The following is a 56,167-nucleotide window of genomic DNA, read 5'->3' on the forward strand; positions in this document are numbered from 1 at the left end:
TGTTAAAGAGCGACGCAGCTTTTGGCTGCTGCGGGAGTGGCATTCTACTCAACCGCCTTCTCGAGTCAAGCCTTATTTTCACAGGCTTTTCGAGGTCATCGACCGGGTTGTTTGCGTTGCCGTTTGCCGTGTCGATGGAGGCGCATTATAGGGAGCGGATTTGTTCTGGCAAGGGGATTATTGCAAAAAGATGGCACCCACGGTTCGTTCGCTCACTAATGCAGCAATGTGCTGTATTGGCAGCCAATAAGGGTGCCATTCGCTCGCGTTTTATATTTATAGGGGGATACGTGATGTCGACGGATCAAGGTTGTATCGAATTGGCTTTTCAGAACGCCATAACCATGATGATCGGGCTTCCGCCTTCGGGTAACATAGCGCCCCTTTGCGATTACCACACTCTTGGGCTTTGGAGAGTTTAATGCCTTTTGCACTTGGCCAGCGTTGGATCAGTGATACAGAGACGGATCTGGGTTTGGGAACAGTCGTTGCTGTTGAAGGACGCATGGTTACCCTGTTGTTTCCGGCTACCGGTGAAAACCGCATGTATGCCAAAGAAGAGGCGCCGGTGACCCGGGTCAGCTTCAATGTGGGCGATCAGATAGCCAGTCACGAAGACTGGACCATGACGGTCGAAGAAGTGCAGGAGAAAGACGGCCTGCTTATATATGTCGGCACGCGCACCGACACCGATGAGCCTGTCGTCCTCAAGGAAGTGTTTCTCAACAACTTCATCAAGTTCAACAAGCCGCAGGATCGTCTGTTCGCCGGTCAAATCGACCGCATGTCCCGTTTCACCCTGCGTTATGAGGCGCTGGTCAACCAGCACCAGCGTCGTCGCAACCCGACTCGCGGCCTGGCGGGCGGTAAAGTCAGCCTGATCCCGCACCAGCTCTATATCGCTCACGAAGTGGGTCACCGCTACGCCCCGCGCGTGCTGCTGGCCGATGAGGTGGGCCTGGGCAAGACCATAGAAGCGGGCATGATCATCCATCAGCAGCTGCTCTCCGGCCGCGCCCATCGGGTGCTGATCCTACTGCCCGAAACGCTGCAGCATCAGTGGCTGGTCGAGATGCTGCGCCGCTTCAACCTGCACTTCTCCCTGTTTGACGAGGAGCGCTGCATCGAGGCGTTCGCCGATGCGGAGAATCCCTTCGAGACCGAACAGCTGGTGATCTGCAGCCTCGACTTCCTGCGCAAGAAGCGCCGTCGCTTCGAGCAGGTGCTGGAAGCCGAGTGGGATCTGCTGGTCGTCGACGAGGCGCACCATCTGGAGTGGAGCGAGGAGGCGCCGAGCCGTGCCTACGAGATGGTGGAGGCGCTGGCCGAACAGGTGCCTGGCGTGCTGCTGCTCACCGCCACCCCGGATCAGCTGGGCCACCAGAGCCACTTCGCCCGTCTGCGCCTGCTCGACCCGGAGCGCTTCTACGACTACGACGCCTTCCTCGCCGAGGAGCAGGCCTATGGTCAGGTCGCGAGCGCCGCCCAAGAATTGCTGGATGGCGAGACGCTGAGCGATGAAGCCAGACAGATCCTCGCCAGCCAGCTGGAAGGACTGGATCTGAGCGATGCCGCCGCCCGCCAACAGGCGGTCGCCAAGCTGCTGGATCAACACGGCACCGGCCGGGTGCTGTTTCGCAACAGCCGAGCCAACATCCAGGGTTTCCCCGAGCGCCATCTCAACGTCTACCCCATGCCGCTGCCGGAGCAGTACAAGACCGCCATCAAGGTGATGGGCATGATGGGTGGTAATGGCGGTGATCTGCAGACCCGCGCCCTGCGCTACCTCTATCCCGAGAAGATCTTCCAGCAGTTCGAAGGTGACAACGCCAGCTGGACCCAGTTCGACCCGCGCGTCGACTGGCTGCTGGAGCTGCTGCTCGGCGCCCGTCAGCAGAAGGTGCTGGTGATCTGCTCCGAGGCTGCCACCGCCATCGCCCTGGAAGAGGCGCTGCGTACCCGCGAGGGGATCCGCGCCGCCGTGTTCCACGAAGGGATGTCCATCCTCGAGCGGGACAAGGCCTCCGCCTATTTTGCCCAGCAGGAAGGTGGAGCCCAGGTGCTGCTCTGCTCCGAGATCGGTTCCGAGGGTCGCAACTTCCAGTTTGCCAGCCACCTGGTGCTGTTCGATCTGCCCCTCAACCCGGATCTGCTGGAACAGCGCATCGGTCGTCTGGATCGCATCGGTCAGCAGAACACCGTCGAGATCCACGTCCCCTATCTGGAGGGCACCTCCCAGCGCGCCCTGCTGCTCTGGTATCACGACGGTCTGGATGCGTTCGAGCAGACCTGCCCGACCGCCCGCCCGGTATTCGAGGCAGTGCGTGACGAGCTGTTCGAGCTGCTGGCCGCCAACACCGGCGATCAAGCGCCCCTCGAAGCGCTGCTGACCCGCACCCGCGAGCTACACGAGCCGCTCAAGGCCAGGCTGGAACAGGGTCGCGATCGCCTGCTGGAGATCCACTCCTGCGGAGGAACCGCCGCCCAGCAACTGGTCGAGAAGCTCGCTGCCGAAGACGACGACACCGCCATGATCTCCTTCGCCCTCAAGATGTTCGACGAGATCGGCGTCAACCAGGACGATCGCGGCGAGAATGCCCTGGTGCTGACACCGGGGGATCACATGCTGGTACCGAGCTTCCCGGGGCTGCCCCAGGACGGCATGACCATCACCTTCGATCGCCCCACCGCCCTGTCGCGGGACGACATGGCGCTGCTCTCCTGGGATCACCCCATGATGCGCGGCGGTATCGACCTCATCCTGGGATCCGAGATCGGTGCCACCTCGGTGGCCCTGCTCAAGAACAAGGCGCTGCCGGTCGGTTCCATCCTGCTGGAGCTCATCTTCGTCGCCGAGTCCGCGGCTCATCCCCAGCTTTACCGCTTCATGCCGCCGACCCCGATCCGGCTGCTGATGGACAAGAGCGGCAACAACCTGGGCGACAAGGTGGCTTTCGATGCCTTCAACCGCCAGTTGACGCCGGTCAATCGTCACCTCGGCAGCAAGCTAGTCACCGCATCCCAGCCGGTGATCCACGGCCTCATCGGCCAGGGTCAGGCTATTGCCGAAGGGCTGAAGGCCGGGATTGTCGACAAGGCCCGTGCCCAGATGACGCAGACCCTGCAGCAGGATCTCGATCGTCTGGAGGCGCTCAAGGCGGTCAATCCGAATGTGCGCGACAGCGAGCTGGATTATCTGCGCAATCTGCAGGCAGAATTGCACCACCTGATCGACCAGACCCAGCTCAAGCTGGATGCCATCCGCTTTATCGTGGTTACCCATAACTGATAAAACGGTGCTGGCATCATCTGGTTGCTAACGACTAGATCCAACTCAAGCTGGATGCCATGCACTTTTATCGTGGTTACCCATAACTGATAAAACTGTGAAGGCATCGTCTGGTTGATAACGACCAGACCCAACGCGAGTTGGATGCCATGCACTTTTTATCGTGGTTACCCATAACTGATAAAACTGTTAAGGCATCGTCTGGTTGATAACGACCAGACCCAACGCGAGTTGGATGCCATGCACTTTATTATCGTGGTTACCCATAACTGATGGGGGCTTGCCCCCGCTTTGACCAAAGATGCGAGACGCTATGTTTGAATACTCACCGCCCCTGGAACCCTGGCTCGATATCCTGTTCAAGGACAAGGACATCATGGTGGTCAACAAGCCCACCGGCCTGCTGAGCGTCCCCGGGCGCGGCCCCGAGAATGAAGACAGCGTCCTGCATCGGGTCAAGCAGCAGCACCCCAAGGCGGCGGCAGCCCATCGTCTCGATATGGCGACCACAGGCGTGCTGGTGATCCCCCTCAACCCCAACTCCCACCGTGAGCTGAGCCGGCAATTCCGCGAGCGGGAAACCGAGAAGCACTACCTCGCCTGGGTGTGGGGCGAGCCGGAGCCGGATTCGGGTGAAGTGGATCTGCCGCTTTGCGTCGACTGGCCCAACCGGCCGAAACAGAAGGTGGACTTCGAGGAGGGGCGTCATGCCCTGACTCTGTGGCAGAAGCTGAAGGTGGAGAGCGGCAACAGCCTGATCAAGCTGACCCCGATTACCGGTCGCTCCCATCAGCTGCGGGTGCACATGCTGGAACTGGGTCACCCCATCCTGGGGGACAACCTCTACGCCCACCCGGATGCACTGGCGGCGGCCCCCCATCTCTATCTCCATGCGGCCAGTCTGACCATCAGCCACCCCCGCAGCGGCGAGCGGATGACCTTCGAGGCGCCGGCTCCCTTCCCGGTCTGAACATCGACCGACTCAGGGAAATCGTCTGGTAAAGCCCAATAAAAAAAGAAAGCCCCCATCGAGAGATGGGGGCTTTTTCGTTCAGATCAGACGCGAATGTCGATCCTGCTTCCGAGGGAAGCGCTGGCCGATGTCGGCACTGCCGGTGCGGATTGCGCTGCCGTTTCCAGCAGTTTCAGTGCGGATTCGCCCTCCTGGGTCTGCTGCTTCTTGGCCAGGCTGGCCACCATCAGAGCAGAACCGAACGACGCATTTGCAGAGCTAGAAATATCCATTGTGTACCTCCTGCCAAGAGACTATCGGCCGGGCCCGGTGAGACATGAGCCATATCGCTCAGCGCAGATATGCCTTGTCCGGCGAGCGCCGGGCCAGCCAGCGCTCCTCCATCTCCAGCAAGGTCTGATAGGCCTTTTCAGCATGCTCCGGGCGGCTGAACAGATAACCTTGGCCGTACAGGTGGATGTCGGTCAGGGAGCGCAGCACGTCGAGCTGACCCTGGGTCTCGATCCCTTCACACACCAGCTTCTTGCCCAGCATGGAGCCCATCCGGCAGATGTTGGCCACCAACTCGGCCGCCTCGATGGAGGTATCGATGCCCTGGATGAAGGATCTGTCTATCTTCACCTTGCTCACCGGCAGCTTCTGCAGGTAGCTGAGGGAGGAGTAGCCAGTTCCGAAGTCGTCCAGCGCCAAGTGCACCCCCTGCTGGCTGAGGTCCTGCATCAACTGCAGGGAGTTCTTCACCTCGCGCATGGTGGTGTCTTCCGTCACCTCCAGCACCAGGCTGGCGGCGGGGATGTGGTGTTCCATCAGGGCCCGGGCCACCAGCTTCAGCAGGTTGCGCTGGTACATGCCGGGAGAGATGTTGACGCACATCTGCAGATCCACCAGCCCCAAGTGCTGCCACTGATGGAGCTGCTCGCACGCCGTTTTCAGGATCCAGCTCCCCAGCTTCTCGGCCAGTTGGAACTCCTCCGCCACCTGGATCACCTCGTTGGGGGGGATGAAGCCCAGTTCGGGGTGGCGCCAGCGCAGCAGCGCCTCGACGGCCTCGCAGCGTCCGCTCTCCAGATTGACGATAGGCTGGTAATAGAGCTCGAGGGCATTGTGCTCGAGCGCCATCACCATATCGGAGGCCAGGTGCTTGCGTCTGGCCGTCTCGTTGAGCAGCGAGCTGTCGTAAATGACGTAGGGGACATGGGTCTTGCGACTGTGGGACAGGGCCTGCTCCGCCCGGCTCAGCAGCTCCTGGGTCTGGTTGCTGTCCGTGGGGAAGAAGGCGATGCCTATGCCCACCTCCAGCCGGAAGGGATAGTTGTCGATGATGATGTCTTGCTTGATGGAGTGGAGCACTCTGGCCACGAGCTCCCTGACCTGGCGCAGATCGCTTCCCTCCCGTTGCAGCATGGCAAGCTGATCGCCCCCGAGACGCGCCACCCACTCGCCGTTCTCGCACAGGGCTCGCAGCCGCTTCGCCAGCTCTTGCAGCAGGATGTCGCCGGTGTTGTAGCCGAACTTGCTGTTGATGTCCCGAAAATCGTTGATATCGACCAGCACCAGACCGAAGGAGGTATCGCGGGTGACATAGGATTCCATCTTCTCCAGCAGGGCCAGCCGATTCGGCAATCCGGTCAGTGCGTCGACCCGGGCCGTCCGGAAATGGCGCCTCGCCTCCCGCACCAGCAGACCGCTGAGCAGAATGACGGAGATCACCAGGCCCAGCACCATGAACAACAACGCATCGCGCAGCTGGCCAAAGCGCTTGTCGTTGCCCGAATAGACGTTGATGTTCTTCTGCATCATGGAGGCAAGAGAGTAGGAGAGCGGCTCCTGCAAGGGCGCAAGGGTCATCATGATCTGCTGGTAGTCCGGCGTCCCCGGCTTCAACCTGGTCAGCTCAGGCTCCAGCTTGCGGATGCTGCTCTCGGTCAGCTGCACCAGCCGCAGCGTCTTCGGATTGTCCCCCAGGCTCTTGCGCAGTTGCCCGCCCAGCAGAATGGGAGTTCGGCTCCACAGGATGTCATAGCGCAGCAGCAGGGACTCGTGATCGAGTCCGCCATAGTGGTAAATCTCGACGGCATTGAGAAATCGGCCCAGCTCCAGCTGCAGCTGCATCAGGGCCCAGGAGACGTCATAGGTGTACTTTTCCATCACCCGGGTCGCATTCTGTATCTGCACCAGGCAATACAGAGTGCTACCCGTGAACAACAGAATGGATAGATAAAGAACGCCGAGTAAGGGCCAGGCCCTGGTCTTCGCTTTCACCCATGACTCCCGTAAACCACCGTCTCTACTGCTGAATATCGATCGCACTCAGTTGCCAGATCATCATGTCTGTGAACTCGGAACGCTTGAGTTCGGGATGCTGATCCAGTGGCAGGATAAACCAGAGTGGCCCCTTGTCACGTACCCGCATGGTCACCCCGTCGTCCTGCCAGGCCAGGATGGGATCGTATTGCCTGACCTTATCCCAGTTGATCCGTATCTGGAAACTGTTCAGGGCGGTGAGCGTGATGCTCTTGCCATTGGCCTTCACGGCCGTCAATACATCCGCCAACCTGGGCCCCACGTACTTGTGCGGCTTGTCCACCCAGGGATTGCTCGTCACTATCTCGTGCTGTGGCAGCGCCTGGATCATCGCCATGTCGAACAGCACCTCCCCATCCGCCGGGTTGGAGGGATCCAGGTTCCCCGTCACCTTGAGGATCACCGGCCCCTGCGGGGCGGCCAGGGTCACGCCAGGCACGACAAGGGCGAAGAGTAACGGCAACAGACCTAAATATCGCATGTTCACCTCAATCATTTCACTATCGATAACTTCAGCTTAGTAGCACTAAAAAAAACGGCCCGCAAAAGCGAGCCGTTTGATAACTATGGCAGGCAGGATTACATCATACCCATGCCACCCATGCCACCCATATCAGGCATGGCAGGGGCATCTTTCTTCGGCAGCTCGGAGATCATGCACTCTGTGGTGATCATCAGGCCGGCCACGGAAGAGGCGAACTGCAGGGCGGAACGGGTGACCTTGGTCGGATCCAGGATACCCATGGCCAGCATGTCGCCATACTGTTCGGTGTAGGCGTTGTAGCCGAAGTTGCCTTCGCCGTTCTTCACGGCATTGGCGATGACGGAGGCTTCCTCACCGGCGTTGATGACGATCTGACGCAGCGGGGCTTCCATGGCGCGCAGGGCGACCTTGATACCCACGTTCTGGTCTTCGTTGTCACCGCGCAGGGAGGCCAGCTTGGCGGCAACGCGCACCAGCGCCACACCACCACCGGCAACCACACCCTCTTCAACGGCGGCACGGGTCGCGTGCAGGGCATCGTCGACACGGGCTTTCTTCTCTTTCATCTCGACTTCGGTGGCGGCACCCACCTTGATCACGGCAACACCGCCGGCCAGCTTGGCCACGCGCTCTTGCAGCTTCTCGCGATCGTAGTCGGAAGAGGTCTCTTCGATCTGCTGACGGATCTGGGCCACGCGGCTCTCGATCAGGGCGGCATCACCCACGCCATCGATGATGGTGGTGTTCTCTTTGGTGATGACGATGCGCTTGGCACGGCCCAGGTCTTCCAGGGTCGCTTTTTCCAGCTCCATGCCCACTTCTTCGGAGATCACGGTACCGCCGGTCAGGATGGCGATATCCTGCAGCATGGCCTTGCGACGATCGCCAAAGCCCGGTGCCTTGACGGCGGCCACTTTCACGATGCCACGCATGGTGTTGACCACCAGGGTCGCCAGCGCTTCGCCTTCCACGTCTTCGGCCACGATGATCAGCGGTTTGCCCGCCTTGGCCACGCCTTCCAGCACCGGCAGCATTTCGCGGATGTTGGAGACCTTCTTGTCCACCAGCAGGATGAAGGGGTCATCCAGCTCGACGGCACCGGTTTCCGGCTTGTTGACGAAGTAGGGGGAGAGGTAGCCGCGGTCGAACTGCATGCCTTCAACGACTGCCAGCTCATCTTCCAGACCCTGGCCATCTTCGACGGTGATGACGCCGTCACGGCCGACCTTGTCCATGGCTTCGGCGATCAGGGCGCCCACCTTCTCGTCGGAGTTGGCGGAGATGGTCCCGACCTGGGCGATGGCGTTGTTGTCGGCACAAGGGGTGGACAGCGCCTGCAGCTCGGCGACGGCGGCGGTCACGGCCTTGTCGATGCCGCGCTTCAGATCCATGGGGTTCATGCCGGCGGCAACGGCCTTCAGGCCTTCGTTGACGATGGCCTGAGCCAGTACGGTGGCGGTAGTGGTACCATCACCGGCGGCATCGTTGGCCTTGGAAGCGACTTCCTTGACCATCTGGGCGCCCATGTTCTGGAACTTGTCTTCCAGTTCGATTTCGCGGGCAACGGAGACGCCATCCTTGGTGATTGTCGGGGCGCCGAAGGACTTGTCCAGTACCACGTTGCGGCCTTTCGGGCCCAGGGTCACCTTGACGGCATCGGCCAGGATGTTCACGCCTTCCAGCATCTTGATGCGGGCTTCGTTGCCAAACTTAACTTCTTTAGCTGCCATGTTCTTCAATCCTTAAATCAATTCGGGAAAAGGGGAGTGATTACTCTTCGACAATCGCCAGGATGTCGGTCTCGGACAGGATCAGCACGTCCTGGCCATCCAGCTTCTCGGTCTTCACGCCGTAGCCTTCGTTGAAGATCACCTTGTCACCCACCTTGACGGCGAGGGCCTTGACATCCCCATTGTCCAGAATTCGACCAGTCCCCACGGCAAGAACTTCACCACGGGTGGACTTCTGGGCCGCAGTGCCAGTCAAGACGATACCGCCAGCGGATTTGGCTTCAGCTTCGATGCGCTTGATGATGACGCGGTCGTGCAGTGGACGAATTTTCATCGATAACTCTCCCAAAATGAGTCTCTGTGTTGCTTGAGGAATGGCCGCAGTCGGCCAAATTTGTTATGCCCCTGATCTGGGGCAATCTGGTTAGCCCTTCAAGGGCAAATACAAAAAAAATATTTTCACGTACTATGAACGCCTTTGATTGATCACCCACCCCCAATCAGATTGATCACCCACCCCCAATCAGGAAGGCGGATGGACACGGCCAGCATTCAGGCCCAAAGCACATAGAGACATTGCCTTGAGCCGACCCAATCCCATGCTGATCGCCCCCATGACGCCAGTGCTGCTGCGCATGACGGGCCCCATGATCCTCGGCATCGTTGCCATCCTCGCCTTCAACCTGGTCGATACCTTCTTCATCGGCATGCTGGGCACCCAAGCGCTCGCCGCCATCAGCTTCACCTTCCCGGTTACCTTCGTGGTCACCTCCCTGACCATGGGGCTGGGGGCGGGCCTGTGCGCCCTGCTCGGCCATGCCCTGGGCCAGGGCCGCCACGACGAGGCGGCCCGCATCACCACAGACTGCCTGTTCCTCGCCGTCGTGCTGGTGACCCTGCTCGCCCTGCTGGGGGCGCTGACCATTACCCCGCTGTTCAGCCTGCTGGGGGCCAGTGCCGAGCTCATCTCCCTCATCCACGACTACATGCTGATCTGGTACCTGACCGTCCCCCTGCTGGTCGTGCCCATGGTCGGCAATGCCGCCCTCCGGACCACGGGGGACACCAAGACCCCCAGCCTGGTGATGGGGGTGGCCGGCCTGGTCAACGGCGTGCTGGATCCCCTGCTCATTTTCGGGCCCGGCCCTTTCCCCGAATGGGGCATACGGGGGGCCGCCATCGCCACCTCCCTCTCCTGGTTGATGGCCATGCTGGTCAGCCTCCATCTGCTGCGCAAGCGGGAGAAGCTGCTGACCTGGCGCCTCTCCCCCCGCCCTCAACTGCTGGCCCACTGGCGGGCCCTGCTGCACGTGGCGGTGCCGGCCTCCTTCACCAACATGCTCAATCCCCTGGCCAACGCCGTGCTGATGGTGATCTTCGCCGGCCTGGGCACCGAGGTGGTGGCCGCCTACGGCGCGGCATCCCGGGTCGAGGCCCTGCTGCTGATCGTGATGATGGCGCTCTCCTCCGTGCTGGCCCCCTTCGTCTCGCAGAACTGCGGGGCGGGCAATCCGGCCCGTGCCAAGGCGGCCCTGCTACTCTGCATGCGCTTCGCCCTGCTGTTCCAGCTCGGAGTCTACGGCCTCGTCTGGCTGCTGGCCCCCACCATCGCCGAGCTGTTCAGCGATCATCCGCAAGTCGTGCGCCTCATCGTGCTCTATCTGCATCTGGTACCCATCGGCTACGGTTTTCAGGGCATGGTGATGCTGCTGGCCTCGGCGCTCAACGGGGTCAGGGCCTCCACTGTGTCACTGCTGATCAACGGCATCAGGCTGTTTGGCTTCCTGCTGCCAGGGGCCTGGCTGGGGGCAAGGCTGGGGGGAGAACAGGGGATCTATCTGGGGATACTGCTGGCGAACCTGGCGGCGGGCCTGTTGGCCTGGGGCTATGCCCACCGCCGGTTCGAGCGACTGTGTCATCAGGGGGCGCCCTGAGGTGACGCTGTGGAGGGAGGCTTACTCCTTGCGCTCGAACTCCCCTTCGATGGTGTTGCCGCCGCGCGGGGGCTGTCCGGGTCTGTCATCCCCTGGCACCGGCTCGAACGGCTGCTGGCGGGTCTGGAAGCCCCCCATCTGCATCCTGAACTGGTTGCTGCCGATCAGCTTGTCGGCCAGGCGGTTGCGCAGCCAGGGCTGCAACAGCAGTATGCCGAAGAAGTCGGTCACGAAGCCCGGGATGATCAGCAAGAGGCCGGCCAGCGCCAGCATCATGCCGCCCATCACCTCGCGGCCCGGCATCTCCCCCTGCTGCATCTTCTGCTGGGCGCTGAACAGGGTCTTGATCCCCTCGCTGCGCACCAGGGAGGAGCCCAGCACTGCGGTCAGCACCAGCAAGCCCACGGTCGGCAAGGCGCCGATCACGGACCCCACCTCGATCATCACGGTGAGCTCCAGCAATACCAGGCCAACCAACAACAGTAACAACTTGCCCATAGCAACCTCAGTGCAATGAATGAATGGCCCCGAACGGGATGCCGTCGGCGGAGCAGGGCTCCTGTGGGGGCAGCGGAACGGGTCTCCTGACATCAAAGTGGGGACATCTGGCCATTTTTCAAGCCCGTCCCGCCTCACCGCCCGGGATCCGGAAAAATATTTGCCTTGCCAACTGGGATCGAAATGATTGTTCTGTCACAGTTAATCGCTCGATTGCAATATCTGTTTAATGACCACAAGAAATTTGGGGTCGCCTCAAATTTAGTGATCCAGGTCTAATACCAGATACCCCGATTGAGGTAAGATCAACACCAGTCATTGCACAGGGAGCACGGGCTCCCAACTGCCCCACCCGATGTGTGGTGCTTCAGGATGAAATGTGCGTAGGGAAATCGCGACCACTCGGTGAGGATCGTTTCCATTTATCTGATTTCTGAGGCATTACAATGAGTGACATCAAGAACGTCCGCATTGAAGAAGACCTGCTGGGCACCAAAGAAGTTTCCAACGACCTCTATTACGGAGTGCACACCCTGCGCGCCGTCGAGAACTTCAAGATCAGCACTCAGAAGATTTCTGACGTTCCCGAATTCGTCCGTGGCATGGTCCTGACCAAGAAGGCCGCTGCGCTGGCCAACGGTGAGCTGGGGACCATTCGTCCCGAGATCGCCGACAAGATCATCGAAGCCTGCGACCTGATGCTGAACACCGGCAAATGCTTCGACCAGTTCCCGGTCGACGTCTACCAGGGCGGCGCCGGCACCTCCGTCAACATGAACACCAACGAGGTGCTTGCCAACATCGCCCTCGAGCTGATGGGGCTGGAGAAGGGCCGCTACGACGTCATCAACCCGAACGATCACGTCAACAAGTGCCAGTCCACCAACGATGCTTACCCCACTGGTTTCCGCGTGGCCGTGGTCAACAGCACAGACACCACCCTGCACGCTCTGGAAGCGCTGATCGCCGCCTTCGACGTCAAGGCCAAGGAGTTCAAGAGCATCCTGAAGATGGGCCGCACCCAGCTGCAGGACGCCGTGCCCATGACCCTGGGCCAGGAGTTCCACGCCTTCGCCGTCACCCTGCGCGAGGAGATCAAGTCCATCAAGCGCTGCCAGGAGCTGCTGCTGGAAGTGAACCTGGGCGCCACCGCCATCGGTACCGGTCTGAACACCCCGCCCGAGTACTCCGCCCTGGCCATCAAGCGCCTGGCCGAGATCACCGGTCGTGCCTACGTCCCGGCCGAGGATCTGATCGAGGCGACCTCCGACTGCGGCGCCTATGTGATGCTGCACGGCGCCATCAAGCGCATGGCCATGAAGCTCTCCAAGATCTGTAACGACCTGCGTCTGCTCTCCTCCGGTCCGCGCACCGCGCTCAAAGAGATCAACCTGCCGGAAATGCAGGCCGGTTCCTCCATCATGCCGGCCAAGGTCAACCCGGTCATTCCGGAAGTGGTCAACCAGTCCTGCTTCAAGGTATTCGGCAACGACGTCACCATCACCTTCGCCGCCGAAGCCGGTCAGCTGCAGCTGAACGTCATGGAGCCGGTCATTGGTCAGGCCATGTTCGAATCCCTGAGCCTGATGGAAAAAGCCTGTATCTCCCTGCGCGAGAAGTGCGTGGAAGGGATCACCGCCAACCCGGAAATCTGCATGAACCACGTGCTGAACTCCATCGGCATCGTGACCTACCTGAACCCCTTCATCGGCCACCATGAAGGGGACATCGTCGGCAAGATCTGCGCCCAGACCGGCAAGAACGTCCGCGAAGTCGTGCTGGAACGCGGCCTGCTGACCGCCGAACAGCTGGACGAGATCCTCTCCATCGAGAACCTGATGAACCCGCAATACAAGGCCAAGCGTTACACCCGCGAAGCCACCGTATAAGCGAGCAGATGGGCCGGGGTCATCCCGGCCCATAGAGTCAATTCCCGAGCGGCCTCCTGCAAGCCCCATCGGGAATTGGCTTTTCAGCCCAATAAAACCTAAAAAAACTGGAAAATGGAGTGTTCGCTATGATTGGAATCGAGTTACTTGTGGTGCTCGCCGCTATCTATCTGGGGGCCCGGATAGGCAGCATAGGCATCGGCTTCGCCGGTGGTCTGGGGGTATTGGTGCTGACCTGGGGGCTGGGCATGCCCATCCCGAGTGATCAGCTGGTGACCTATGTGCCCTGGGACGTGATCATGATCATCGCGTCCGTCATCTGCGCCATCGCCTGCATGCAGCTGGCCGGCGGGATGGACTATCTGGTGCACCTGGCCGAGAAGGCTCTGCGTAAGAATCCCAAGCACATCACCTTCGCCGCCCCGGTCGTCACCTACCTGATGACCATGCTGGCCGGTACAGGTCACACCGCCTTCTCCACCCTGCCGGTGATCGCCGAGGTGGCCAAGGAGCAGGGCATTCGCCCCTCCCGTCCGCTCTCCATCGCGGTCGTCGCCTCCCAGATCGCCATCACCGCCTCCCCCATCTCGGCGGCCGTGGTCGCCTTCTCCGGCATGCTGGAGCCGCTCGGGGTGGATTACCTGACCCTGCTGGCCATCTGCATCCCGTCCAGCTTCATCGCCTGTCTGCTGGGGGCCTTCATCGCCAACCTGCTGGGCAAGCCGCTGGAGCAGGACGAGGTCTATCTGGAGCGCAAGGCCAAGGGTCTGATCAAGCTGCGCGGTACCAGCCAGATTGAAATCAAGCCCTATGCCAAGCTCTCCGTCGGCATCTTCGTCGCCGCCATCGTGGCCGTGATGGCCTATGCCACCGCCATCTCCGGCAACGTGGGCCTGATCACCAGCCCGCCCATCCCCCGTGACGGCGCCATCATGGGCATCATGCTCGCCGCCGCCACCCTGATGGTGCTGTTCTGCAAGCTGGACGCCGCCCAGATCACCAACATGCCCACCTTCAAGTCCGGCATGTCCGCCTGTATCTGCGTGCTGGGCGTGGCCTGGCTCGGCAACGTCTTCGTGAAGGGCAACATGGTCGAGATCCAGGCCTTCGCCGGCGATCTGCTGAGCCAGTACAGCTGGCTGCTGGCCGTGGTGCTGTTCTTCTCCTCCATGCTGCTCTACTCCCAGGGTGCCACCACCAAGGCGCTGATGCCCGCCGCCCTGGCGCTCGGCGTCAGCCCGCTGGCCGCCATCGCCTCCTTCGCCGCCGTGAGCGCCCTGTTCGTGCTGCCGACCTACCCGACCCTGCTGGCCGCGGTCGAGATGGACGACACCGGCTCTACCCGCATCGGCAAGGCCGTGTTCAACCACCCCTTCTTCATCCCGGGTGTGGCCACCATCGCCATGGCAGTGGCGCTCGGCTTCTTCTTCGGCGGCCTCATCCTCTGACCGAGGAAACGCCCCATGCAAAACGGCCCTTCGGGGCCGTTTTTTTATGTCCGATTGCCGCGAATGGCCCATGAAAAAGCCGCTCAAGGGAGCGGCTCGCGTCAACGGGGGTGGATCCTCAGGTGGTCTGCCGGGTACCGAAATAGTCGGCCAGGAAATCGTCGAACGACAGGCTGTCGCTGCGCTCACGCTCCCGCTGCTTGGCCAGCGACTCCCGCGCCTCGCCGGCGAAGTAGGCCTGGTCCCAGTACTGCAGTTCGCCGGCCAGCATCTCTTCCCGGTAGCGGCTCGCCAGCTCGTCGCCGAAGCAGCCGTTGTCCTGACCGCTTTCCAGCAACTGCTTGAGCAGGCGGGCGGAGTAGGTCAGCTCGGGGTCGAGCAGCTTCTCGCGGTGCATGGCCAGCGTCTCGCGGTAGCGGTTGCGACCGCAGCAGCGATCCAGCAGCTCGGCCACCTGGCCCAGCTCGTCGAACAGCTTGAGGCCGTACTCCTTGAGGCCGATGGGGTTGCCCTGCTCGTCTTCAAGCGTTAGGCCGGGACGGCGCCCCTCCAGCACCACCTTGTTCTGGTTGCGGCGATTGCGGGCGATTTCCTCGTCGCCCAGCACGGGGGACGGGCGCAGCAGGCACCAGACCAGGAAGAGATCGAAGAAGCGGATCTGATCCACCTCGATGCCGAACGGGGTGAAGGGGTTCACGTCCACGGTGCGCAGCTCTATGTATTCGATGCCGCGCTGCTCCAGCGCATCCGACGGCTTCTCGCCGCTGCGTGGGGTGCGCTTGGGCCGGATCGGGGCGTACAGCTCGTTTTCCAGCTGCAGCACGTTGTCGTTGAGCTGGCGGTACTCGCCGTTCACCTTGACGCCGATCTTGGCAAACTCGGGGTCATGGGTGTTGATGGCGCGGCGCAGGCTGCTGACATAGGCCGGCAGGTTGTCGTGGCTGATCTTGAGCCCCGCCTGGGCGCTGTTGGTGTAGCCGAGATCGGACAGCCGCAGCGCCGTGGCATAGGGCAGGTAGAGGGTGCCCTTGCCGGTCTTCTGGAACGGCAGGTCGCTCTTGCGCCCCTTGAGGAAGGAGTCGCAGATGGCCGGGGAGGCGCCAAACAGATAGGGCACCAGCCAGCCGAAGCGGTAGACGTTGCGAATCAGCCCCATGTATTTGTCGGAGATGAAACGCTGGCTGCAGCAGCCCTCGCACACCAGATCCTGCCACTCGCACCAGAAGCTGTCCGGCATGGAGAAGTTGAAGTGCACCCCGGCGATCACCTGCATCAGGCTGCCGTAGCGGTTCTTCAGCCCCTGACGGTACAGGGTCTTCATCCGGCCTATGTTGGAGCTGCCGTACTGGGCCAGGCGGATGCTCTCCTCGTCGCCGACGAAGCAGGGCATGGAGAGGGGCCAGATCCGCTCCTCCCCCAGGTGGTGAATGGTGTGGCGATGGATGTCGCCGAGCTGCTCGATCAGGCTCTCGATGGAGTCGGTGGCCGGGGTGATGAACTCCAGCAGGCTCTCGGCGTAGTCGGTGGTGATGTTGGCATGGGTCAAGGCCGACCCCAGGCTTCTGGGGTGATCGGTCTGGGCCAGGGTCCCTTGCGGGGTGATGCGCAGACATTCACGCTCGATCCCGCGCCGGATCCCCTTGAGGGCGGTCACGCGCTCCGGGGTTCCCAGCGCAGCCAGCAACTCGGTGAGCGACAAGCTAGTAGTGGTCATATTCACGGCTCATGTATGGCCGCCCCACCTGGGGCGGCACTCATTTTTGCAGCGCCCCTCAGGGCAGTTGCAGTGGATAGATGGGAAGATGAAGCTCGCTCAGGGGTTTTTCAAGCTTTTGCTTGTCTCCCACCACCACAATCACCATGTCGGTCGGGTCGAGCCAGCGGGCCGCGCTCGCCTTGAGCGTCTCGGACGACACCGTCTTGATCAGATTGCTCTGGGCCTGCACATAGTCCGGCTTCAGGTCGTACATGATCATCTGCAGCAGGAAGCCCGCCTTCTGTCCCAGGGTCTCGTAGGAGAGGGCATCCTGCTGGGAGACGGCGCTGCGCATGTAGGCCAGCTCCACCGGGGTCGGCCCGCTCGCCCGGTAGCCGTCCATCTCCTTGAGGAACTGGCGGATGGCGTCCACGGTCGCATCGGCCCGCACATTGGCGCCGGTGGCGAACACGCCCGCCTCGCGGTTGGCCTGGAAGCCCGAGCTGGCGCCATAGGTGTAGCCCTTGTCTTCCCGCAGGTTGAGGTTGATGCGGCTGTTGAAGTTGCCCCCCAGGTTGAAGTTCATCAGGTTGGCGACGAAGTAGTCTCCCGTGGTGTCGAACGCCATGGCGCGCCGACCGATGCGGATCACCGACTGGGGCGCCCCCGGCTTGTCCACCAGGTAGATGCCCGGCTTGGCCTGATCCCCCCTGGGCTTGAGATCCCCCAGGGTCGGGGCGGCGCCCTTCCACTGGGTCAGGAAGCCGAGCTGATCCTCCACTTGTGTCTGGGTCACGTCACCCACCACCACCACCTTGGCATTGGTCGGGTTGTAGTAGTCCTGGTAGAAGCGTTTCACGTCCGCCAGGGTCAGCTTCTCCACGTCGGTGAGCACCCCGTCGGTGGGCTGGCCGAGGCGATTGTCCTTGCCATACACCAGCTGACGGAACGCCTGACCCGCCAGCCACTCGGGCTGCTGCTCGTTCTGCTTCATCCCTTGCAGCATCTGCGCCTTGAGCCGCTCGAAGTCCGCCTCCCGCAGACCGGGGCGCATCAACACCTCGCGCACCAGGCCCAGGGTCTGGGGCAGCTTGTCGGTCAGGCTACTGATGGTGATCAGGTTGTTGTACTGGGCGGTGGAGACGCTGATGCTGGCACCGAGTTTTTGCAGCTCGTCGCTGAGCTCGGCCTCGGAGAGGCGCACCGTGCCCTGCTCCAGCATGGCGGCGGTGAGGCTGGCGAGCCCCAGCTCTCCCTTGCCCTCGGCACGGATGCCGCCCGGCAGGGCGATCATGATAGAGACCGCGGGGATCTCGTCGCTGTGGGTGCCGATGATCTCGATGCCCTTGTCCAGCTTGCCGTGCCAGATGGCCGGCACCTTGACGCTGACCGCCTCACCGGACTTGGGCTGCACGCTGCGATCGAAGTTGTCTTTCACAGGTCGCTCGGCCAGTACCTCCCCGTGCTTGCTGTAGTCCGGCAGCTCCCGCTCGGCGGGGGTGAAGTTCGGTGTGCCCGCCTGCCAGTCCACCTTGCCCTTGGGCACCACGCTCAGCACCACGGCAGGCTTGTTCGCGATGAACTGGTCGTAGGCGGCCTTGACGTCCGACGCCTTGACCGCGCCGATGGCATCCAGGTTCTTGAACACATAGTCGGGATCCCGGGCCAGCACCTGGCCCATGGCGAGCTGGCTCACCTTGCCCTCTATGCTGGCGAGCCCCCAGATGGCGGCGGCGCGATAGCTGCTGATGGCCTTCTCCAGATCCGCCGGCTTGATGCCACGTTGGGCAAAGTCGCCGATCACCTTGTCCACTTCCCCCTTGAGGGTCTTGAGGCTGCCGTCCACCGCCGGATTGGGGTAGGCGTAGATCGCCAGGGTACAGGCCAGCTCCTCGCAGGAGTGGGAGGCACCGACCTCGACGGCCTTGCCGGTCTTGACCAGGGCCTGGTAGAGCATGGAGCTGGCGGAGCCGCCGAGCACGTCGGCAAAGATGTCCAGCGCCGGCTCCCGGGGGTCGCCAAGCGACACTGTGGGGTAGCTGACATAGAGCAGCGGCAGGTGGACCTTGTCCTCCAGCGTCACATAGCGGGTCTCGGGCAGGGTCACCGGCTCAGGGGTCGGCTCGGCCACGTCCGGCCCGCGCGGGATGGGGCCGAAGTATTGCTCAATCCAGGCCAGCGCCTGCTTGCTGTCGAAGTCGCCGCCCAGGGTCAGGGTGGCATTGTTCGGCCCGTACCAGCGCAGGAAGAACTGCTTGAGGTCGTTCACGTCGACCCGGTCGAGATCCTCCACATAGCCGATGGGCTGCCAGGAGTAGGGATGGGTGCGCGGATAGAGCGCCTCCCCCACCTTCTCTCCGACCAGGCCATAGGGCTGGTTGTCGATGCGCTGGGCCCGCTCGTTCTTGACGGTGGCACGCTGGATCTCGAACTTCTTCTGGCTCACCGCGTCGAGCAGGAAGCCCATGCGATCCGCCTCCAGCCAGAGCACCTTCTCCAGCTGGTTGGCCGGCACGGTTTCGAAATAGTTGGTCCTGTCCTTGTTGGTGGTGCCGTTCATATCGCCACCCGCCTCGTTGATGATCCGCATGTGCTCCTGATCGCCGACATGCTTGGAGCCCTGGAACATCATGTGTTCGAAGAAGTGGGCGAAGCCGGACTTGCCCACCGTCTCCCGGGACGACCCCACGTGATAGGTCACGTCGAGGTGCACCACGGGATCGGAGCGGTCGGGCGCCAGGATCACGGTCAGGCCGTTGTCCAGCCTGTACATCTGGTAGGGAATGCCGAGCCTGCCCTCCTGCCTGACCTGCTCGGACACCAGGGTCGGGGCCGCCAGTGCGGGCAGGGTGAAGCCCAGGAGAAGGCTTAATGGAATGAGTTTGTTCACGCTTACCTCGTGAGTGACAAAAAAGGGCTAGAAGACCTGACTGGCCAGCAGAAACACCAGGGCATAACGAAGCAATTTGCCGAGCCCGATCAAGATGAGGGAGCGCCAGAAGGAGAGGCGCAGCCAGCCGGCCAGCAGGCAGAGACCATCGCCGACCACGGGCGTCCAGGCGAGCAGCAGACACCAGTGGCCATGGAGTTTGAGCCAGGCGAGCGCCTTTTGTTCCCCACGGCCTTGAAAATCTTCCGGTTTTTTCTTGTGCGTGGCGAGCCGGCCGAGCCACCAGGTGGTCATGGAGCCCAGGGTATTGCCGAGCGTCGCCCAGAGCAACAGGCTGGCCATGCTCCACTCCCCCCGGGTCGCCATGGCCCCCAGCAGCACCTCGGAGCTGCCGGGCAGCAGGGTGGCGGAGGTGAAGGCGCTCAGAAACAACCAGCCGAGCCCCATCTCGGCGATGCCGTTCATCCAGGCTGGCCATCGGCGGCGGGCATGCGCAGCAGCAGCTTGCCCCGCACATGACCGCCCTCGATGGCCCTGTGGGCCAGGGCGCCTTCCGCCAGGGGGAATTCGCCGGAGACGGTGATCTGCACCTCCCCCTGGCGCAGCAGCATCAGCATCTGGGTCAGCTGCTTGTGATCGGGGTGCACCAGCATGCCGAGCACCTCGACCCCCAGCGCGGCCCCCGCCTCCTTGATCTGCTGGGCAGTGATGGTGGGGACAGTCACCAGCCGGCCACCGGGCCTGACGCAGGCAAGCGCCGCCTTGCCGCTCTCGCCCCCCACCAGATCCAGCACCAGATCCACCGGGCCGCCCTCAGCCAGGATCTGGGCAGGCCAGTCGGCGTCGTGATAGTCCACCATCTGGCTCGCCCCCAGCCCGTGCAGGAAGCTGTGGTTGTCGCGACTCGCCGTGACCACCACCTCGGCGCCATAGGCGCTGGCAAACTGCACCGCCAGGTGGCCCACCCCGCCAGCCGCGGCCAGGATCAGCACCCGCTGCCCGGCCTCGAGGGCTCCGTGCTCGAACAGCCCCTGCCAGGCGGTCAACCCCGCCAGCGGCAGCGCCGCCCCCTGTCTGAGGCCGATACCGTCGAGCCTGACCAGCTCTCCCTCGGCCACCACCACGGTTTCGCCATAGCCGCCAGCCGAGAGCGGGAAACCCACCATGCCGCATACCCTGTCCCCCTCGGCCAGCGAGGTGACATTGGGGCCTATCTTCTCCACCAACCCGGCCACGTCGTAGCCCGGCGTCCAGGGCAGCTTGTCCTTGTTCTGGGCCGCCGCCCAGCCGAGGCCGGCCCGGGTCTTGGCATCGATGGGGTTGACCCCCGCAAAGCAGATGCGCACCCGAACCTCCCCCTCTGCGGGCACCTTGTCCTGGGAAGGGTTGAGCCGAAGTACCGAGGGGTCACCGAATGCGGTAATCTGTAGCTGCGTCATTGCACAATCCATCCTGTTGATTGATCAAGGGTCAACAGAATAACAGCGAGGACACCATGGCTCGAATGTTTCTTATTCCTCTGTTGCTGGCCCTGGGGTGGTGGGCGTTTCTGCTCTACTTCCGCATCCCGCTCAAGCAGGGGGCCAAGGGGTTTTACTGGATCATCGGCATAGGTGGCGGGATCGCCGCCTTCCTCAGCCTGATGATGGTGCTCACCCATTGACGCTGCCGGCAACAAAAAGGCCACCCAGAGGTGGCCTGAAGATCAATTCCCCTGTGCGCTGAGATGGTAGTGGCGGTTGCTGCCCTGCCCCAGTACCCCCTGGGCCAGCAGATGCTGGAACACCCGGTCTACCTCCTCCAGCGACAGTGACAATGCCTCCGCCACCCCGCGCTTGCTGCACTTGAGCTCGCCGCGCTCCAGTGCGCTGCGCACCTGAGCCACTACCGCAGGCTCGGGTTCTGGCCTGCTCGCTACCGCGGGCGCCGGGGCTGGCTGGACCCGCTCGCTCTCGGCCTGCTCCCTCTGCCGCTGCCAACTGCGGCGAAAGCGGTTCTCCTCACCGATCAGGCTGACGAAATAGGCGCCAAACGCATCGAGCAGCACGGAGAGGAAGCAGACCAGCAGGAACTGCACCTGGCCGATGCTCATCCCCACCCCCTCCGCCAGGCTGCTCATCAACCCCAGCATGGAGGACTGCTCCCCCAGGGGCTTGGCGTCCCGCTCCTGACGCAGCTCGTCCTGGCGCAGCCTCAGCTTGGTGTTGGCCTGCTGCAGGCCGCTGACGCCGCTGGAGATGCGCGCCATCTCGATGTACTTGCGGGCCGCCTCCTCGTTGAGCTGGATCTGCCGTTCTATGCTGGCGATCTGCTCGTCGAAGCGGGCGATTTCCCGCTCATGGCGTGCCTGCTGATTGAGGATGGTATTGGTGGCGCTGTTGATGCCGCCTATGCTGCCGCCGATGGAGATGGCGGCCAGCACGCCGTAGAACAGCAACGACCAGAAGGCGCCAGCCAGATCGCGGCGTGCCTTGCACTCCCCGTATTCATACCAGACGTAGAACTTGCCCAGCTCGAAGATGATGGCGAGCCCGCCAAACAGCCACTTCATCAGGGGATTCTCGTCGATGGAGAGAAACAGCAGCAGGGAGAAGACGATGGACGCCAGGATGGCCAGCCCGGTAAAACTGTACACCGTGGTCAGGGCGAACCACCCTTTGGGATAGCGCAATGTGGCGAAAGCCTGTGTGGTCATGATGAAGAGGGCGTGATGTGCAGGAAAAGTTGGCTGCCGATTATAGTCACCGGGGCATCGGAGAGAAGGGGCATCCCCCGAATTCCTGCAGATGGGCGATCGGCTGCCCAGAGTGCGACCAAAACGCGCAAATCGGCAGCAAAAAAACACTACAATCCACCCAGACCTGAAGGACATCCACGGTTATGCCCGGGTTCAGCCCGCGGCACTACACTGTTTCCCATTGCCATACTCGAGGCCATCATGAACAGAACGACTGCTTTGCTGCTCTCTCTTTGTCTGATTACCGGCACATCTCTCTCCACCGCCGAGGCCCAGGAAGAGGGGGAGCAGATCTTCTCCGTCGATGAAGTCACCTTCAATCTGGACTGGAATGACACCCAATTTGACTGGTCACAGAACCACTGTCTCGATCTGGGGGTCGGTGAGGGCATGTCCGCCGACTGCAAGGGCATCGATATCGAGCCGGAGGAGGAGGTGCACCGCAACCAGCCTCCCAGCACCAACCAGATCCGCACGCAACCAGAGCAATAATCCACCACGACAGGAGCATCCTTGCCATGACCCATCCCAAGCGCAATACCATGACTCACCGCGGCCTCCTGCTGCTCCCCCTGCTCCTGGTGCAGGGGGTGGCCTTCGCCGCGCCCCCTTCCAAGCACAGCGACGACATCCAGATCTCCACCGACCGGGGCCAGATCAGCCTGGACTGGGACGACAAGGAGTACGAATGGTGGCAGGACAACTGCCTGGATGTCAGCACCCGGACCAGCCGCATCCAGCTCAACTGCGACAACATGGATGGCAAATACCGCGACCACTACAACCGCAGCATTCACAGTGGCAACAACCCGGGCAAGGGCCACGACAAGGGCGGCTGGGACAATGACAACGCCAAGAGCAAGGAGAAAGGAAACGGCAACGGGAAGGGCAAGAACAAGTGACAATTCAGGGGCCAGGGGCCCCTGAATTGTCTCGGCCCAAGTGGGGAGCATGCACAATGGAGAGCAGAGCATGGCACCTCACCCTGGCAATCCGGGTCGCCTTTCCCCTCGCAGCCAGGCTGTCAGCCACAGGATCGAGTCCGGTGCGTAGACCACAGCCAGGTCGGTGAAATGGCGCCGGGGTTCCGTTCTCGTTCAGCCTGGCGACCATAAAATGAGCGCCCTGCTGTCATCGAGGCCCCCATGCACAAACCCGTTTCCCACTTGCTCTCCCGACTGCTCAACAGTGGCGCCGCGTTCGACGCCCCCACCCACCACAACGGCACGGATCGTCAGGCAGCGGCTTCTCAAACGGTGCAGGCATCGGGATGGCCGCGCCTTGGTGTCCCCCATGACGAGGCGCCATCGGATGACGGCAAGCGGCGCGATGACGGCCGCTAGCCTCCCCCCTGCTTACCAGTAATTCTCCATGCTGATGTTGCCGGGGGCCCGGCGCAGGTTCTTGGCCAGCCCCAGCTCCAGCAGGGTCTGCTGGGTCTCCTTCACCATGGCCGGGTTGCCGCAGATCATCACCTGACTGTGTTCGGGTGAAAATGCGAGCCCCACCCGCGCCTGCAGCTGGCCGCCGGCGATGGCGGCCGGGATCCGCCCGGCCATGGCGCCGGGCCAGGGTTCGCGACTGACGAAGGGCACATAGTGAAAACGGGGGCCATACTGCTCGACCAGGCTGGTAATCAGGGCCTGATAAGTCAGCTCTTCCCCCCTGCGCACCCCGTGTACCAGCACCAGCGTCTCGAAACGCTCGAAAGCCTCGCCCTCCGCCAGCATGGCGAGGAAGGGACCGATGGCGGTGCCGGTGGAGAGCAGCCAGAGATCCCGTCCTGGCGGGACTTCGTCCAGGGTCAGAAAACCTGTGGCCTGGGACTGCACCAGAACGGCATCCCCGGACCGCAGGGCGCCGAGGGAGGGACTCAGCTCCCCGTTCGGGATCTCGACCAGATAGAATTCGTGATAGGGCGTGCCGGGAGGATTGACGAAGGAGTAGGCCCGCTGGATCCGCTGTTCGCCCCGTTGCAGGGCCAGCTTGGTGAATTGTCCCGCCTTGTAGGGGGCAAGCTCCGCCTCCACGCGCAGGGAGAGCAGAGTGGGCGTCCACTCGATGCGCTCGATGACCCGACCTTCAACCCAGGCAGCCATAAAGGTTCTCCTCCAGAGGAACAGACCTTCAATTTACCCCTTGATCTGAAAATAAAAAACCCGCGCATGTGCGCGGGTTTTTTCTGCAAAGCGAAACGCTATTACAGAGCAACAACCTGGATTTGTACGGTTGCCTTGACGTCAGCGTGCAGCTGAACAACAACTTCGTACTCACCGGTGTTACGCAGAACGTTGCCCATGCGGACTTCGCTCTTGGCAACGGCTACGCCGGCAGCAGTGATGGCTTCAGCCACGTCACGGGTACCGATGGAACCGAACAGCTTGCCTTCGTCGCCAGACTTGGAGGCGATGACCACGGCAGCCAGTTCGGCCAGCTTGGCAGCGCGCTCTTCGGCAGCGGCCTTGTTGGCAGCCAGCTTGGCTTCCAGTTCGGCGCGACGAGCACCGAAGGCTTCGATGTTGGCCTTGGTGGCCATCACAGCTTTGCCTTGCGGGATCAGGTAGTTACGGGCATAACCAGCTTTAACGGAAACTTGGTCACCCAGACCGCCCAGTTTGGCGATCTTATCGAGCAGGATAACTTGCATTACCTTTCCTCTATAAATTTCGTTGAGTTAGGCGTAAGCGCCGGACCGATTCTTACTTGTTGTGCAGATCGGTGTAGGGCAGCAGAGCCAGGTAACGAGCACGCTTGATGGCGCGTGCCAGCTGACGCTGATACTTGGCGCGGGTACCGGTGATACGGCTCGGTACGATCTTGCCAGATTCAGTGACGTAGTTTTTCAGAGTAACGATATCTTTGTAGTCGATCTCGGTAACGTTCTCGGCGGTGAAGCGGCAGAACTTACGACGACGGAAATAACGTGCCATGGCCTTTATCCTCTATGGAATGATCTTAAGAATTACTCTTCGGAAGACGCTTCAACAGCATCTTCGCGGCGCTCGTCGTCACGACGGGTGAAGCGCTCTTCCTTGGCCTTGGCCATCGGAGAAACTTCAGTCACGGCGTGCTTGGTGCGCATGATCATGTTGCGGATAACGGCATCGTTGAAGCGGAAGTTGGTTTCCAGCTCATCGATAACGGCCTGCTCGGCTTCAACGTTCATCAGAACGTAGTGAGCCTTGTGCAGCTTGTCGATCGGGTAAGCCAGCTGACGACGGCCCCAATCTTCCAGGCGATGGATGGTGCCACCAGCGGTGGTGATAGCGCCGGTGTAACGCTCGATCATGCCAGGTACTTGCTCGCTCTGGTCCGGATGAACCATGAAGACGATTTCGTAATGACGCATTTTAGCTCCTTACGGATTAATTCAGCCTCTGCCCAGGTGCAGCCAGACCTCGGAGGCAAGGAACATAGTGGTGTTTTGACGCTGCTTTCTAGGGCGGCGTATTGTACGAAATCCCCCCTGCCACTGCAACCGGCGTCAGCAGATGTTTTTGTCGATGGGCTTGATACAAAACAACAATTGATAACAATTATCATTTAGATCTATGCTCTCGTCATATCCCCATGGAGGATGACGACATGCAACCCGCGCTGACCACGGCCATCCCGGCCCGCAAATTCAAGCTGAGCCTGCTCGGCCCCGCCTTCATCGCCGCCATCGGCTACATAGATCCGGGCAACTTCGCCACCAATATCCAGGCGGGCTCCACCTTCGGCTACCAGCTGCTGTGGGTGGTGGTCTGGGCCAACCTGATGGCCATGCTGGTACAGACCCTGTCCGCCAAGCTCGGCATCGTCACCGGCAAGAATCTGGCGGAACATATCCGGGACAAGCTGCCCAAGCCGGCGGTCTGTGCCTACTGGGTACAGGCGGAGGTCATCGCCATGGCCACGGATCTCGCCGAATTTATCGGCGCGGCGGTGGGCTTCAAGCTGCTGCTGGGGGTCACCCTGCTGGAAGGCGCCTGCATCACTGCCGTGCTCACCTGGGGCATCCTCATGCTGCAATCCCGCGGCCAGAAGCCACTGGAATTAGCGGTGGGCGGCCTGCTGCTGTTCGTGGCGGCGGCCTACCTCGTCGAGCTGGTGTTCTCCCGCCCTCACCTGCCGAGCCTGCTGGAGGGTGCCCTCTTCCCCGGTCTGCCCAACGGCGATGCTGTCTACCTGGCTGCCGGCGTGCTGGGGGCGACCGTGATGCCTCACGTCATCTACCTGCACTCGGCGCTGACCCAGCACCCCCAGGATCAGGGCACAGTGTCCCAGCGGCTGCACGGCACCCGGGTGGATGTGGCCATCGCCATGACCATCGCCGGTTTCGTCAACCTGGCCATGATGGCCATGGCCGCGGCCGCCTTCCACGGCACCGGCAACTCACAGGTGGCCGAGCTGGAGTCGGCCTACCAGACCCTGACTCCCTTGCTCGGCCAGGGGGCCGCCACCCTGTTCGGCCTCTCCCTGGTCGCCTCCGGCATCTCCTCCACCGTGGTGGGCACCCTCGCCGGGCAAGTGGTGATGCAGGGCTTCGTGCGCTTCACCATTCCGCTCTGGCTGCGCCGGGTCATCACCATGGCCCCCGCCTTCGTGGTGATCGCCATGGGCCTCAACACCACGGAGATCCTGGTGCTGAGTCAGGTCATTCTGAGCTTTGGCATCGCGCTCGCGCTCATTCCCCTGCTGATGCTGACCGGCGATCGCGCCCTGATGGGGGCGCATCGCAACCACCCCGTGACCCAGGCCGCCGGCCGCCTCATCGTCGCCCTGGTGATCGGCCTCAACGCCTACCTGCTGGTCGCCATGATCTAGCGAGCTGCCGCAACAAAACAGAGAGGCTCATTAACCCTGGTTGATGAGCCTCTTCGTACTTTCGCGTATGCTGCCGCTTTTCCTTCCCCTTTTCTCGTTGCAGGAGCCCTGCCATGGAACATACCCGGGTCAGCTTCGTGCTGGGCCAACATCAGGAAGCGGCCAGCGTCCTCTATTGCGAGCGGGGAGACTCCACCCTGCTGATCACAGATCTCACCCCCTTCCATCCCCAGAGTCACCTCTGGCCCGATCAGCCCGGTGATGTGGGCTGGGTACGCTGGGAGGGCGGCGAGGCGGTCGTCGGGCCCTGCGCCATGGGGGTCATCAGCCCGGAGGGGGCGCTGTTCGTGGATCTGGCCATCCCGGTCAAGCGAGGCGCCGAGGGCTGGGCCTTCGTGGTGGTCCATCCTCTCGCCGGTGCGTTCGACCTGGCCGCGGGCACGCCGGTGGAGCTCAGGGTGGACGCCGAGGCGCGCCATGCCCTGAGCCTGGGTCACAGCGCCTGCCATCTGGTGGCCCTGGCCCTGAACCGGACGTTGATGCCTTACTGGCGCAAGGAGGTCGGCGAGCGGGATGCCCTGGATCAGCCCGACTTCGATCGCCTCGCCATCCAGCGCTCCCGGGTCGAGCCCCGTGGTTCGCGGGAGCAGTACCGCATCGGCAAGAGTCTGCGCAAGAAGGGTGTGAACGCCGAGGCCCTGCTGGCGGAGCTGGCGCAGGTAGAAGAGCGGATCAACCGGCAGCTGGCCGACTGGCTGGCCGCAGGGGGCGAGATCCGCCGCAGCCGGGCCGGCGAGGCCATCATCGACTCCCGTTACTGGCACTGCACCCTGGACGGCCGGGAAGTCACCATCCCCTGTGGCGGCACCCATGCCGCCAGCCTGGCCGAACTGGGCCGGGTGCGGGTGCAACTGGCCCCCTGGGAGGAGGGGTTCATCCTCACCACCCAGGTCAGCCCCTGACCCACCGAGCCCTGCGCTCTGCTGCCGCCTCGCCCTAGCCGAGGCGGATCAGCAGCACGCCGCAGAGGATCACCAGGGCGGCCACCAGCCGGATCCGCCCCAACCGCTCCCCCAGCCAGCCCCAGGAGAGCAGCACCGCAAACAACACGCTGCTCTCGCGCAGCGCCGCCACCAGTCCGATGGGGGCCCGGGTCATGGCCCAGATGACGATACCGTACGCCAACAGCGAGAGGGCGCCGCCCAACGCCCCCGAGTACCAGTCGGCCCGGGTCAGGGTGCGCAAGGCGCTGCGGCTCTGCCATCTCATCAGCAGCGGCATCACCAGCGCGGTCAGGGTAAAGAGCCAGAGGGTGTAGCGCACCGGCTCCCCGGCCGAGCGGGCCCCCATGCCGTCAGACAGGGTATAGGCGGCGGTAAACAGCGCCGTGATGAGCACCGCCTGCAGGGCGGCCGGTGCCAGCCGGATGCCGCCGCGCCACGCCATCAACAGCACTCCGCCCACCAGCACCAGAGCCCCGATCACTGCCACCCCCCCTGGCACCTCGCCGAGCAGCAGGGCACCGAACAACAGGGTCATCAGGGGAGCACAGCCCCGGGCCAGCGGATAGACCTGGCCAAACTCCCCCAGCCGATAGGCACGGCCCAGGAAGAGACAATATCCGCTGTGCAGCAGAATGGAGAGCGCCAGCCAGGGATATTCGGCCGATGCGGGCAGCCCCACCAGGGGTAGGAAGGGCAGGCAGAACAACCCGGAGCAGAGCGAGACCAGCAGCACGCTGACCCGCCCCGCGGCCTGACGCTTGGCCAGCGCATTCCACAGGGCGTGAAGCAGGGCGGCCAGCAGAATGGCGGCGAAGATGGAGAGTGTCACGACGGGATTCCGATCAGCAAGGGAGCGCCATCATACCCGTTTGCGTCACTGTGGTGCGAGAGCCCGCTCATGGCCGTCCGCTTCCCCGGCCATGTGGCTGATCAGGCAGGCTGTCTGCGCATGCCCATGTGGGGAATGTCATCTTCCAGATACCCTTCCCCTTCGGCCACGAAGCCGTGCTTACCGTAGAAACCCTGCAGGTGAGCTTGTGCGCCGAGCCAGATGCTGTGCGCCGGCCAGCGGACCGTGCAGGCGGTCACCGCCTCATCGAGCAACCTGTGGCCCAGCCCGCCCCCTCGCGACCGAGGTGAAGTGACCACCCGGCCGATGGCGGCGCCCTGCTCGTCGCCTATGCCGGGGGCCATGATACGGGCATAGGCCACCAGCTGCTCCTCCTCATAACCGAGCAGGTGCAGTACGCCGTCCCGGCGATCCAGCCCGTCCAGATCCTGGAAGGGGCAGGTCTGCTCCACCACGAACACCTCGGCGCGCAGGGCGAGCAGCTCATACAATTCGTCCGTGGTGAGTTCACACCAGGGCTTGAGACTCCAGTTCATCGATCACTCCTCATGGATCCGGTCCGCCAGCATAGACTCTCGAACCGGCGCCGGCATTAACCTTGGTTAAGAGAGGCTTGAGCGGCCTGCAGATACGGCTCAGGTTGGCGCACAGACGTGCACAGAACCTAGAGCCTGGCGCCGGCATCACGCTCTGCATCTGCCAGCCTGCACGCGCCACTTCGAGCAGGGATTACCCCTGGTCACGCGCCTTCAATCGCCTGCGGATGCGGCTCAAGCTGATAGGGGTGATGCCGAGGTAGGCGGCGATCTGGTGATCCGGCCCCCTGGCTTCCAGCGCGGGAAAACTGCGCAAAAAGTGCTGATAGCGGGCCTCGGGACTCTCGGTCAGCAGCAACAACTCTTTCTCCTCCTTGATACGCAGCTGCACTTCAAGGAGGTGGTGATACCAGGCGGGCCAGCAAGGGAGACGGCGCAGATCCACCAGCGGGAAAAGCTGCAGTCGGCAAGGCTCCAGCGCCTCCACGCTGTAGCGGGCGGGCTCCCCACTGAGCAGGTGGTGGAAGTCGAGAAACTCGTCCCCCTCCCAGTAGAACTCCTTGATGTACTCGCGGCCATCCGCCAGCACCACCTTGGCCCGCAGCAACCCCTCCTCCACCCTGACCAGCAGCGCCGGACTGTCACCGGCATGCCAGAGGCAGGTGCGAGGGGGCAAGGTCAAGGAGCGGGCAAAAGAGAGGAGGCGCTCGGCCTCCTGCTCATCTGTGACCCGTTCCCAGACAAAGGGGGGTCTGTCGGTCATCGCCTTGTCAGCCGCGGCGCTGGCGCACGGCTTCGAACAGGCAGACACCGCTCGCCACCGAGACGTTGAGGCTGGAGACCGCCCCCGCCATGGGGATGCTCACCAGCTCGTCGCAGTGCTCGCGGGTCAGCCGGCGCATGCCCTTGCCCTCGGCCCCCATCACCAGCGCCAGGGGGCCGGTGAGTTTCGCCTGATAGAGGTCGTGATCCGCCTCGCCGGCAGTCCCGACGATCCAGACGCCGCGCTCCTGCAGTTCGCGCAGGGTGCGGGCCAGGTTGGTGACCTGGATGAGCGGCACCACTTCGGCGGCGCCGCAGGCGACCTTGCGCACCACGGACGTGAGGCCTGTGGCCTTGTCCCGCGGCACTATCACCCCGTGCACCCCGGCCGCATCGGCACTGCGCAGGCAGGCGCCGAGGTTGTGCGGATCGGTCACCCCGTCCAGTACCAGCAGGAAAGGCTCAGCCTTCTGCTCGGCCAGACCGTCCAGCAGGCTGGCCAGATCGTGCTCGGCCAGCTTGGGCGCTTCGATCACCTTGGCCATGATGCCCTGGTGATTGTTGCCTTCCGCCTTGTCGTCAAGGGTCTTGCGGTTCACGCTCTGCACCCTGATGCCGAGGGACTCCAGCTCCGCCAGCAGGGGTTGCAGCCGCTCGTCCTCGCGGCCCTTGAGGGCCCACACCTCGATGAAACGCTCCGGGGTGCGCTCCAGCAGCGCGGAGACAGCGTGAATGCCGTAGATCAGTTCAGTACTCATTTAGTGCTCTTGGCCTTGTCGCGAGCCTTCTTGCTCGGTCTTCTGTTGCTGGACTTGGCACGGCCGCCCTTGGCGGATTTACCGTGGTCCTTGTCCTCTTTGCGTTTTTCGTGGCGCTCGGCGCTCTTGGCCTTCTCCTTCTTGATCTCGGCCATCTTGCGCACCGCCTGCTTGGCGTTCTTGCCGGAGATCTGAAGGGGCTCTTCCACCATCACGAAGTCGATCTTGCGATCATCCAGATTCACGCCCATCACCTTGACCCTCACCTTGTCACCCAGGCGGTAGCGACGGCGGAAGTTCTCGCCGATCAGTTGCTGGTGCAGCGGGTCGAACTGGTAGTAGTCGTTGGTGAGGGTGCTGACGTGCACCAGACCGTCGATGTGGATCTCGGCCAGGCGCACGAAGAAGCCGAAGCCAGTGACGCTGGCGATGACGCCGTCGAACTCGTCACCCACGTGATCCAGCATGTACTCGCACTTGAGCCAGTCGGCCACGTCGCGGGTGGCGTCGTCGGCCCGGCGCTCGGTCATGGAGCAGTGTTCGCCCATGGGATCCACTTCGTCGAGCTGGTAGTGGTAGCCACCGCTCGGGGTCCACTTGTGGCGCAGGTTGCCCTGCTGCTCCTTGGCCGTCTGGTACTTGATGGCGCGATGCAGGATGAGATCGGGGTAGCGACGGATCGGCGAGGTGAAGTGGGCATAGGACTTCAGCGCCAGCCCGAAGTGACCTATGTTGTCGGCCTGATAGATGGCCTGACGCATTGAGCGCAGCAGCATGGTGGAGAGCAGCTCCGCATCCGGGCGCCCTTCGAACTTGGCGGCGAGCTCGGCGAAGTCCTTCGGCTCGGGCTCGAGCCCGCCCTTGAGCTCCAGACCCAGCTCGGCCAGGAAGTCGCGGAAGCCGGTCAACCGCTCCTCACCCGGACGGTCGTGCACCCGGAACAAGGCTGAGGCTTCGTTCTTCTCGATGTAGCGGGCGGCAGCCACGTTCGCCTGGATCATGCACTCTTCGATGATCTTGTGGGCGTCGTTGCGCACCAGCGGCACGATGCGGTCGATCTTGCGCTGGGCGTTGAAGATGAAGCGGGTCTCCTCGCTCTCGAACTCCACCGCGCCACGCTGATGGCGGGCATGCTTGAGCGCCTTGTAGAGGTTGTTGAGCTCCTCGATATGGCCCACCAGAGGGTCATACTGCTGACGCAGCTTGGGATCCCCGTCCAGGATGGCGGCCACCTTGGTGTAGGTCAGGCGAGCGTGGGAGTTCATCACGGCTTCGTAGAACTTGTAGCCGGACATGCGGCCGGCGGCCGAGATGGTCATCTCGCACACCATGCAGAGGCGGTCGACCTGGGGGTTGAGCGAGCAGAGGCCGTTGGAGAGCACCTCAGGCAGCATGGGCACCACGAACTCGGGGAAATAGACGGAGTTGCCGCGCTGGTAGGCTTCGGTGTCGAGGGCCGTGCCCGGTTTCACATAGGCGGAGACGTCCGCGATGGCGACCCAGAGGCGCCAACCGCCGCCGCGCTTGGCTTCACAGAAGACGGCGTCATCGAAGTCGCGGGCGTCTTCCCCGTCGATGGTGACCAGCGGCAGGGCACGCAGGTCGATGCGCCCCTCTTTGGCCTTCTCCGGCACCTGTTCGCCCAGGCCGGCGACCTCCTTGGTCACCTCCTCCGGCCAGGTGTGCGGGATGCCGTGGGTACGCAGGGCGATCTCGATCTCCATGCCCGGCGCCATGTTCTCGCCCAGCACTTCCAGCACGGTGCCGACCGCGTTGAAGCGGGCGGTGGCACGCTGGTTGATGCGCACGACCACCACCTGGCTCTGGCGAGCGCCCTTGTTCTCCCCTTCCGGGATGATGATGTCCTGGCCGATGCGGCTGTCATCGGGCACCACGAAACCGACGCCGTTCTCGACGAAGTAGCGGCCGACGATGTCCGCCTCGCGGGCCTTGAGCAGGCGCACCAGGCGCGCCTCCTGGCGCCCCTTGCGGTCGATCTCGGTGGGCTGCACCAGGGCATAGTCGCCGTGCATCAGGCGCTGCATCTCGCGGTTGTTCAGGAACAGATCCGGTCCACCACCTTCGGGGCGCAGAAAACCGAATCCATCCTTGTGGCCAAGCACATAGCCTTTGACCAGATTCAGGCGATCCGGCAGGGCGTAACATTGGTTGCGCGTGAATACCAGCTGTCCATCGCGCTCCATGGCGCGCAGGCGGCGGCGAAGGGCTTCCAACGGCTCTTCTTCGGTCAGCTTGAGGACCTTGGCCAGCTCTTCACGGGACATGGGTTTTTCATGGCCCTTGATGAGCTCCAGCAGCATCTCGCGGCTGGCAATGGGGTTTTCGTATTTTTCGGCCTCGCGTTGGAGGAAAGGATCTTTTTGAGACATAAGCAGGCCTTAGGGTAGGTAGTAACGCAGACATTATATCGAAGGGGGGAGCTAATGGCATCCATCGACTGCCTTTTGGCCAATCTCTCTGTCATACTGGCCACAGTTTGCAGGTATGTGAGACTCGGAACTCATGAGCAAGGACTCGTTCGCCCAATCGGCCGCCTATTTGAAACAGGCGGTCCCCCTGATGATCAAGTATCAAATCCCCACCACACCGAACAATTACCACCTCTGGTACAGCTACGTCTCCGGAGGCATGCCGGAGCTGAATCAGGCCGTCGATCAGGCGATAAAACTGCAGGGCACCTTCTCCCTCACCACCTGCGAACGCCTCTATCATCAACACCTCGCCAGCCAGGACGAGCAGCAGCTCGAGGCGATGAAGCTCAATCTGGCGGCCATGGCCAACGAGCTCGGCAACTCCATGCAGGACGCCCTGATGGATACGGGCCAGTTCCAGGCCATGCTCGACAAGAGCTTCGACAAGCTGAGCCTCATCGATGACGAGGGGCTGAGCCTGGAAGACACCATGGGGATCCTGCGGGAACTGGTGCGCGAATCCAGGGAAGTGCGCATGTCCACCCTGCACTTTCGCAACCAGCTCAGCAGCGCCGAGAAGGAGATCAAGGAGCTGAAGCAGGCGTTGAGCGAGACCCGCAAGATGGCGACCGAGGACCCCCTGACCTCCCTGCTCAACCGCCGCGCCTTCGACCTGGAGATGGAGAGCCTGATCCGCAGCAAGCAACCCTTCTCGCTGATCATGACCGATATCGATCGCTTCAAGAACTTCAACGACGAATATGGCCACCTGCTCGGCGACCAGGTGCTGCGCATCGTCGGCAAGCGGCTGCGGGAGGCCAGCAAGGAGGGCATCACGGCCTATCGCCTGGGAGGCGAGGAGTTTGCCCTGCTGGTGCCGAGCCGCGCCCTGGCACTGACCCGGCAGATGGCGGAGAGCCTGCGCCGCGTCATCGAGCGGATGTCGATTCTGGATCGCAAGTCCGGCCGGCGCATCGATCACATCACCGCCTCGTTCGGGGTGGGGGAATACAATGGCCAGGAGACGGCGGATGCCCTGATAGAGCGAACCGACAAGCTGCTCTACAAGGCCAAGGAGCTGGGGCGCAACCGGGTGATGCCCCTGCCCTCCTGAGGGCACCAGAACGCAAGAAGGCCGGTCAATGACCGGCCTTCCTTTTTCCATCTCGACTTAGAGGCTTTTCAGCTTCTCTTCCGGCAGGGCCAGCTCGTCGTTGCGGTTGACGCCGATGCCGCGCTCCAGCACCTGGCGGGCGATGGCGTGCGCCTCTTCCAGGGAGTGCATGCTGTAGGTGCCGCACTGGTATTCGTTGAGCTCGGGGATCTTGCCCTGCTCCTGCACGGCCAGCACGTCGCTCATGGCGGCCTGCCAGGCGGCACCGACACGGGCCTCATCCGGCGCGCCGATCAGGCTCATGTAGAAGCCGGTCCGGCATCCCATGGGAGAGATGTCGATGATCTCCACCCCGTCGCCGTTCAGATGATCTCGCATGAAACCCGCAAACAGATGCTCGAGGGTATGGATGCCACGCTCGGAGAGGATCTCCTGGTTCGGCACGCAGAAACGCAGGTCGAACACCGTGATGGTGTCCTTGTTCGGGGTCTGCATGGTCTTGGCCACCCGCACTGCAGGGGCTGCCATGCGGGTGTGGTCGACGGTAAAACTGTCCAATAACGGCATTTCTGACTCCTGATTGGTTAGGAGAACCAGCCCCCGCTGGGAAGCCGATCCTTGCATTGTCTGTATTGGGCACCGTAGCGCTGGGCGCGGGCCTCCACCTTGCGGGAGACCTTCATCAGCCACCCCTTGCTGCGGTAGCTGCCACGCCGGTAGCCACCCCAGCCTTCGTGATAATTGAGATACTGGCCATAGGCATCCCACTTGGAAGTGCCGTTGAGCCGCTGGGCCTTGTGAGTGTACCAGCCCATGAAATCGATGGCGTCGGCAAAGTCGTCGCGATCACTCCAGCCATTGCCGGTTTCCCGCTGGTAATCGTCCCAGGTTTCGTCCTTCACCTGGGCATAGCCGTAGGCGGAACTCGCCCGCCCGGTCGGGATGAAGAGGAAGTACTGCATCGGCGGCTGGGCATCGTGCACGAAGGAGGACTCCTGATACATCATGGCCATCACCACGTGCACCGGCGTGCCCCACCGCTCGTTCATCCTGAGCGCGGCCTTGTGCCAGTCCGGCTTTTCGCGAAAGATCTGGCACAGGTTCTCCGGCTGGGCGGGCGGCCGGGTACTGCAGGCGCTCAGCGTCATCAACAGAGCAGCCGCCACCATGAAACGCATCCGGGTCATCAGAGGGACAGGCCCTCAGCGTCGTTCGTCATCACGAGATACATCCACCACATCAGATTGCGTCTTCGTTCTCTTCACCAGTGCGGATACGAATGACGCGCTCCACCTCGCAGACGAAGATCTTGCCATCCCCGATCTTGCCGGTGCGGGCGGTGTTCTGGATCGCCTCCAGGCAGGCGTCGAGATCCTCGTCCTGCACCACCAGCTCCACCTTCACCTTGGGCAGGAAGTCGACCATGTACTCGGCGCCGCGATACAGTTCGGTATGGCCCTTCTGGCGGCCGAACCCCTTGACCTCGGAGACGGTCATGCCGTTGATGCCGATCTCGGCCAGGGCCTCGCGCACATCGTCCAGCTTGAACGGTTTGATGATGGCTTCAATCTTCTTCATGGTGACTCCTTACCAGTTCTGTTTGCCGAACCCGGACGTGATGGGGTAACGGCGATCCTTACCAAAGTTGCGGGCCGTGATGCGGGGGCCGACCGCCGCCTGACGGCGTTTGTATTCGTTGAGATCCACCAGACGGACCACCTTGCGGACCACCGCCTCTTCGAAGCCCTCGGCCACCATGTCGGCCACGGACGCATCCTCTTCAACGTAGCGCTTGAGGATGGCATCCAGGACGTCATAGGGAGGCAGGCTGTCCTGATCCACCTGATCCGGCGCCAATTCGGCCGACGGGGGACGATCGATGACCCGCTGCGGGATCACGTATTCCACGCTGTTGCGATACTCGCACAGCTTGAAGACCAGGGTCTTGGGGACATCCTTGAGCACGTCGAAACCGCCGGCCATGTCGCCATAGAGAGTCGCATAACCCACCGCCATCTCGCTCTTGTTGCCCGTGGTCAGCACGATGCGGCGGCGCTTGTTGGAGAGCGCCATCAACAGCACCCCGCGGCAGCGCGCCTGCAGGTTCTCTTCGGTGGTGTCGCGGGCAGTGCCTTCAAACAGCGGCGCCAGCTGAGCCATAAAGCCTTCGAACATGGGCTCGATGGAGATGATGTTGAACTCCACCCCCATGCGCTCAGCCTGCTCCTTGGCGTCTTCCACGCTCATCTGGGCGGTGTAGCGGAACGGCATCATCACCGCCTGCACCTTGTCCGCCCCGATGGCATCGGCTGCAATGGCCAGGGTCAACGCCGAGTCGATGCCGCCGGAGAGACCCAGCACAGCCCCCAGGAAACCGTTCTTGGTGACATAGTCGCGCACCGCCAGCACCAGCGCCTGATAGGTCTCGGCCAGCGGCTCGAGCGGCGCGACCGGCTCACGCTCCTTCACCGGCTGACCATCGGCAAAGCGCACCAGCGCCATCTCTTCGGCAAACGGTGCCAGCTTGTGGGTCAGTTCACCCCGGCTGTTGAACACCTTGGAACAGCCGTCGAAAATCAGCTCGTCCTGGCCGCACACCTGGTTGAGGTAGACCAGCGGCAACCCGGTCTGATCGCAGCGCTCGGTCATCAGCTCGCGGCGGATCCAGGGTTTCTCCTGATCGTAGGGAGAGGCGTTGATGGTGATCAGCACATCGGCCCCCGCCGCCTTGGCGGCCAGTGCCGGGCCGGGTTGCCACAAGTCCTCGCAAATGAGCAGCCCCAGCCGATGGCCACGGAACGGCACCACGCAGGTCTCGCTCGCCGCCGTGAAATAACGCTTCTCGTCGAACACCCCATAGTTGGGCAGATCCTGTTTGAAGTAGCGCGCCACCAGCTTGCCCTGCGCATAGAGAGAGGCGGCATTGTAGAGCGCCTCCCCTTCGCGCCAGGGGTGGCCCACCAGGATGGCGCAAGCCCCCTGCCATGCAGCGATGCGGGCCAGGGCCGCCTCTACCCGGATCATCAGGTCGGCGCGCAGCAGCAGATCCTCCGGCGGATAGCCGGTCAGGGCCAGCTCGGAGCAGACCAGCAGGTCGGCACCTTGTTGGTCAGCCTCGGCGGCGGCCGCCAATACCTTGTCACAGTTATCTTCGATGGCGCCTACCGTCAGATTCAACTGGGCAAGCATCAGAGAGAGGGCTTTTGCCATGGCGATGCATCTTGAATTCGAAAATGATGGGGAATGATAAAGAAAAGGCGCTGGCTGTGCCAGCGCCTTGGCTCCCTCAGTAAGCCTCAGGGAGAGCAGGTCAGGTTGGCGGCATTGGTGACGCCGTTGTCGACCAGCAAGGTACAGGGGCCACTGATGACTTGGCCGCTTGCTGGCGGAGTCATGGGGATACTCAAAGAACTCGGCTTAAGCAGGAAGGTCGTATTGCCCGAGTAGGAGAAGTTCACCACCAGAGTGCTGTTCTGCGCCGCCGTGCAGGTATAGATAGCCGTCTGGTTGTCGCTGCTCGGCTTGTCTATCTGGCAAGTAGCCCCGGAGGTCGAGGTATTCATCGACAGGTTATTGAAGACATTCTTCTTGCAAGCAATGGGGGTCGGATCATTGTTCTTGGTTTTCTCCAGGCACTGCACCTTGCCTGTCACCGTCAGCAGAGGCTGCGTGACTGTTCCGGAGTCAATCTTGACGGCCAACTCGGTGCTGAGAGCCTGGCTCTGATCCTGTGGTGAAATCAGCGTAGCAGTGATCCCCGAATTACCCTGATAGACGGTGGCCTTCACCTTCACCGCCTGCAGGTTCTGGCTGGCATCCTTGGTGGATTTCTTGGTTGCCAGATAACCACGGCTGTAACTGCCAAAGTAGTAGTTGTTGAGATCCACTATGGTATCGACCGGTTCATTGCTGATTGTGGCATAGTCGGTCACCGCTCCCGTCAACTGGCCGCTGAGTGGCGTCATGGACCACTCAGCCAGCATGGTCAGGTTGATGTCCTGAAATGGTACCTTGGCCAGATAACCGGTCACGCTGGTATCGATCCCGGTCAGATAAGCCGGATTCAGGATATCGACATAGATGCCGCGAGCGATCAGCTGACGCGTCCCGGTGCTCACGGTGATCCCCGTGCTAGCATCCCCCCCGGCTGCAACATTGGCTGGCGTCTGTAACCAGGCCTCAAATTCACTGATTGTTGGTGCCGTCGCCGTCGTGCTTGATGTCCAGTTCAGAGTCTGCTTCTGCCAATCGATATAGGTTTTAACCACATATTGTATGTAATTCTGGTAGCTGACCTGATTCGCGGGTTTGGCCAAGAAATCCGAGGTGGTAACAATGACCTTGACCAGGTTCCAATCTGGTAGAGGGCGATAGTACCCGTCCAGTCGAACGAAACGACAAGCATCAATGTAACTGCCGCTACTGGCCAGAGAAAGGGAACTGTTATAGCGCTGTCTGCTGGTATTGAGTGGCGCATAATAGCTTGTAAAGCTCCCCCCCGAACCATCGAAGTGATCCTTGCAGCAGCTTGTACAGAGTGCTGGCTGGTTATTCCCGACCGTCCCGGTCTGCTTGCTCTGCAAGACTCCTACTTTCCAATACAACTGGTTGGTGGCAGTACTGTAGGCCTGACCTGGCAGATAGGCATTCAAAGTGGAACCATAAGTGCAGGCACAACTCACAGAGCTTATATCCTGTTGAATTTGCTGTGTATTACCTTGACTTCCCGGCTGATACGTCACCGTTTCAAATTGCACCTCCTTGCCGACGGTATTATTTTTGGCCACCACGGTGGGAGAAGGCTTGCTGGTCTCCTGTCTGCTGCCATTACCGAGATCGATGGAGATAACATCTGGCGCTACGCCTGGATTATAACTTATCTTCGGTCCTGTCCGGGCGGTATCCAAGCCCCCTTTCAACTGCCCTGCGGTCAATGATTCCGTAGGTGAGGCATACCCAATGAGAGCAACCGACAGCGTCGCCCCTTCGCTGTTGGTCCAACTCACGGTCGTATTGATCTGCTTTCGCCCGGGGTAGTTCAGCAGATATCCCGCAGGGGCCGTGTTCTGCCATGCAGAGGTGCTCCCGTTCCAGTATTGGTTGGTCACAGTCCAAACCAGCGTGTAACTGTCGCCAGACTGACTTTTGGTAGCATTACCGCTTGTGATGGCTGCATAGGCAGTGAGTGGGGCTGTCGCCGTCACCAGACTGTTGAAATTACGAAACTCCTCAATCTTGGACTCCGCGAGCCGCATGGCCACTTCATAACGCTTCCCATCCTGGGAAGCCGTCAGGGCCGACTTCGAGAGGACCACCAGGCCGACGACGCCCACTCCCAGCACAACTAGTGTCACTAGGATCTCAAACAGGCCAAATCCTTTTTGCCGTTTCATTTACTTGTCCTCTACCAGTCGCGCCAGCTACCCGGCACCTGTTTAAGAGTCTGGAAGGCAGCTCCCGTCTTGATATTGCTCAGCGCGGCCGCATCATACTTGGCATCATAGGTACCATTCGCCTTGCCCAGCTTGAAGTTGGCTGCCAAGGCTCCATGAACGATGGCTCCACCTCTGAGATCAATATCTTTGTTCGTCGTTGTGGGATTGGAAGCATAAGCGAATACCAGCCCGTAAAGCTGGCGATTGCCATTGATACTCAAGTTGCCATCCTTGATGATTAGTACCACCGGGGCAGATTGAGTACCAATATTGGAGCCGGGATTGCAATCGCCATTGACAATGACAAGCCCTGTCGTCGTCGGCCCCAGACCATCACAATTATTGACTATCTGGTTGGCTCTTGATTCTATGTTGGCCCAGCCAGCGGCATCGTCATTCTCATTGAACAAATACCACACCAAGTCGTCGGGAAAATCGGGATCGCTATCCTTGATATCCGACTGTTTATTGCCCGGCAGGCTGATGTTGGCACTGCAACCACCAGCGTAATCCCCTTGGTGGCAGGTCTGCCCCGAGCCGTTGGTAAGATCGACATACTCATCGGTCCAGATGGAGAGTGGCACTCCGAGCCCCCCCCCATTGGGATTGGCAACTACCGTAAAGTTGCCGCTCACCGCCATGCCCCCAGCAACAGTCAGTGGTGCCGCAGGTGTCCCAGCCAACACATTGCTCTGTACATACCGAGCCTCAACTGCCGCCTGCGCCTGGCTGTTGCTCAGGCTAGCCACTGAACGAACCAGGATAGGAGCAATGGGCGTGGTACTCCCAGCCACCACGGGAAAGGGAGTTATGCATTCAACCGTCAGGGTATAACTCCCACCCGCACCTGATGGAGAAAACGAGTTGCCTGACCAGGCAGGGATAGAAGAGGGGCAAGACGCCCCTTCAGCAGATAGTCGGCCAAAACCATAGGAGAGCCCCTGCTCTGCCAATGCCATCACTTGACGATAGAGCGTTTCATTCAATGTGATGCGGCGATCCGCTACCAACAACTTGCCCACCAGCAGAGTGACCGCCAGCAGGATCAGTAACAGGATCAGCGTGACAGTGAAGGTAGTAAAACCGGACTGGATTCTCATATCAGTATCCGTCATTGCGCAACTTGATATCACGCTGCAAGTTCAAGGTCAGCTCAGTATTGTCCTTGTAGCGGCCCGAAATGTTGAGTTGAATTGCCCTAGCACCGCTTACCTGACTGCTGGAGAGCAGGCTATAGGTAAGCGCAGTAATTTCTATTGCGTCATCAGTAGATAGAAGGACACTACTATCGCAAGCGGCCGAGCCCCCAGTGTCTAGTTTGACTCCCTTTTGAGCGCTGCTGTAGCTGTAGACTCGTGACTCATTTTGCGATGATGTTGAAGGTGAGGGGCTCGGATTATCGAGAACACCGTCAGCATCATCATCATAACTAATCCTGATACAACGATAGAGCTTAGAGCCAGTCGCAGTCTCATCTAGCAGATCGGTACTGACATCAAAATAGAAAGGGGAAGGTGCAGCACCAGAAGTCATTCGAGTAGCGGTAGCAGCGCTGGCATCATAGCCGGCCCGCTCAATATCTCGGGCAATCATGTCGGTGATCGCCTGAACCTCCTGATTGAGTCGGCTCACCTTCATAGCCGTGCTATTTGCCCTGAGAATCGTCGCAAACAGCGTCGTCACCGCAGCCACTAGCAGCAGACCCGCCACCATCGCCACCATCAGCTCCACTAGACTGAACCCCTTGACATGACTGGTTTTCAACATGATGAAATCCCATTGGTACAGGGGCTAGTCTTTATCCGACCATAGCTCGCGATGACAACCTTGTAAGCAGTGCTGGAACCATTGGATAGGGTAAGTTGCCCCCCGAAGAAAGTGCCCCGGCGTGGCGTGAAGGTGATGCTGGCAGTGGAGCCACTCTTGTATTGGTTCGACGCATCGATCACCACGCCGCCAAACTCGTTTGCATCGGCGCCTTTGCGGCCCTCGATACTGGAGCAATGGTCGGCACAACTGCTGCAGGTAGCGTCTATCGCGATTCGATAACACCAGTTCGACTGACCGGCGTTGAAGAGTTTGAGCGTCAAGGGGCCGCCGCGTTTTATGGCCTCGGACTTGAGCAGCATCATGTCGGTATAAAGCGCCTGGGTGGCGGCCCTGACCATCTGCTCCTGGCGCAGCGAACGATAACTGGGGAGCGCGACGGCAACCAGAATCGCCACCAGTGCCAAGGCTAGTATCAGCTCTATCAGGGTAAAGCCGGACACCGGCCTGATCCGCATTTCCATGTTTGCCCAGACTCCTGTCTATAGCCCGTTCTCGGGCCGGCGAGTACTATCCTATGATAGTCTCAACTCACTAATGGAACCATGCCGATGCCACTACGCTTCGCAAGAGGAATTACGCTGATTGAACTGATGGTCGTGGTCGCCATCGTGGCCATCATCGCCGCCGTGGCCTACCCCAGCTTTATGGATGCTTTGCGCAAATCGCGTAGAGCCGAGGCCATCAAGGGACTGCTGACTATGCAGCTAAAGCAGGAAGAATACCGCATCACCAGCGCAGCCTACAGTACCAACCCTGCGGACCTTGGCAGTCCCTCCAGCGCCTACTACAGTTTTGACGTTGTTTCGGCATCAACTAACACTGTAACCTACAAACTGATAGCGCAGGCCAAAGGAGCCCAGAGCGGCGACACTGGTTGCGCCAATATGTATATCGACAAGACCGATGAGAAGACACCAGCAGAGTGCTGGAAGTAGGTAATGCGGGGACAAAAAGCACGATGCCGACATTAGTCGGCATCGTCGTTATTACAGGATCCGCAGTTCGGCGGGAACCTCGAACACCACGTTCTCCTCGCGACCGGGGTGCTCGGTCACTATATTGCCCCCCAGCTCGCGCAGGCGGGCGATGACGTTCTGCACCAGAATGTCGGGGGCGGAGGCGCCGGCGGTCACACCGATGCGCTCCACACCATCCAGCCAACCCGGCTCAATCATGGAGGCATCATCGATGAGGTAGGCACGAGCCCCCACCTTCTCGGCCAGCTCCCGCAGGCGATTGGAGTTGGAGGAGTTGCGCGACCCCACCACCAGCATGGCATCCACCAGCCCGGCCATCTCCCGCACCGCGTCCTGACGGTTCTGGGTGGCGTAGCAGATGTCGTCCTTGCGCGGCCCCTGGATCTTCGGGAAGTGCTGGCGCAGCGCATCGATGACGTCAGAAGTCTCATCCACGCTGAGGGTGGTCTGGGTGACGAAGCAGAGATCGTCCGGATTCTTCACCCGGAGTTTCGCCACATCCTCCGGCGTCTCCACCAGATATATGCCCCCCTCGGGATTTTCGTACTGGCCCATGGTGCCGATCACCTCGGGGTGGCCGGCATGGCCGATGAGCACGGCCTCGGAGCCCTTGCGACTGGCGCGATGGACCTCCATGTGCACCTTGGTCACCAGCGGACAGGTCGCATCGAACACCTTGAGGGCGCGGGACTTGGCCATCTCGCGCACCGTCTTGGCCACGCCGTGGGCGGAGAAGATGACGATGCTGTCGTCCGGCACCTCGTCCAGCTCCTCGACGAAGACGGCGCCCGCCTCCTTGAGCTTGTTCACCACGTAGCGGTTGTGCACCACCTCGTGGCGGACATAGATGGGGGCTCCGAACTTCTCCAGCGCGCTCTCGACGATGCTGATGGCCCGGTCGACACCGGCGCAGAAGCCACGGGGGTTAGCCAGCAGAATATCCATCAGTGAACCTTCTCCTCGTCATCAACCCCCAGGATCTCCACCTCGAAGGTGACGGTGTGACCGGCCAGGGGGTGGTTGAAATCGACCGTGACCGACATCCCTTCCACCGCCCGGATGATCCCGGGCAGCTCGCTGCCGTTGGGCTGGTCGAACAGTATGATGGTACCTACCTTGGGCTCTACATCGGCACCGAACTTGGCGCGGTCGAGATGGTAGATGTTGTCGGGGTTGGAGAGGCCGAAGGCCTCTTCCGGCACCAGGGTGAAGCTCTTGCACTCCCCTGCGCGCAGCCCCAGCAGGCATTGCTCGAAGCTCGGCGTCAGGCTGCCGTCGCCCATCCGCAGACGGGCCGGCTTGCCGTGCAGCGCCGTGCTGTCGGCCACCGAGCCGTCTTCCAGCTTGATGGCGAAATGGAACAGTACGCTGCTGTCCGCAGCAATCAGCTGGCTCATGAGTTCGCGTCCTGTTTTTTCTCGCCACGCAAGCCGTCCAGCACGATCATGGCAGCACCGATGAAGATGAAGCTGTCGGCCAGATTGAACGCCGGCCAGTGGGCGCGCTGCCAGTAGAAGTCGAGGAAGTCGACCACATGGCCCAGCACCAGCCGGTCAAACACGTTGCCGAGCGCCCCGCCGATGATCAGGCTGTAGGCGATGCCGCTCCAGCGCTGGGTCACCGACTGCTTGCGCAGCCAGTGGGTCAGCAAGCCGCAGATGGCGAACGCCAGCACAGCGAAGAACCAGCGCTGCCAGCCCCCCTGATCCGCCAGGAAGCTGAAAGCCGCTCCCTTGTTGTAGACGTGGACCAGGTTGAAGAAGGGGGTGATCTCCACCCCCGGGTAGCCAAACGGCAGCAGCTTGACCACGGCGAGCTTGCTCGCCTGGTCCAGTACGAAGGCCAGCACCGCCAGCCACAGCCAACGCAGGCCGCTTTTATGTTGAGTCATGTTCATCAGGCAAATTGACGCGTTTCGCCGTCACCCTCGACGTTGGTGACGCAGCGGCCACAGATCTCTTCGTGGCCCGCGATGGTGCCCACGTCTTCCACATGGTGCCAGCAGCGGTCGCACTTGGCGGCGGCAGACTGGGCCACGCTCAGCCACAGGTCGTCGCGCTCGGTTGCCACGGCCTCAGCCGGTGCGGCATCGACGCTGACCACCTTGGCCTTGGAGGTGAGCAGCACGAAGCGCAGCTCATCGGCCAGGGCGTTCAGACGCGCAGCCAGCTCCGGCTTGGCGAACAGAGTCAGCTCGGCCTGCAGGGAACCGCCGATGCGCTTCTCGCCACGGGCCACTTCCAGCGCCTTGTTCACTTCACCGCGCACGGTGAGGATCTCGGCCCAGAACTCGTCGTTCAGCACTTCGCCCGCTTCCAGCCCGAACAGGCCGTCGTACCACTCCTCGGTGAACACGAACTCGGTGCGCTCACCTGGCAGCAGAGCCCAGATTTCGTCGGCGGTGAAGCTCATGATGGGCGCCATCCAGCGCACCATGGCTTCGGCGATGTGATAGAGGGCGGTCTGGCAGGAGCGACGTGCCAGGCTGTCAGCCTTGGCGGTGTACTGACGGTCCTTGATGACATCCAGATAGAAGGAACCCATCTCGATGGAGCAGAACTGCATCAGCTTCTGGGTCACGCCGTGGAAGTTGTACTCGTCGAACGCAGCCACGATCTCGGCCTGTACCGCCTTGGCACGGCCCACAGCCCAGCGATCCACCACCACCATGTCGGCCGGTGCCACCATGTCGGTCGCCGGATTGAAGCCGTTCAGGTTGGCCAGCAGGAAGCGGGCGGTGTTGCGGATACGGCGATAGGCGTCGGCGGAGCGCTTGAGGATCTCGTCGGAGACGGTCATCTCGCCGGTGTAGTCGGTGCTGGCGACCCACAGACGCAGGATGTCGGCACCCAGCTTGTTCATCACGTCCTGCGGGCTCACCACGTTGCCGATGGACTTGGACATCTTGCGGCCCTGACCGTCCACGGTGAAGCCGTGAGTCAGCACCTGGTTGTAGGGGGCCTTGTCCTTCATGGCGACGCCGATCATCAGGGAGGACATGAACCAGCCGCGGTGCTGGTCAGAGCCTTCCAGATACATGTCGGCCGGCTTGCCGTTGAACTCGGGACGGGCGTCGACCACGGAGGCGTGGGTAGAGCCGGAGTCAAACCAGACGTCCAGGGTATCGGGCACCTTCTCGTAGTTGTCGGCGTCCGCGCCCAGCAGCTCGGCCTTGTCCAGATCCCACCAGGCCTGGATGCCGGACTGTTCGACCCGCTTGGCCACCTCTTCCATCAGGCGCACGGAATCCGGGTGCAGCGCCTGGGTATCCTTGTGGACGAACAGGGAGATGGGCACGCCCCAGGTACGCTGACGGGAGATACACCAGTCAGGACGGTTCTCGACCATGGCCTGAATGCGGTTCTTGCCCCAGGCCGGCACCCAGCCGCTCTGGCCGTGCTGGGCAATGCCCTCTTTCTCGATGCGCTCGATCTCTTCCAGGGCGCGCTGCCGAAGACCCTTCTGCTCCATGCTGATGAACCACTGGGGGGTGGCGCGGAAGATGATCGGGGTCTTGTGACGCCAGCAGTGCGGGTAGGAGTGGTTGAACACCTTGTGATGCAACAGGGCGCCACGCTCGGTCAGCACCTCGACCACGGCCGCATTGGCCTTGAACACGTGCTGGCCGGCAAACAGTTCGGTATCCGGCAGATAGACGCCGTTGCTGCCAACCGGGTTGGCCACTTCCAGACCGTACTTCTGACCGACCACGAAGTCTTCCTGACCATGGCCAGGAGCGGTGTGGACGGCGCCGGTACCGGCGTCCAGGGTAACGTGATCACCCAGCACCACAGGCACATCGAAGCTGTAGAAGGGGTGGTTGAAGCGCAGCAGCTCGAGCGCCGCGCCCTTGGCGTAGCCCAGGTTGTGGAACTTCTCGATGCCGGCCCTGTCCATCACGTCCTTGACCAGCTCGGCGGCCAGGATCAGGCGCTCGGGATGCTCGCCCTCCACCTGCACCAGGGCGTAGTCCAGATCGGCGTGCATGGCGATGGCGCGGTTGGCCGGCAGGGTCCAGGGGGTGGTGGTCCAGATCACGGCAGAGATCACGCCCTTGCCGGTGTGGCCTTCGGCGCAGTCAAACTTGGCGGCGACGGCAGCCTCGTCGACGGCCTTGAAGCGCACGTCGATGGAGGGGGAGTTCTTGTCGTAGTACTCCACTTCGGCCTCAGCAAGCGCGGAGCCGCAGTCGGTACACCAGTGCACCGGCTTTGAGCCCTTGTGCAGGTGGCCGTTGGCCACGATCTTCGCCATGGAGCGGATGATGTTGGCTTCAGTGCCGAAATCCATGGTCAGGTAGGGGTGTTCCCAGTCACCCAGCACGCCCAGACGGATGAAGTCGGTCTTCTGCGCTTCGATCTGGGTCTTGGCGTATTTGCGGCACTCGGCGCGGAACTCGGCGGCGGAAACCTTCTCCCCCGGCTTGCCGACCATGCCTTCCACTTTCAGCTCGATGGGCAGACCGTGGCAATCCCAGCCCGGCACATAGGGGGAATCAAAGCCGGAGAGGCCCTTGGACTTGATGATGATATCTTTGAGGATCTTGTTGACCGAGTGACCGATGTGAATGCTGCCGTTCGCATAGGGGGGGCCATCGTGCAGAATGAAAGAAGGCTTGCCCGCTTTGGCGCGGCGAATGGCGCCGTAAAGATCCTGATCGTACCAACGTTTCAGCATGTTGGGTTCGCGCTTGGCCAGATCGCCACGCATCGGAAACTCGGTTTCCGGCAGATTCAGGGTGTGTTTATAGTCGCTCATCAGTCCTGGGTTCCCTTCTTTTCTAAAAGAGTGCTGGGTAAATGAAATTGTGGCAGCCCGAACCAGGCTCGGGCCGCCAGGGCATCTCGTTCGATCTGCTCTTTCAAGGCGGAGAAAGAGTCAAACTTCTGCTCTTCGCGCAGCTTGTGGCGAAGCAGCACCTTGACCTGCTGACCATATAGATCACCAGAAAAATCAAATAGATGTACTTCCAATCTGGCTTGTGTACCGCTCAAGGTCGGCCGTACACCCACATTGGCGACACCGGGGAAGGTCTTGCCGGAACATATCACTTCCACCGCAAACACGCCACCGACCGGGACAACCTGGCGTTTGAGGGCCAGATTGGCGGTGGGAAAACCTATGGTGCGCCCCAGCTTGTCGCCGTGGGCCACCCGACCGCTGATGGCATAGGGGCGACCGAGCATCAGCTCCACCTCCGCCATGCGCCCGGCCCTGAGGGCCTCGCGCACCAGGGTGCTGCTGACCCGCTGACGGGAAAGCTGGAAGCTCTGGGTGCTGATCACCTCGAACCCGAAGCGTCGCCCCGCCTCTTCCAGCAGGTGGAAGTCCCCTTCCCGCCCCTTGCCGAAGCGAAAATCGTCGCCCACCACCAGGTAATGCACCCCGAGCTTCTCCACCAGCAGCTGCTCGATGAAGGTGCTGGCCGCCTGTTCGGCGAAACGGTGGGTGAAGCGCACGCAGAGCATGCGGTCGATCTGCATGGTCTTGAGGGCTTCGTACTTCTCCCGCCAGCGGCTGAGGCGGGCGGGCGCGGCGGCACCGGCAAACAACTCCAGCGGCTGGGGCTCGAACAGCATGACGCAGGCCGGCAGGCCGAGCTGCGCGGCCTTCTCCTGCAAGCGGGCCAACACCGCATGGTGTCCCTGATGAACCCCATCGAAGTTGCCTATGGTCAATACACAGCCCCGGTGACGGGGCTTGATATTGTGAATGCCGCGAATGAGCTCCATCAGTGCCTTGTGCGTTGCTGCCATGGAAATCGGCGGATTATATATCAGGCAGCAATCAGGGTCAGCCCTGCCGTTGACCCGATTTCAGCTATCCGACGCCATGGAGACGGGGTTGCTCCCTATTGGCGATCTGATTTCAGGTGTCTTGGCCGGATGCCCAGCGCCAGCAGGACTATCCCGTAAAGCGTCCCGCCAAGGCAGAGCAGCAGGGTCAACTCCAGGCTGGCCTTGCCCATGCTCCAGGCGCCCCACTGGGCGAGATCCGGCGACAAATAGGCGAGCAGCCCCCCCATCAGCACAGTGGCGGCCAGCAGCTTGAGGCAGAACACCCCGGTGTTGCGGGAGGGGCGATAGACGTTCTGCTGATAGAGCCCCTTGAACAGCAGGGCCGCGTTCAGGGTGCCGGAGCAGGCGGTCGCCAGCGCCAGCCCCACGTAGCCCAGGGGATATATGAAGAGGAGGTTGCACACCATGTTGGCTACCATGGCCATGATGCCGATGCGCACCGGGGTCTTGGTGTCCTGACGGGCGTAGTAGCCCGGTGCCAGCACCTTGATCAGCATCAGGGAGAGCAGGCCTGTGGTGGACGCCAGCAAGCTGGCGCTCGACATGCTCACCTCGTGCAGGCCGAATTCGCCGCGCATGAAGAGCACTCGCAGTATGGGCTCGCGCAGCACGGCGATCCCCACCATGGCGGGCAGGCCCAGCAGCATCACCATGCGCACCCCCCAGTCCATGGTGCGGGAGAAATCCGCCGGATCCGCGTCCACATGCTTGCGGGCCAGGGCCGGCAGGATCACGGTGCTGATGGCCACGGCAAAGAGGCCGAGGGGAAACTCCAGCAGCCTGTCCGAGTAATAGAGGTAGCTGATGGCACCTGTGGCCAGGAAGGAGGCCAGCATGGTGTTGATCAACAGGTTGATCTGGCTGACCGAGACACCGAACAGGGCGGGGATCATCAGGGTGCGGATCTTCACCACCCCGGGATGGTGCCAACCCCACTTGGGCCAGACCAGCATGTTGAGCTGGCGCAGGAAGGGGTACTGGAACAGGAACTGCACCAAGCCGCCGAGGAAGACACCGATGGCCAGCGAGATCTCGGGGCGATCCAGCAACGGCGCTATCCACCATGCCGCCCCTATCATGGTGACGTTGAGAAACACCGGCGTGAACGACGAAACCGCGAAGCGCCCGAAGGTATTGAGGATGGCTCCCGCCATGGCGGTAAAGGTGATGAACCAGAGATAGGGGAAGGTGATCTTGAGCATCAGGCTGGCCAACTCGAACTTCTCCGCCGCCGGGCCACCGTGCAGCCAGTCCCAGAACCAGCCCCAGCCGAACAGAGCCGTCAGGACGCCTGAACCCAGCACCCCGAGCAGGGTCACTACGGTGACGATACCGCCGAGGGTACCTGCCACCGCGGCCAGCAGATCGCGCAGCGCCTGCTCGTCACCGTTTTTCTTGTACTCCGTCATCACGGGGACGAAGGCCTGGTTGAACGCCCCTTCGGCAAACAGGCGGCGCAAGAAGTTGGGAATGCGATTGGCGAAGAAGAAGACGTCTGCGGCCACCCCGGCACCGAGCAGATTCGCGATGACCACATCGCGCACCAAGCCCATCACACGGGATGCCAGCGTCATTCCGGACACTATCATGCCGGATTTGATCAATTTCTTACTCAAGACGAGGCCTCTGGAACTGTCGGAAAGAAAAGAATGCTGTTAGAATCGGCCGACAGTTTAACCGTCTCCCATCTGACACACCACCGGGGGGCGGTGTTTATTTGCACAAATCATTTGACAATATGTGGTTGGGAAGGCATATTTCCGGGCCTTTTCAATACACTCGCTAAGACAGTTTTAGGAGTTTTACCTTGGCTAACATCAAATCTGCTAAGAAGCGTGCTCTTCAGTCAGAGAAACGTCGTCAGCACAACGCCAGCCGTCGTTCCATGACCCGTACCTACCTGAAGAAAGTGATCGCTGCCATCGCCTCTGGCGACAAGGCTGCTGCCACTGCCGCTTTCGCTGTTGCTCAGCCGATCATGGATCGTATGGCGACCAAAGGCCTGATCCACAAGAACAAAGCTGCTCGTCACAAGAGCCGCCTGTCTGCCCAGATCAAAGCCATGGCTTAATCAGCATCCGCTGATGAAAGCTGAAAAAACCGGCCTTAGTGCCGGTTTTTTATTTGGGTTCGCTGCAATACAGCCTGTGCAACAATCCGATCATCTCGCGTACCTCAAGGCTGCGCAGAGAATAGTAGACTGTCTGGGCCTCCTTTCTCGTCGCCACCAGCTCATCGCGCCTCAACACGGCCAGATGTTGTGACAGGGCCGACTGACTCAGTCCCAGCCGCTCATTGAGTTCCCCCACCGACAACTCCCGCTCCAGCAACTGACACAGAATGAACAGTCGCCGCTCGTTGGCCAGCGCCTTGAGCAGGGTGACGGCACGCCCGGCATTCGCCTCCATCTCTTCCAACTGCATCTCATCCCCTCTCCTGCAAGACAGCCATCATAACCCCGACCTCGACGATTTAAAAAGACAGGCTCGCCGGTTGAATGGCGGTGAAATCCTCCTGCCCGGCAAAGAGGAAGGAGAAGTCACTCTCGCACACCCGTTTCACCGCCGGATGCTGGATCATCCGCTCGGCGAAGATGACGTAGTACTCCTCCATCAGATCCTGGGTCTCTCCCAGCAGCATCACCTCCTCCCCCTCCAGGATCTCCTCCCGGTAGATGGTCGGTGCCATGAAGATGCCCTGATTGAAGAAGCCGAACGCCTTCATCAGGGCCGCATCGTCGAATTCCCCCAGGATGCTGGGAGAGATGCCCTGTTGCTCGAACCATTGGGTCAACTGGCGACCCATGGCGGTACGGCGACCGGGAATGAGCAGCTTGCGCTCCTCCAGACAGGCGGGAAAAGGCTTTTCAGGCAGCGGCGCCTTGCAGAAGAAGCTGACGCCACAGCCTCCGAGCCGCTTGGAGAGCAGCCCGGCATGCTGGCTGGAGTCCACCGGGCAGTCGGAGAGGATCATGTCGAGCTTGTGCTCGCTCAACTGCTCCAGCAACAGCTCGTGGGTCGACTCGAAGCAACGCAGGTGGATGGAGCCGTCGTTCGGGATGACGGAGAGCAGCACCCGGCTGGCGAGGCGCTTGGAGAGCGCATCGGCGATGCCGACGTCGAACAGGACCTGGCTCTCCTTGCGGTAGTTGACGATATCCAGCATCTCGTAGGAGAGGCTGAACATCTTGTCGGCATAGCGGAACACCAGCTGGCCAAGCTCGGTGGCTTCGAGAGATCTCCCTTTTCTGATCAACAACTTGCCGCCGAGGCGCTGCTCGAGCAGCTTTATCTGGCCGGTGACGGTCTGGGGGGTCAGGAAGAGGGCTTCCGCCGCCTGCGTGACGGAGCCCTTCTTCTGCGTCATCCAAAAATAGTAGAGGTGGTTGTAGTTAAGGTGTGACATCCGATGGGGTTCCCGCGCTGCGCGGGCTCCGGTAGCAGCTGAGTTCAACCGCCAGAATGTCATACATGTCGCTGATCGAGTCAACCTTGTTCGCGTCGAACTGCGCCTGCAGATGGGCCTTGAGACGAACGGGATCCGGCATCCGCTCGGAGCAGTAGCGCCTGTTGGACTGCTTGACCCGCTCGCCGGCCCGGCTGCTCAGGGCCCGCTCGGCGAAGGTCTCGCCAAACCGGGCCTTGGCCTGCTTGTCCCCCAGCATCAGGGCGCTGTCGACCACCCCGTTGAGATAGGCCGAACAACCGGCCGAGGCCGCATCCTGCTGGCAATCGGCCAGCCCGTTTCCCCAGACCACAGGACTCGCCAGCATGACTAACCATCCGAGTCGTTTCATAACCCCTCCGTACTTTGATTCGCCTCCCGATTGGGCAGCGCCATCCGCAGGGCGATATAACCGGTCACGGCCGCCAGGGTGGACCCCGCCAGGATCCCGAGGCGCGAGTAGTTGCCGTAGTCCAGTCCGCCATGCTCGAACGCCAGCGACGCGATGAACATCGACATGGTGAAGCCGATGCCACACAGGATGCTGACGGCAAAGATTTGTCTGAAGTTCACTCCTTGCGGCAGCTGGGCGACACCGGTTTTCACCGCCAGCCAGCTGATGGTGAAGATCCCGAGCGGCTTGCCGACGAAGAGGCCCAGTATGATGCCCATGGGAAGCGGGTTGAGCAGGGCCGAGAGATAGATCCCCTCCAGAGAGACTCCCGCATTCGCAAAGGCGAACAGCGGCAGGATCAGGAAGGCGCTCCAGGGGTGCAGCACATGCTCCAGATGCTTGAGCGGTGACGCATAGCGCTTGCCGTTCAGCGGGATCATAAAGCCCACCACCACACCGGCCAGGGTCGCGTGGACGCCGGACTTGAGCACCGCGACCCAGAGCACCAGCCCCACCAGCATGTAGAGGCCAATTCTGTCCTCACCACGGCGGTTCATCCACAGCAGGGTCAAGGTGGCCACCACGCCTATCGCCAGCGCGGTCAGCGACAACTGCTGGGTATAGAACAAGGCGATGATGATGATGACCCCCAGGTCATCCATGATGGCCAAGGCCAGCAGGAAGACCTTGAGGCTGGTCGGTACCCGCTTGCCCAGCAATGCCATCACCCCGAGGGCGAAGGCGATGTCGGTCGCGGCCGGGATGGCCCAGCCAGCCCGGGTGGCCTCGTCCCCGTAGTTGAAGAGGCTGTAGATGAGCGCGGGGGCCAGCATGCCGCCCACGGCGGCAATGGCCGGGAAGGTGGCCTGCACCCGGGAGGAGAGCGCCCCCTCCAGCATCTCGCGCTTCACTTCGAGGCCGACCAGCAGGAAGAAGATCGCCATGAAGCCGTCGTTGATCCAGAGCAGCAGCGGCTTGTTGATGTCGAGAGCCGCGATGCGAACCTGCACCTCGGTATTGAGGAAGCTCTGATAGTGCTGCGCCAGGGCCGAGTTCGCCAGGCCCATGGCCAACAAGGCGGCCAGGATCAGAATTATTCCGGAAGCGGACTCCAGTTTGAGAAAACGCTTGAATACATCGCTCATGTCTAACTACCCGTAAAATTGCATCTTTTCAGTCTAGGGGTCGAGTAGTTCAATGAAAAATCGTTTCTAACAGCCAGTAACAACGAGAAAACCGAAGGCAAAATGGATTGTGTCTGCTATAAGCACCGTTTTCCCCTCCCCTTCCCCCCCAGTTCCTCACGCCAAAAACTGCATAATAATTCACATTAGGCATGAAAAAGGCGCCCGCAGGCGCCAATGGAACAGGAGTGTCGAACCGTCTTCACTGTCCGTCTCCGGGGGCAAGGGGCCCCTCAGATGGCGACGGGGGCCTTGATGCCGGGATGGGGATCATAGCCCTGGATCTCGAAGTCCTCGAACCTGTAGTCGAAGATGGAGTCCGGCTTGCGCTTGATCACCAGCTGCGGCAAGGGCCGCGGCTCACGGCTGAGCTGCAGCGCCGTCTGCTCCATGTGGTTGGCATAGAGATGCACGTCGCCCCCGGTCCAGACGAAGTCCCCCACCTCGAGGTCACACTGCTGGGCCATCATGTGGGTCAGCAGGGCGTAGCTCGCGATGTTGAACGGCAGGCCGAGGAAGACATCACAACTGCGCTGGTAGAGCTGGCAGGAGAGCTTGCCGTCCGCCACGTAGAACTGGAAGAAGGCGTGGCAGGGGGCGAGCGCCATCTTGTCCAACTCGCCCACGTTCCAGGCGGAGACGATGATGCGGCGAGAATCCGGGTTTTGCCTGATGTCGTCCACCGCCTTCTGGATCTGATCCACCACGCCACCGTCCGCGGTCGGCCAGGAACGCCACTGGGCACCGTAGACGGGCCCCAGATCGCCGTGCTCGTCAGCCCACTCGTCCCAGATGCTGACGCCGTTCTCTTTCAGATAGGCGATATTGGTGTCACCGTTCAGGAACCAGAGCAGCTCGTGAATGATGGAGCGCAGGTGACACTTCTTGGTAGTCACCAGCGGGAATCCTTCCGCCAGATTGAAGCGCATCTGATGGCCGAACAGGGAGAGGGTACCGGTACCGGTGCGATCGGATTTGACTGCCCCTTCGTCCAGAATTTTCTGCATCAGATCGAGATAGGCACGCATTACTTGACCTCCTTGGGCGCATTGCCGAACAGACGGGGCTGTTTATAGGCGGCCCAGACCATGAGCGCACCCGCCACTATCATCGGGGTGGAGAGGATCTGACCCATGCTGATCTCGTTGAAGTAGAGGCCCAGCTGGCTGTCCGGCTGACGGACGAACTCCACCAGGAAGCGGAACAGGCCGTAGAACAGCAGGAACAGGCCGGAGATGGCGCCGCGGGGTGGATGCTTGCGCCAGAACAGGTTCAAGATGATGAAGAGCACCACCCCTTCCAGGGCGAACTGGTAGAGCTGGGACGGATGGCGCGGCTCGGGGCCCGCCTCCGGGAAGATGATGGCCCAGGGCACATCGGTGACCCGCCCCCACAGCTCGCCATTCATGAAGTTGCCGATGCGACCGACGCCGAGGCCAAAGGGGATGAGCGGCGCCACGAAGTCGGCCACGGTGAAGAAGTGGCGCTGGGTCTTGTGGGCAAACCAGATCATGGCGGTGATGACCCCGATGAGACCACCGTGGAACGACATGCCCCCGGTCCAGATCTTGAACAGGTAGGTCGGGTCGGCGAGGAAGAGATCGAAATTGTAGAACAGCACGTAGCCGATGCGGCCACCGAGAATGACCCCGAGGAAGCCGTAGAACAGCAGGTCGGAGACCTCGTTGCGGGTCCAGCCGCTGTTCGGCGCATCGGCGCGACGGCCCGCCAGCCACATGGCGAAGGCGAAGCCGAACAGGTACATGAGACCATACCAGCGAACCGATAGTGGTCCCAAACTGAATGCTACGGGATCAATCTGCGAGAAAATCCAATATCCGTCGTGCTGCATAAGCGGCCCCAGTCATAGGAAAAGCCGCATTCTCCGATCATTCGCCAGCAGGAACAAGACTGAATATCAATCTGGCAGCCTGACCTTGTGGCCCGCCCGCAGCAAGCCGCCCAGCCCGTGTTCTTCCAGGTAGCGGGCAAACAGGCCGCGCAGCACGTGGGGATTGTCGTGCTTGAGGCCATCGGCCAGCAGCGCCTTCAGCTCCCCGAGGTCGGATTGACGCAGCACGTACTTGATGCGCGAAATATTGTGGGTATTCATGCTGAAGCGGCGATAGCCCATGGCCAGCAGCAGCAGCACGCCGACCGGATCGCCGGCCAGCTCGCCACAGACCGAGACCGGCTTGTGGTAGCGCTGAGAGGCATCGACCAGCAGCTGCAGGGCGCGGATCACTGCGGGATGGAAGGCGTCGTAGATGCTGGCGACCCGGGCATTGTTGCGATCCACCGCCAGCAGGTACTGGGTCAGGTCGTTGCTGCCCACCGACCAGAAGTCGATGAGAGGCGCCATCTCAGGCAGGATATAGAGGGCGGAGGGGACTTCAATCATCACCCCGAGGCTGGGGTAGCGGATCACCGCATCGCGGCTCGCCGCCTCCCCCGACACCTCGCGCCAGGCCTGATCCAGCAACCGGCGGGAGGCCTTGATCTCACTGACGCTGCTGATCATCGGCAGCATGATGGCCAGATTGTCCAGCCCTTCGCTGGCCCGCAGCATGGCCTTGAGCTGAACCAGGAAGAGCTCGGGGTGATCCAGGGTGAGCCGGATCCCCCGCCAGCCAAGGAAGGGATTTTCCTCCACTATGGGGAAGTAGGGCAGCTGCTTGTCCCCTCCCACGTCCAGGGTGCGCATGCAGACCGGCCTGTCCCGGTAGGTCTCCAGGATCCCGCGATAGCGCGCCGTCTGCTCCCACTCCGAGGGGAAGCTGTCCTGCAGCATGAAGGGGATCTCGGTGCGATAGAGTCCGACGCCGTCCGCCAGATGGTTGAGGGATATCTCGGTGTCGGCGCTGAGGCCGGCATTGAGCAGCAGGGACACAGGCGTGCCGTCGGCGGTCTCGGAGGGCTGGTTGTCGACGCTGCGCACCAGGGTATCCAGCGCCCGCTCCTCGCTCAG

The 56,167-nt window shown here is 61.7% G+C and carries 56 protein-coding genes (1 of these 56 cut by a window edge); 15 read left to right on the top strand and 41 right to left on the bottom strand.

What is annotated here, in order from left to right; translation table 11 throughout:
* The 3 genes from AB5Y72_RS17625 to rluA form a co-directional block, all read left to right on the top strand.
* Positions 1–422, top strand: a 422-nt coding sequence (locus AB5Y72_RS17625) for a hypothetical protein (protein WP_368199340.1), incomplete at its 5' end; no start/stop codon positions are given.
* Complete coding sequence (gene rapA, locus AB5Y72_RS17630) at positions 422–3,289, top strand: RNA polymerase-associated protein RapA (protein ID WP_325783206.1); 2,868 nt, start codon at positions 422–424, stop codon at positions 3,287–3,289. The genes AB5Y72_RS17625 and rapA, both read left to right, overlap by 1 nt.
* A 313-nt stretch (positions 3,290–3,602) precedes the next feature.
* Positions 3,603–4,259: a bifunctional tRNA pseudouridine(32) synthase/23S rRNA pseudouridine(746) synthase RluA gene (gene rluA / locus AB5Y72_RS17635; RefSeq protein ID WP_325783207.1), complete on the top strand. Its 657-nt coding sequence runs from the start codon at positions 3,603–3,605 to the stop codon at positions 4,257–4,259.
* Positions 4,260–4,345: 86 nt separating this feature from the next.
* Here rluA and AB5Y72_RS17640 read toward each other — a convergent pair whose 3' ends face one another.
* The 5 genes from AB5Y72_RS17640 to AB5Y72_RS17660 form a co-directional block, all read right to left on the bottom strand.
* Positions 4,346–4,534 carry a hypothetical protein gene (locus tag AB5Y72_RS17640; protein ID WP_042079250.1) on the bottom strand — a complete coding sequence of 63 codons (189 nt, stop codon included), beginning with the start codon at positions 4,532–4,534 and terminating at the stop codon, positions 4,346–4,348.
* 58 nt (positions 4,535–4,592) lie between these two features.
* Positions 4,593–6,524: a putative bifunctional diguanylate cyclase/phosphodiesterase gene (locus AB5Y72_RS17645; RefSeq protein WP_368199342.1), complete on the bottom strand. Its 1,932-nt coding sequence runs from the start codon at positions 6,522–6,524 to the stop codon at positions 4,593–4,595.
* A gap of 25 nt (positions 6,525–6,549) precedes the next feature.
* Complete coding sequence (locus AB5Y72_RS17650; RefSeq protein ID WP_216991650.1) at positions 6,550–7,047, bottom strand: molybdopterin-binding oxidoreductase; 498 nt, start codon at positions 7,045–7,047, stop codon at positions 6,550–6,552.
* Positions 7,048–7,145: 98 nt separating this feature from the next.
* Positions 7,146–8,780, bottom strand: coding sequence for a chaperonin GroEL (gene groL / locus AB5Y72_RS17655; protein ID WP_042079252.1), 1,635 nt, complete (start codon positions 8,778–8,780; stop codon positions 7,146–7,148).
* A 40-nt stretch (positions 8,781–8,820) separates the two neighbouring features.
* A complete protein-coding gene (locus AB5Y72_RS17660; RefSeq protein WP_005309514.1) occupies positions 8,821–9,114 on the bottom strand; it encodes a co-chaperone GroES in 294 nt (97 codons plus the stop codon).
* Between the two features lie 265 nt (positions 9,115–9,379).
* Between AB5Y72_RS17660 and AB5Y72_RS17665 the strand changes: the two genes are divergently transcribed.
* Positions 9,380–10,714, top strand: a complete 1,335-nt coding sequence (locus tag AB5Y72_RS17665) for an MATE family efflux transporter (RefSeq protein ID WP_325783265.1) — start codon at positions 9,380–9,382, stop codon at positions 10,712–10,714.
* A 21-nt stretch (positions 10,715–10,735) separates the two neighbouring features.
* Here AB5Y72_RS17665 and AB5Y72_RS17670 read toward each other — a convergent pair whose 3' ends face one another.
* On the bottom strand, positions 10,736–11,212 hold the full coding sequence (locus AB5Y72_RS17670) for an FxsA family protein (protein WP_143238095.1): 477 nt from the start codon (positions 11,210–11,212) through the stop codon (positions 10,736–10,738).
* 446 nt (positions 11,213–11,658) lie between these two features.
* Between AB5Y72_RS17670 and aspA the strand changes: the two genes are divergently transcribed.
* On the top strand, positions 11,659–13,101 hold the full coding sequence (gene aspA / locus AB5Y72_RS17675) for an aspartate ammonia-lyase (RefSeq protein WP_042079255.1): 1,443 nt from the start codon (positions 11,659–11,661) through the stop codon (positions 13,099–13,101).
* Positions 13,102–13,229: 128 nt separating this feature from the next.
* Positions 13,230–14,549: an anaerobic C4-dicarboxylate transporter gene (locus AB5Y72_RS17680; RefSeq protein ID WP_042079256.1), complete on the top strand. Its 1,320-nt coding sequence runs from the start codon at positions 13,230–13,232 to the stop codon at positions 14,547–14,549.
* 118 nt (positions 14,550–14,667) lie between these two features.
* Here AB5Y72_RS17680 and gshA read toward each other — a convergent pair whose 3' ends face one another.
* Genes gshA through AB5Y72_RS17700 form a run of 4 tightly spaced genes read right to left on the bottom strand, consistent with a single transcriptional unit; the run spans position 14,668 to position 20,574 of the window.
* Positions 14,668–16,263, bottom strand: coding sequence for a glutamate--cysteine ligase (gene gshA / locus AB5Y72_RS17685; RefSeq protein WP_209793602.1), 1,596 nt, complete (start codon positions 16,261–16,263; stop codon positions 14,668–14,670).
* Between the two features lie 58 nt (positions 16,264–16,321).
* Complete coding sequence (locus AB5Y72_RS17690; protein WP_325783209.1) at positions 16,322–19,135, bottom strand: pitrilysin family protein; 2,814 nt, start codon at positions 19,133–19,135, stop codon at positions 16,322–16,324.
* Between the two features lie 27 nt (positions 19,136–19,162).
* Positions 19,163–19,600, bottom strand: a complete 438-nt coding sequence (locus AB5Y72_RS17695) for a YqaA family protein (protein WP_200164235.1) — start codon at positions 19,598–19,600, stop codon at positions 19,163–19,165.
* Entirely contained in the window at positions 19,597–20,574 is a 978-nt protein-coding gene (locus tag AB5Y72_RS17700; protein ID WP_325783210.1) for an NADP-dependent oxidoreductase, read from the bottom strand. Before AB5Y72_RS17700 ends, AB5Y72_RS17695 begins: the two co-directional genes overlap by 4 nt.
* Before the next feature lie 56 nt (positions 20,575–20,630).
* Here AB5Y72_RS17700 and AB5Y72_RS17705 point away from each other — a divergent pair, with 56 nt between their 5' ends.
* The gene (locus AB5Y72_RS17705) at positions 20,631–20,798 is read left to right on the top strand and encodes a hypothetical protein (protein ID WP_164882625.1); all 168 of its coding nucleotides are present in this window, start codon (positions 20,631–20,633) and stop codon (positions 20,796–20,798) included.
* A 42-nt stretch (positions 20,799–20,840) separates the two neighbouring features.
* Here the strand turns inward: AB5Y72_RS17705 and AB5Y72_RS17710 are convergent, their stop codons facing one another.
* Positions 20,841–21,830 (bottom strand): Preprotein translocase subunit SecY, encoded by a 990-nt coding sequence (locus AB5Y72_RS17710; protein ID WP_325783211.1) that lies wholly within the window; start codon positions 21,828–21,830, stop codon positions 20,841–20,843.
* Positions 21,831–22,073: 243 nt separating this feature from the next.
* Here AB5Y72_RS17710 and AB5Y72_RS17715 point away from each other — a divergent pair, with 243 nt between their 5' ends.
* From AB5Y72_RS17715 to AB5Y72_RS17725, 3 genes are all read left to right on the top strand, one after another.
* Entirely contained in the window at positions 22,074–22,364 is a 291-nt protein-coding gene (locus AB5Y72_RS17715; RefSeq protein WP_325783212.1) for a hypothetical protein, read from the top strand.
* A gap of 26 nt (positions 22,365–22,390) precedes the next feature.
* Positions 22,391–22,774: a hypothetical protein gene (locus tag AB5Y72_RS17720; protein ID WP_042079263.1), complete on the top strand. Its 384-nt coding sequence runs from the start codon at positions 22,391–22,393 to the stop codon at positions 22,772–22,774.
* A gap of 243 nt (positions 22,775–23,017) precedes the next feature.
* The gene (locus AB5Y72_RS17725; RefSeq protein ID WP_325783213.1) at positions 23,018–23,215 is read left to right on the top strand and encodes a hypothetical protein; all 198 of its coding nucleotides are present in this window, start codon (positions 23,018–23,020) and stop codon (positions 23,213–23,215) included.
* A 12-nt stretch (positions 23,216–23,227) separates the two neighbouring features.
* Here AB5Y72_RS17725 and AB5Y72_RS17730 read toward each other — a convergent pair whose 3' ends face one another.
* The 4 genes from AB5Y72_RS17730 to rpsF form a co-directional block, all read right to left on the bottom strand.
* Entirely contained in the window at positions 23,228–23,971 is a 744-nt protein-coding gene (locus AB5Y72_RS17730) for a ferredoxin--NADP reductase (RefSeq protein ID WP_325783214.1), read from the bottom strand.
* Between the two features lie 101 nt (positions 23,972–24,072).
* A complete protein-coding gene (gene rplI / locus AB5Y72_RS17735; protein WP_042079265.1) occupies positions 24,073–24,519 on the bottom strand; it encodes a 50S ribosomal protein L9 in 447 nt (148 codons plus the stop codon).
* A 52-nt stretch (positions 24,520–24,571) separates the two neighbouring features.
* The gene (gene rpsR / locus AB5Y72_RS17740; protein ID WP_005313392.1) at positions 24,572–24,802 is read right to left on the bottom strand and encodes a 30S ribosomal protein S18; all 231 of its coding nucleotides are present in this window, start codon (positions 24,800–24,802) and stop codon (positions 24,572–24,574) included.
* A 32-nt stretch (positions 24,803–24,834) separates the two neighbouring features.
* The gene (gene rpsF, locus AB5Y72_RS17745) at positions 24,835–25,221 is read right to left on the bottom strand and encodes a 30S ribosomal protein S6 (RefSeq protein ID WP_005331771.1); all 387 of its coding nucleotides are present in this window, start codon (positions 25,219–25,221) and stop codon (positions 24,835–24,837) included.
* A 236-nt stretch (positions 25,222–25,457) separates the two neighbouring features.
* On the opposite strand from rpsF, the gene AB5Y72_RS17750 reads away from it, so the two are divergent.
* Complete coding sequence (locus AB5Y72_RS17750) at positions 25,458–26,681, top strand: Nramp family divalent metal transporter (protein ID WP_368199347.1); 1,224 nt, start codon at positions 25,458–25,460, stop codon at positions 26,679–26,681.
* 113 nt (positions 26,682–26,794) lie between these two features.
* On the top strand, positions 26,795–27,643 hold the full coding sequence (locus tag AB5Y72_RS17755; RefSeq protein ID WP_325783216.1) for a hypothetical protein: 849 nt from the start codon (positions 26,795–26,797) through the stop codon (positions 27,641–27,643).
* Between the two features lie 34 nt (positions 27,644–27,677).
* Here AB5Y72_RS17755 and AB5Y72_RS17760 read toward each other — a convergent pair whose 3' ends face one another.
* The 5 genes from AB5Y72_RS17760 to rnr form a co-directional block, all read right to left on the bottom strand.
* On the bottom strand, positions 27,678–28,514 hold the full coding sequence (locus AB5Y72_RS17760) for a DMT family transporter (protein WP_325783217.1): 837 nt from the start codon (positions 28,512–28,514) through the stop codon (positions 27,678–27,680).
* Between the two features lie 101 nt (positions 28,515–28,615).
* Positions 28,616–29,071: a GNAT family N-acetyltransferase gene (locus AB5Y72_RS17765; protein ID WP_042079269.1), complete on the bottom strand. Its 456-nt coding sequence runs from the start codon at positions 29,069–29,071 to the stop codon at positions 28,616–28,618.
* A gap of 193 nt (positions 29,072–29,264) precedes the next feature.
* Positions 29,265–29,834, bottom strand: coding sequence for a Crp/Fnr family transcriptional regulator (locus AB5Y72_RS17770; RefSeq protein WP_325783218.1), 570 nt, complete (start codon positions 29,832–29,834; stop codon positions 29,265–29,267).
* Positions 29,835–29,841: 7 nt separating this feature from the next.
* Positions 29,842–30,591: a 23S rRNA (guanosine(2251)-2'-O)-methyltransferase RlmB gene (gene rlmB, locus AB5Y72_RS17775; protein ID WP_042079271.1), complete on the bottom strand. Its 750-nt coding sequence runs from the start codon at positions 30,589–30,591 to the stop codon at positions 29,842–29,844.
* The gene (gene rnr, locus AB5Y72_RS17780; protein ID WP_042079272.1) at positions 30,588–32,981 is read right to left on the bottom strand and encodes a ribonuclease R; all 2,394 of its coding nucleotides are present in this window, start codon (positions 32,979–32,981) and stop codon (positions 30,588–30,590) included. Before rnr ends, rlmB begins: the two co-directional genes overlap by 4 nt.
* A gap of 133 nt (positions 32,982–33,114) precedes the next feature.
* Between rnr and AB5Y72_RS17785 the strand changes: the two genes are divergently transcribed.
* Positions 33,115–34,137, top strand: a complete 1,023-nt coding sequence (locus tag AB5Y72_RS17785; protein WP_042079273.1) for a GGDEF domain-containing protein — start codon at positions 33,115–33,117, stop codon at positions 34,135–34,137.
* Positions 34,138–34,194: 57 nt separating this feature from the next.
* Here AB5Y72_RS17785 and luxS read toward each other — a convergent pair whose 3' ends face one another.
* From luxS to AB5Y72_RS17825, 8 genes are all read right to left on the bottom strand, one after another.
* Entirely contained in the window at positions 34,195–34,704 is a 510-nt protein-coding gene (gene luxS, locus AB5Y72_RS17790; protein ID WP_219142847.1) for an S-ribosylhomocysteine lyase, read from the bottom strand.
* Positions 34,705–34,721: 17 nt separating this feature from the next.
* Positions 34,722–35,315, bottom strand: coding sequence for a hypothetical protein (locus AB5Y72_RS17795; RefSeq protein ID WP_209793817.1), 594 nt, complete (start codon positions 35,313–35,315; stop codon positions 34,722–34,724).
* A 61-nt stretch (positions 35,316–35,376) separates the two neighbouring features.
* Positions 35,377–35,715, bottom strand: a complete 339-nt coding sequence (gene glnB, locus AB5Y72_RS17800) for a nitrogen regulatory protein P-II (protein WP_005308848.1) — start codon at positions 35,713–35,715, stop codon at positions 35,377–35,379.
* 9 nt (positions 35,716–35,724) lie between these two features.
* Positions 35,725–37,347: an NAD+ synthase gene (locus tag AB5Y72_RS17805; protein ID WP_368199351.1), complete on the bottom strand. Its 1,623-nt coding sequence runs from the start codon at positions 37,345–37,347 to the stop codon at positions 35,725–35,727.
* Positions 37,348–37,433: 86 nt separating this feature from the next.
* Positions 37,434–39,530: a prepilin-type N-terminal cleavage/methylation domain-containing protein gene (locus AB5Y72_RS17810; protein ID WP_368199353.1), complete on the bottom strand. Its 2,097-nt coding sequence runs from the start codon at positions 39,528–39,530 to the stop codon at positions 37,434–37,436.
* Between the two features lie 11 nt (positions 39,531–39,541).
* A complete protein-coding gene (locus tag AB5Y72_RS17815) occupies positions 39,542–40,672 on the bottom strand; it encodes a PilX N-terminal domain-containing pilus assembly protein (RefSeq protein WP_368199355.1) in 1,131 nt (376 codons plus the stop codon).
* Position 40,673: 1 nt separating this feature from the next.
* The gene (locus AB5Y72_RS17820; RefSeq protein ID WP_216991634.1) at positions 40,674–41,339 is read right to left on the bottom strand and encodes a PilW family protein; all 666 of its coding nucleotides are present in this window, start codon (positions 41,337–41,339) and stop codon (positions 40,674–40,676) included.
* On the bottom strand, positions 41,333–41,863 hold the full coding sequence (locus tag AB5Y72_RS17825) for a GspH/FimT family pseudopilin (RefSeq protein WP_368199357.1): 531 nt from the start codon (positions 41,861–41,863) through the stop codon (positions 41,333–41,335). Before AB5Y72_RS17825 ends, AB5Y72_RS17820 begins: the two co-directional genes overlap by 7 nt.
* Positions 41,864–41,950: 87 nt before the next feature.
* On the opposite strand from AB5Y72_RS17825, the gene AB5Y72_RS17830 reads away from it, so the two are divergent.
* Positions 41,951–42,337: a type IV pilin protein gene (locus AB5Y72_RS17830; RefSeq protein ID WP_216991632.1), complete on the top strand. Its 387-nt coding sequence runs from the start codon at positions 41,951–41,953 to the stop codon at positions 42,335–42,337.
* Positions 42,338–42,388: 51 nt separating this feature from the next.
* Here the strand turns inward: AB5Y72_RS17830 and ispH are convergent, their stop codons facing one another.
* From ispH to murJ, 6 genes are all read right to left on the bottom strand, one after another.
* Positions 42,389–43,324 (bottom strand): 4-hydroxy-3-methylbut-2-enyl diphosphate reductase, encoded by a 936-nt coding sequence (gene ispH / locus AB5Y72_RS17835; protein ID WP_216991631.1) that lies wholly within the window; start codon positions 43,322–43,324, stop codon positions 42,389–42,391.
* A complete protein-coding gene (gene fkpB, locus AB5Y72_RS17840; RefSeq protein ID WP_368199359.1) occupies positions 43,324–43,776 on the bottom strand; it encodes an FKBP-type peptidyl-prolyl cis-trans isomerase in 453 nt (150 codons plus the stop codon). The genes ispH and fkpB overlap by 1 nt, the downstream gene beginning before the upstream one ends.
* The gene (gene lspA / locus AB5Y72_RS17845) at positions 43,773–44,276 is read right to left on the bottom strand and encodes a signal peptidase II (RefSeq protein WP_024942018.1); all 504 of its coding nucleotides are present in this window, start codon (positions 44,274–44,276) and stop codon (positions 43,773–43,775) included. Before lspA ends, fkpB begins: the two co-directional genes overlap by 4 nt.
* Positions 44,276–47,137: an isoleucine--tRNA ligase gene (gene ileS / locus AB5Y72_RS17850; protein ID WP_325783225.1), complete on the bottom strand. Its 2,862-nt coding sequence runs from the start codon at positions 47,135–47,137 to the stop codon at positions 44,276–44,278. Before ileS ends, lspA begins: the two co-directional genes overlap by 1 nt.
* Positions 47,137–48,111, bottom strand: coding sequence for a bifunctional riboflavin kinase/FAD synthetase (gene ribF, locus AB5Y72_RS17855; protein WP_202007359.1), 975 nt, complete (start codon positions 48,109–48,111; stop codon positions 47,137–47,139). The genes ileS and ribF overlap by 1 nt, the downstream gene beginning before the upstream one ends.
* Positions 48,112–48,230: 119 nt before the next feature.
* Positions 48,231–49,793, bottom strand: a complete 1,563-nt coding sequence (gene murJ / locus AB5Y72_RS17860; protein ID WP_318162052.1) for a murein biosynthesis integral membrane protein MurJ — start codon at positions 49,791–49,793, stop codon at positions 48,231–48,233.
* A 191-nt stretch (positions 49,794–49,984) separates the two neighbouring features.
* On the opposite strand from murJ, the gene rpsT reads away from it, so the two are divergent.
* Positions 49,985–50,248, top strand: coding sequence for a 30S ribosomal protein S20 (gene rpsT / locus AB5Y72_RS17865; protein WP_005308808.1), 264 nt, complete (start codon positions 49,985–49,987; stop codon positions 50,246–50,248).
* Between the two features lie 49 nt (positions 50,249–50,297).
* Here rpsT and AB5Y72_RS17870 read toward each other — a convergent pair whose 3' ends face one another.
* The 7 genes from AB5Y72_RS17870 to ptsP form a co-directional block, all read right to left on the bottom strand.
* Positions 50,298–50,600 (bottom strand): metalloregulator ArsR/SmtB family transcription factor, encoded by a 303-nt coding sequence (locus tag AB5Y72_RS17870; RefSeq protein ID WP_042079286.1) that lies wholly within the window; start codon positions 50,598–50,600, stop codon positions 50,298–50,300.
* 49 nt (positions 50,601–50,649) lie between these two features.
* A complete protein-coding gene (gene nhaR, locus AB5Y72_RS17875) occupies positions 50,650–51,582 on the bottom strand; it encodes a transcriptional activator NhaR (RefSeq protein ID WP_042079287.1) in 933 nt (310 codons plus the stop codon).
* Positions 51,569–51,949 (bottom strand): hypothetical protein, encoded by a 381-nt coding sequence (locus AB5Y72_RS17880; RefSeq protein ID WP_216991777.1) that lies wholly within the window; start codon positions 51,947–51,949, stop codon positions 51,569–51,571. The genes nhaR and AB5Y72_RS17880 overlap by 14 nt, the downstream gene beginning before the upstream one ends.
* Before the next feature lie 20 nt (positions 51,950–51,969).
* Positions 51,970–53,160, bottom strand: coding sequence for a Na+/H+ antiporter NhaA (nhaA, locus tag AB5Y72_RS17885; RefSeq protein WP_216991628.1), 1,191 nt, complete (start codon positions 53,158–53,160; stop codon positions 51,970–51,972).
* A 272-nt stretch (positions 53,161–53,432) separates the two neighbouring features.
* Entirely contained in the window at positions 53,433–54,227 is a 795-nt protein-coding gene (thyA, locus tag AB5Y72_RS17890; RefSeq protein ID WP_042079290.1) for a thymidylate synthase, read from the bottom strand.
* Entirely contained in the window at positions 54,227–55,051 is an 825-nt protein-coding gene (gene lgt, locus AB5Y72_RS17895) for a prolipoprotein diacylglyceryl transferase (RefSeq protein ID WP_216991627.1), read from the bottom strand. Before lgt ends, thyA begins: the two co-directional genes overlap by 1 nt.
* Positions 55,052–55,117: 66 nt before the next feature.
* On the bottom strand, positions 55,118–56,167 hold the end of the coding sequence (gene ptsP / locus AB5Y72_RS17900; protein WP_325783228.1) for a phosphoenolpyruvate--protein phosphotransferase. The gene runs 1,230 nt beyond the window's last position; 1,050 of the gene's 2,280 nt are visible here — the last part of the coding sequence; the start codon falls outside the window, past its right edge; it ends in the stop codon at positions 55,118–55,120.

This window comes from Aeromonas sp. R7-4, from assembly GCF_040908055.1.
Classification (GTDB): Bacteria; Pseudomonadota; Gammaproteobacteria; order Enterobacterales; family Aeromonadaceae; genus Aeromonas; species Aeromonas sanarellii.

Coding starts and splice junctions, on each gene's coding strand:
- AB5Y72_RS17755 (WP_325783216.1), top strand. CDS start 26,795: ATGGAACATACCCGGGTCAGCTTCGTGCTGGGCCAACATCAGGAAGCG.
- luxS (WP_219142847.1), bottom strand. CDS start 34,704: ATGCCGTTATTGGACAGTTTTACCGTCGACCACACCCGCATGGCAGCC.
- ileS (WP_325783225.1), bottom strand. CDS start 47,137: ATGAGCGACTATAAACACACCCTGAATCTGCCGGAAACCGAGTTTCCG.
- AB5Y72_RS17770 (WP_325783218.1), bottom strand. CDS start 29,834: ATGACCGACAGACCCCCCTTTGTCTGGGAACGGGTCACAGATGAGCAG.
- groL (WP_042079252.1), bottom strand. CDS start 8,780: ATGGCAGCTAAAGAAGTTAAGTTTGGCAACGAAGCCCGCATCAAGATG.
- AB5Y72_RS17810 (WP_368199353.1), bottom strand. CDS start 39,530: ATGAAACGGCAAAAAGGATTTGGCCTGTTTGAGATCCTAGTGACACTA.
- AB5Y72_RS17725 (WP_325783213.1), top strand. CDS start 23,018: ATGCACAAACCCGTTTCCCACTTGCTCTCCCGACTGCTCAACAGTGGC.
- ispH (WP_216991631.1), bottom strand. CDS start 43,324: ATGGATATTCTGCTGGCTAACCCCCGTGGCTTCTGCGCCGGTGTCGAC.
- AB5Y72_RS17695 (WP_200164235.1), bottom strand. CDS start 19,600: ATGAACGGCATCGCCGAGATGGGGCTCGGCTGGTTGTTTCTGAGCGCC.
- glnB (WP_005308848.1), bottom strand. CDS start 35,715: ATGAAGAAGATTGAAGCCATCATCAAACCGTTCAAGCTGGACGATGTG.
- AB5Y72_RS17730 (WP_325783214.1), bottom strand. CDS start 23,971: ATGGCTGCCTGGGTTGAAGGTCGGGTCATCGAGCGCATCGAGTGGACG.
- AB5Y72_RS17715 (WP_325783212.1), top strand. CDS start 22,074: ATGAACAGAACGACTGCTTTGCTGCTCTCTCTTTGTCTGATTACCGGC.
- AB5Y72_RS17785 (WP_042079273.1), top strand. CDS start 33,115: ATGAGCAAGGACTCGTTCGCCCAATCGGCCGCCTATTTGAAACAGGCG.
- rpsR (WP_005313392.1), bottom strand. CDS start 24,802: ATGGCACGTTATTTCCGTCGTCGTAAGTTCTGCCGCTTCACCGCCGAG.
- aspA (WP_042079255.1), top strand. CDS start 11,659: ATGAGTGACATCAAGAACGTCCGCATTGAAGAAGACCTGCTGGGCACC.
- lspA (WP_024942018.1), bottom strand. CDS start 44,276: ATGAACATGACTCAACATAAAAGCGGCCTGCGTTGGCTGTGGCTGGCG.
- AB5Y72_RS17660 (WP_005309514.1), bottom strand. CDS start 9,114: ATGAAAATTCGTCCACTGCACGACCGCGTCATCATCAAGCGCATCGAA.
- thyA (WP_042079290.1), bottom strand. CDS start 54,227: ATGCGTGCCTATCTCGATCTGATGCAGAAAATTCTGGACGAAGGGGCA.
- rapA (WP_325783206.1), top strand. CDS start 422: ATGCCTTTTGCACTTGGCCAGCGTTGGATCAGTGATACAGAGACGGAT.
- AB5Y72_RS17640 (WP_042079250.1), bottom strand. CDS start 4,534: ATGGATATTTCTAGCTCTGCAAATGCGTCGTTCGGTTCTGCTCTGATG.
- rlmB (WP_042079271.1), bottom strand. CDS start 30,591: ATGAGTACTGAACTGATCTACGGCATTCACGCTGTCTCCGCGCTGCTG.
- AB5Y72_RS17765 (WP_042079269.1), bottom strand. CDS start 29,071: ATGAACTGGAGTCTCAAGCCCTGGTGTGAACTCACCACGGACGAATTG.
- AB5Y72_RS17795 (WP_209793817.1), bottom strand. CDS start 35,315: ATGCGTTTCATGGTGGCGGCTGCTCTGTTGATGACGCTGAGCGCCTGC.
- AB5Y72_RS17700 (WP_325783210.1), bottom strand. CDS start 20,574: ATGACGCAGCTACAGATTACCGCATTCGGTGACCCCTCGGTACTTCGG.
- AB5Y72_RS17650 (WP_216991650.1), bottom strand. CDS start 7,047: ATGCGATATTTAGGTCTGTTGCCGTTACTCTTCGCCCTTGTCGTGCCT.
- AB5Y72_RS17750 (WP_368199347.1), top strand. CDS start 25,458: ATGCAACCCGCGCTGACCACGGCCATCCCGGCCCGCAAATTCAAGCTG.
- rnr (WP_042079272.1), bottom strand. CDS start 32,981: ATGTCTCAAAAAGATCCTTTCCTCCAACGCGAGGCCGAAAAATACGAA.
- AB5Y72_RS17870 (WP_042079286.1), bottom strand. CDS start 50,600: ATGCAGTTGGAAGAGATGGAGGCGAATGCCGGGCGTGCCGTCACCCTG.
- rpsF (WP_005331771.1), bottom strand. CDS start 25,221: ATGCGTCATTACGAAATCGTCTTCATGGTTCATCCGGACCAGAGCGAG.
- ribF (WP_202007359.1), bottom strand. CDS start 48,111: ATGGAGCTCATTCGCGGCATTCACAATATCAAGCCCCGTCACCGGGGC.
- AB5Y72_RS17805 (WP_368199351.1), bottom strand. CDS start 37,347: ATGGCAAAAGCCCTCTCTCTGATGCTTGCCCAGTTGAATCTGACGGTA.
- AB5Y72_RS17720 (WP_042079263.1), top strand. CDS start 22,391: ATGACCCATCCCAAGCGCAATACCATGACTCACCGCGGCCTCCTGCTG.
- AB5Y72_RS17680 (WP_042079256.1), top strand. CDS start 13,230: ATGATTGGAATCGAGTTACTTGTGGTGCTCGCCGCTATCTATCTGGGG.
- AB5Y72_RS17705 (WP_164882625.1), top strand. CDS start 20,631: ATGGCTCGAATGTTTCTTATTCCTCTGTTGCTGGCCCTGGGGTGGTGG.
- AB5Y72_RS17665 (WP_325783265.1), top strand. CDS start 9,380: ATGCTGATCGCCCCCATGACGCCAGTGCTGCTGCGCATGACGGGCCCC.
- AB5Y72_RS17880 (WP_216991777.1), bottom strand. CDS start 51,949: ATGCTGGCGAGTCCTGTGGTCTGGGGAAACGGGCTGGCCGATTGCCAG.
- gshA (WP_209793602.1), bottom strand. CDS start 16,263: ATGACCACTACTAGCTTGTCGCTCACCGAGTTGCTGGCTGCGCTGGGA.
- rluA (WP_325783207.1), top strand. CDS start 3,603: ATGTTTGAATACTCACCGCCCCTGGAACCCTGGCTCGATATCCTGTTC.
- nhaR (WP_042079287.1), bottom strand. CDS start 51,582: ATGTCACACCTTAACTACAACCACCTCTACTATTTTTGGATGACGCAG.
- AB5Y72_RS17830 (WP_216991632.1), top strand. CDS start 41,951: ATGCCACTACGCTTCGCAAGAGGAATTACGCTGATTGAACTGATGGTC.
- fkpB (WP_368199359.1), bottom strand. CDS start 43,776: ATGAGCCAGCTGATTGCTGCGGACAGCAGCGTACTGTTCCATTTCGCC.
- lgt (WP_216991627.1), bottom strand. CDS start 55,051: ATGCAGCACGACGGATATTGGATTTTCTCGCAGATTGATCCCGTAGCA.
- AB5Y72_RS17820 (WP_216991634.1), bottom strand. CDS start 41,339: ATGTTGAAAACCAGTCATGTCAAGGGGTTCAGTCTAGTGGAGCTGATG.
- AB5Y72_RS17710 (WP_325783211.1), bottom strand. CDS start 21,830: ATGACCACACAGGCTTTCGCCACATTGCGCTATCCCAAAGGGTGGTTC.
- rplI (WP_042079265.1), bottom strand. CDS start 24,519: ATGCAAGTTATCCTGCTCGATAAGATCGCCAAACTGGGCGGTCTGGGT.
- nhaA (WP_216991628.1), bottom strand. CDS start 53,160: ATGAGCGATGTATTCAAGCGTTTTCTCAAACTGGAGTCCGCTTCCGGA.
- AB5Y72_RS17825 (WP_368199357.1), bottom strand. CDS start 41,863: ATGGAAATGCGGATCAGGCCGGTGTCCGGCTTTACCCTGATAGAGCTG.
- AB5Y72_RS17670 (WP_143238095.1), bottom strand. CDS start 11,212: ATGGGCAAGTTGTTACTGTTGTTGGTTGGCCTGGTATTGCTGGAGCTC.
- AB5Y72_RS17815 (WP_368199355.1), bottom strand. CDS start 40,672: ATGAGAATCCAGTCCGGTTTTACTACCTTCACTGTCACGCTGATCCTG.